General features: G+C 62.5%; 49 protein-coding genes and 1 tRNA gene (2 of these 50 running past the window's edge). 21 read left to right on the forward strand and 29 right to left on the reverse strand.

Features of this window, described 5'->3' with window-relative positions; all coding sequences use genetic code 11:
- From pheT to AAGS40_RS09705, 12 genes are all read right to left on the reverse strand, one after another.
- A protein-coding gene (gene pheT / locus AAGS40_RS09650) for a phenylalanine--tRNA ligase subunit beta (protein WP_345811049.1) crosses the window boundary here: on the reverse strand, positions 1–512 show its beginning. Its footprint begins 1,924 nt before the window's first position; the window shows 512 of its 2,436 coding nt (coding positions 1–512); its start codon is at positions 510–512; its stop codon lies off the left edge, out of view.
- Positions 513–675: 163 nt separating this feature from the next.
- Positions 676–1,689, reverse strand: coding sequence for a phenylalanine--tRNA ligase subunit alpha (gene pheS, locus AAGS40_RS09655; RefSeq protein WP_345811050.1), 1,014 nt, complete (start codon positions 1,687–1,689; stop codon positions 676–678).
- A gap of 157 nt (positions 1,690–1,846) precedes the next feature.
- Positions 1,847–2,206, reverse strand: a complete 360-nt coding sequence (gene rplT / locus AAGS40_RS09660) for a 50S ribosomal protein L20 (RefSeq protein ID WP_006052502.1) — start codon at positions 2,204–2,206, stop codon at positions 1,847–1,849.
- Between the two features lie 29 nt (positions 2,207–2,235).
- Entirely contained in the window at positions 2,236–2,433 is a 198-nt protein-coding gene (rpmI, locus tag AAGS40_RS09665; RefSeq protein ID WP_006052501.1) for a 50S ribosomal protein L35, read from the reverse strand.
- Positions 2,434–2,677: 244 nt separating this feature from the next.
- Positions 2,678–3,202, reverse strand: coding sequence for a translation initiation factor IF-3 (gene infC, locus AAGS40_RS09670; RefSeq protein WP_075643713.1), 525 nt, complete (start codon positions 3,200–3,202; stop codon positions 2,678–2,680).
- Positions 3,203–3,247: 45 nt separating this feature from the next.
- Positions 3,248–5,155 carry a threonine--tRNA ligase gene (gene thrS / locus AAGS40_RS09675; RefSeq protein WP_345811051.1) on the reverse strand — a complete coding sequence of 636 codons (1,908 nt, stop codon included), beginning with the start codon at positions 5,153–5,155 and terminating at the stop codon, positions 3,248–3,250.
- A 263-nt stretch (positions 5,156–5,418) separates the two neighbouring features.
- A tRNA-Val gene (locus AAGS40_RS09680) sits at positions 5,419–5,495 on the reverse strand.
- A gap of 151 nt (positions 5,496–5,646) precedes the next feature.
- Positions 5,647–7,890: a bifunctional (p)ppGpp synthetase/guanosine-3',5'-bis(diphosphate) 3'-pyrophosphohydrolase gene (locus tag AAGS40_RS09685; RefSeq protein ID WP_345811052.1), complete on the reverse strand. Its 2,244-nt coding sequence runs from the start codon at positions 7,888–7,890 to the stop codon at positions 5,647–5,649.
- 75 nt (positions 7,891–7,965) lie between these two features.
- Positions 7,966–8,319, reverse strand: coding sequence for a RidA family protein (locus tag AAGS40_RS09690; RefSeq protein ID WP_345811053.1), 354 nt, complete (start codon positions 8,317–8,319; stop codon positions 7,966–7,968).
- 93 nt (positions 8,320–8,412) lie between these two features.
- A complete protein-coding gene (locus AAGS40_RS09695) occupies positions 8,413–9,342 on the reverse strand; it encodes an alpha/beta hydrolase (RefSeq protein WP_345811054.1) in 930 nt (309 codons plus the stop codon).
- Positions 9,343–9,700: 358 nt separating this feature from the next.
- Positions 9,701–10,342, reverse strand: a complete 642-nt coding sequence (locus tag AAGS40_RS09700) for a CoA transferase subunit B (RefSeq protein ID WP_345811055.1) — start codon at positions 10,340–10,342, stop codon at positions 9,701–9,703.
- A gap of 2 nt (positions 10,343–10,344) precedes the next feature.
- Entirely contained in the window at positions 10,345–11,049 is a 705-nt protein-coding gene (locus AAGS40_RS09705; RefSeq protein ID WP_345811056.1) for a CoA transferase subunit A, read from the reverse strand.
- Positions 11,050–11,326: 277 nt separating this feature from the next.
- On the opposite strand from AAGS40_RS09705, the gene AAGS40_RS09710 reads away from it, so the two are divergent.
- Positions 11,327–11,872, forward strand: a complete 546-nt coding sequence (locus tag AAGS40_RS09710) for a LuxR C-terminal-related transcriptional regulator (protein ID WP_345811057.1) — start codon at positions 11,327–11,329, stop codon at positions 11,870–11,872.
- A gap of 15 nt (positions 11,873–11,887) precedes the next feature.
- Here the strand turns inward: AAGS40_RS09710 and AAGS40_RS09715 are convergent, their stop codons facing one another.
- Together AAGS40_RS09715 and AAGS40_RS09720 are read right to left on the reverse strand one after the other, a co-directional pair.
- Entirely contained in the window at positions 11,888–12,319 is a 432-nt protein-coding gene (locus AAGS40_RS09715) for a thioesterase family protein (protein WP_345811058.1), read from the reverse strand.
- 194 nt (positions 12,320–12,513) lie between these two features.
- Positions 12,514–13,290: an SDR family oxidoreductase gene (locus AAGS40_RS09720; RefSeq protein ID WP_345811059.1), complete on the reverse strand. Its 777-nt coding sequence runs from the start codon at positions 13,288–13,290 to the stop codon at positions 12,514–12,516.
- Positions 13,291–13,477: 187 nt separating this feature from the next.
- Here AAGS40_RS09720 and AAGS40_RS09725 point away from each other — a divergent pair, with 187 nt between their 5' ends.
- Positions 13,478–15,151, forward strand: a complete 1,674-nt coding sequence (locus AAGS40_RS09725; protein ID WP_345811060.1) for an electron transfer flavoprotein-ubiquinone oxidoreductase — start codon at positions 13,478–13,480, stop codon at positions 15,149–15,151.
- 77 nt (positions 15,152–15,228) lie between these two features.
- On the opposite strand, the gene AAGS40_RS09730 is transcribed toward AAGS40_RS09725, so the two are convergent.
- The 5 genes from AAGS40_RS09730 to AAGS40_RS09750 form a co-directional block, all read right to left on the reverse strand.
- Complete coding sequence (locus AAGS40_RS09730) at positions 15,229–16,812, reverse strand: tetratricopeptide repeat protein (RefSeq protein ID WP_345811061.1); 1,584 nt, start codon at positions 16,810–16,812, stop codon at positions 15,229–15,231.
- Positions 16,813–17,079: 267 nt separating this feature from the next.
- Positions 17,080–18,180, reverse strand: a complete 1,101-nt coding sequence (gene aroC, locus AAGS40_RS09735; RefSeq protein ID WP_345811062.1) for a chorismate synthase — start codon at positions 18,178–18,180, stop codon at positions 17,080–17,082.
- A gap of 51 nt (positions 18,181–18,231) precedes the next feature.
- The gene (locus AAGS40_RS09740; RefSeq protein ID WP_345811063.1) at positions 18,232–20,169 is read right to left on the reverse strand and encodes an MFS transporter; all 1,938 of its coding nucleotides are present in this window, start codon (positions 20,167–20,169) and stop codon (positions 18,232–18,234) included.
- A 287-nt stretch (positions 20,170–20,456) separates the two neighbouring features.
- On the reverse strand, positions 20,457–20,921 hold the full coding sequence (locus AAGS40_RS09745) for a CBS domain-containing protein (RefSeq protein ID WP_345811064.1): 465 nt from the start codon (positions 20,919–20,921) through the stop codon (positions 20,457–20,459).
- A gap of 91 nt (positions 20,922–21,012) precedes the next feature.
- On the reverse strand, positions 21,013–21,171 hold the full coding sequence (locus AAGS40_RS09750; RefSeq protein WP_345811065.1) for a hypothetical protein: 159 nt from the start codon (positions 21,169–21,171) through the stop codon (positions 21,013–21,015).
- Here AAGS40_RS09750 and AAGS40_RS09755 point away from each other — a divergent pair.
- The 3 genes from AAGS40_RS09755 (at position 21,161) to AAGS40_RS09765 (ending at position 24,004) form a co-directional block, all read left to right on the forward strand.
- Complete coding sequence (locus tag AAGS40_RS09755; protein WP_345811066.1) at positions 21,161–22,621, forward strand: O-acetylhomoserine aminocarboxypropyltransferase; 1,461 nt, start codon at positions 21,161–21,163, stop codon at positions 22,619–22,621. The two genes, AAGS40_RS09750 and AAGS40_RS09755, sit on opposite strands and share 11 nt — an antisense overlap.
- Positions 22,618–23,451: an alpha/beta hydrolase gene (locus AAGS40_RS09760; protein WP_345811067.1), complete on the forward strand. Its 834-nt coding sequence runs from the start codon at positions 22,618–22,620 to the stop codon at positions 23,449–23,451. Before AAGS40_RS09755 ends, AAGS40_RS09760 begins: the two co-directional genes overlap by 4 nt.
- A 232-nt stretch (positions 23,452–23,683) precedes the next feature.
- Entirely contained in the window at positions 23,684–24,004 is a 321-nt protein-coding gene (locus tag AAGS40_RS09765) for an Mpo1-like protein (RefSeq protein WP_345811068.1), read from the forward strand.
- 52 nt (positions 24,005–24,056) lie between these two features.
- Here AAGS40_RS09765 and AAGS40_RS09770 read toward each other — a convergent pair whose 3' ends face one another.
- Positions 24,057–25,370, reverse strand: a complete 1,314-nt coding sequence (locus AAGS40_RS09770) for a YihY family inner membrane protein (RefSeq protein ID WP_345811069.1) — start codon at positions 25,368–25,370, stop codon at positions 24,057–24,059.
- A gap of 119 nt (positions 25,371–25,489) precedes the next feature.
- On the opposite strand from AAGS40_RS09770, the gene wrbA reads away from it, so the two are divergent.
- From wrbA to AAGS40_RS09790, 4 genes are all read left to right on the forward strand, one after another.
- On the forward strand, positions 25,490–26,092 hold the full coding sequence (gene wrbA / locus AAGS40_RS09775) for an NAD(P)H:quinone oxidoreductase (protein ID WP_345811070.1): 603 nt from the start codon (positions 25,490–25,492) through the stop codon (positions 26,090–26,092).
- 43 nt (positions 26,093–26,135) lie between these two features.
- Positions 26,136–26,594, forward strand: coding sequence for a DUF2069 domain-containing protein (locus AAGS40_RS09780; protein ID WP_345811071.1), 459 nt, complete (start codon positions 26,136–26,138; stop codon positions 26,592–26,594).
- A gap of 69 nt (positions 26,595–26,663) precedes the next feature.
- Entirely contained in the window at positions 26,664–28,082 is a 1,419-nt protein-coding gene (locus tag AAGS40_RS09785) for an FAD-binding oxidoreductase (protein ID WP_345811072.1), read from the forward strand.
- A 61-nt stretch (positions 28,083–28,143) separates the two neighbouring features.
- Positions 28,144–28,950 carry a metallophosphoesterase gene (locus AAGS40_RS09790; protein ID WP_345811073.1) on the forward strand — a complete coding sequence of 269 codons (807 nt, stop codon included), beginning with the start codon at positions 28,144–28,146 and terminating at the stop codon, positions 28,948–28,950.
- Positions 28,951–29,112: 162 nt separating this feature from the next.
- Here AAGS40_RS09790 and AAGS40_RS09795 read toward each other — a convergent pair whose 3' ends face one another.
- Together AAGS40_RS09795 and AAGS40_RS09800 are read right to left on the reverse strand one after the other, a co-directional pair.
- Positions 29,113–29,271: a hypothetical protein gene (locus AAGS40_RS09795; protein ID WP_345811074.1), complete on the reverse strand. Its 159-nt coding sequence runs from the start codon at positions 29,269–29,271 to the stop codon at positions 29,113–29,115.
- A gap of 211 nt (positions 29,272–29,482) precedes the next feature.
- Positions 29,483–30,421, reverse strand: coding sequence for a LysR family transcriptional regulator (locus AAGS40_RS09800; RefSeq protein ID WP_345811075.1), 939 nt, complete (start codon positions 30,419–30,421; stop codon positions 29,483–29,485).
- Between the two features lie 166 nt (positions 30,422–30,587).
- On the opposite strand from AAGS40_RS09800, the gene AAGS40_RS09805 reads away from it, so the two are divergent.
- From AAGS40_RS09805 to AAGS40_RS09820, 4 genes are read left to right on the forward strand one after another with little or no spacing between them, the layout of a single operon-like run.
- A complete protein-coding gene (locus tag AAGS40_RS09805; protein ID WP_345811076.1) occupies positions 30,588–32,267 on the forward strand; it encodes an efflux transporter outer membrane subunit in 1,680 nt (559 codons plus the stop codon).
- Positions 32,268–32,278: 11 nt separating this feature from the next.
- The gene (locus tag AAGS40_RS09810; RefSeq protein WP_345811077.1) at positions 32,279–34,489 is read left to right on the forward strand and encodes an FUSC family protein; all 2,211 of its coding nucleotides are present in this window, start codon (positions 32,279–32,281) and stop codon (positions 34,487–34,489) included.
- Positions 34,476–34,679, forward strand: a complete 204-nt coding sequence (locus AAGS40_RS09815; protein ID WP_345814351.1) for a DUF1656 domain-containing protein — start codon at positions 34,476–34,478, stop codon at positions 34,677–34,679. The genes AAGS40_RS09810 and AAGS40_RS09815 overlap by 14 nt, the downstream gene beginning before the upstream one ends.
- A gap of 12 nt (positions 34,680–34,691) precedes the next feature.
- Complete coding sequence (locus AAGS40_RS09820) at positions 34,692–35,552, forward strand: HlyD family secretion protein (RefSeq protein WP_345811078.1); 861 nt, start codon at positions 34,692–34,694, stop codon at positions 35,550–35,552.
- Positions 35,553–36,726: 1,174 nt separating this feature from the next.
- Here the strand turns inward: AAGS40_RS09820 and AAGS40_RS09825 are convergent.
- Positions 36,727–38,403, reverse strand: a complete 1,677-nt coding sequence (locus AAGS40_RS09825) for a methyl-accepting chemotaxis protein (RefSeq protein ID WP_345811079.1) — start codon at positions 38,401–38,403, stop codon at positions 36,727–36,729.
- 657 nt (positions 38,404–39,060) lie between these two features.
- On the opposite strand from AAGS40_RS09825, the gene AAGS40_RS09830 reads away from it, so the two are divergent.
- Together AAGS40_RS09830 and AAGS40_RS09835 are read left to right on the forward strand one after the other, a co-directional pair.
- Entirely contained in the window at positions 39,061–40,341 is a 1,281-nt protein-coding gene (locus AAGS40_RS09830) for an MFS transporter (protein ID WP_345811080.1), read from the forward strand.
- A gap of 428 nt (positions 40,342–40,769) precedes the next feature.
- Positions 40,770–42,674, forward strand: coding sequence for a propionate--CoA ligase (locus tag AAGS40_RS09835; protein ID WP_345811081.1), 1,905 nt, complete (start codon positions 40,770–40,772; stop codon positions 42,672–42,674).
- A gap of 9 nt (positions 42,675–42,683) precedes the next feature.
- Here the strand turns inward: AAGS40_RS09835 and AAGS40_RS09840 are convergent, their stop codons facing one another.
- Both AAGS40_RS09840 and AAGS40_RS09845 read right to left on the reverse strand, forming a co-directional pair.
- A complete protein-coding gene (locus AAGS40_RS09840; RefSeq protein ID WP_345814352.1) occupies positions 42,684–43,499 on the reverse strand; it encodes a 5'-methylthioadenosine/adenosylhomocysteine nucleosidase in 816 nt (271 codons plus the stop codon).
- A 77-nt stretch (positions 43,500–43,576) separates the two neighbouring features.
- Entirely contained in the window at positions 43,577–45,928 is a 2,352-nt protein-coding gene (locus AAGS40_RS09845) for a UvrD-helicase domain-containing protein (protein WP_345811082.1), read from the reverse strand.
- 194 nt (positions 45,929–46,122) lie between these two features.
- Here AAGS40_RS09845 and AAGS40_RS09850 point away from each other — a divergent pair, with 194 nt between their 5' ends.
- Positions 46,123–49,002, forward strand: coding sequence for a valine--tRNA ligase (locus AAGS40_RS09850; protein ID WP_345811083.1), 2,880 nt, complete (start codon positions 46,123–46,125; stop codon positions 49,000–49,002).
- 78 nt (positions 49,003–49,080) lie between these two features.
- The gene (gene galU, locus AAGS40_RS09855) at positions 49,081–49,962 is read left to right on the forward strand and encodes a UTP--glucose-1-phosphate uridylyltransferase GalU (RefSeq protein ID WP_345811084.1); all 882 of its coding nucleotides are present in this window, start codon (positions 49,081–49,083) and stop codon (positions 49,960–49,962) included.
- A 160-nt stretch (positions 49,963–50,122) separates the two neighbouring features.
- On the opposite strand, the gene AAGS40_RS09860 is transcribed toward galU, so the two are convergent.
- The 4 genes from AAGS40_RS09860 to AAGS40_RS09875 all read right to left on the reverse strand — a co-directional run bounded on the left by AAGS40_RS09860 (position 50,123) and on the right by AAGS40_RS09875 (position 53,399).
- Positions 50,123–50,350 carry a sulfurtransferase TusA family protein gene (locus AAGS40_RS09860; protein WP_025600552.1) on the reverse strand — a complete coding sequence of 76 codons (228 nt, stop codon included), beginning with the start codon at positions 50,348–50,350 and terminating at the stop codon, positions 50,123–50,125.
- Between the two features lie 118 nt (positions 50,351–50,468).
- Positions 50,469–51,509 (reverse strand): Gfo/Idh/MocA family oxidoreductase, encoded by a 1,041-nt coding sequence (locus AAGS40_RS09865; RefSeq protein ID WP_345814353.1) that lies wholly within the window; start codon positions 51,507–51,509, stop codon positions 50,469–50,471.
- A complete protein-coding gene (iolG, locus tag AAGS40_RS09870) occupies positions 51,509–52,525 on the reverse strand; it encodes an inositol 2-dehydrogenase (protein WP_345811085.1) in 1,017 nt (338 codons plus the stop codon). Before iolG ends, AAGS40_RS09865 begins: the two co-directional genes overlap by 1 nt.
- On the reverse strand, positions 52,518–53,399 hold the full coding sequence (locus AAGS40_RS09875) for a MurR/RpiR family transcriptional regulator (protein WP_345811086.1): 882 nt from the start codon (positions 53,397–53,399) through the stop codon (positions 52,518–52,520). The genes iolG and AAGS40_RS09875 overlap by 8 nt, the downstream gene beginning before the upstream one ends.
- Positions 53,400–53,683: 284 nt before the next feature.
- Here AAGS40_RS09875 and AAGS40_RS09880 point away from each other — a divergent pair, with 284 nt between their 5' ends.
- The 4 genes from AAGS40_RS09880 to iolC all read left to right on the forward strand — a co-directional run.
- Positions 53,684–54,730 carry a sugar ABC transporter substrate-binding protein gene (locus AAGS40_RS09880; RefSeq protein WP_345811087.1) on the forward strand — a complete coding sequence of 349 codons (1,047 nt, stop codon included), beginning with the start codon at positions 53,684–53,686 and terminating at the stop codon, positions 54,728–54,730.
- A 146-nt stretch (positions 54,731–54,876) separates the two neighbouring features.
- Complete coding sequence (locus AAGS40_RS09885; RefSeq protein WP_345811088.1) at positions 54,877–56,031, forward strand: ABC transporter permease; 1,155 nt, start codon at positions 54,877–54,879, stop codon at positions 56,029–56,031.
- Between the two features lie 13 nt (positions 56,032–56,044).
- Positions 56,045–56,896 carry an ATP-binding cassette domain-containing protein gene (locus AAGS40_RS09890; RefSeq protein WP_345811089.1) on the forward strand — a complete coding sequence of 284 codons (852 nt, stop codon included), beginning with the start codon at positions 56,045–56,047 and terminating at the stop codon, positions 56,894–56,896.
- 89 nt (positions 56,897–56,985) lie between these two features.
- Positions 56,986–57,671, forward strand: partial view of a 5-dehydro-2-deoxygluconokinase gene (iolC, locus tag AAGS40_RS09895; RefSeq protein WP_345811090.1) — the beginning only. Its footprint extends 1,369 nt past the window's final position; the window shows 686 of its 2,055 coding nt (coding positions 1–686); it begins with the start codon at positions 56,986–56,988; its stop codon lies off the right edge, out of view.

Raw genomic sequence — 57,671 nt, forward strand, 5'->3', positions numbered from 1 at the left:
TTCGGCGTCAGCTTGACTTCGAAAACGGTGTCGTCCAGATTCAGCGCTTTGCGGATGTCCTCGCCGATCGGCGTATCTTCCGGCAGGATCATCAGCCCGCTATGATCTTCCGACAGCTTCAGCTCGCGTGCCGAGCACAACATGCCCTGGCTTTCCACGCCACGCAGCTTCGAAAGCTTGATCGCAAACGGCGCGCCGCCCTCTTCGGCCGGCGGCAATTGCGCGCCGACCAACGCCACGGGCACCTTGATGCCAGGCGCCACGTTCGGCGCACCGCACACAATGTTCAGCGTCGCGCCGGTGCCGGCGTCCACCTGACATACGTTGAGCTTGTCCGCGTCCGGGTGCTTGGCGACTTCCAGCACCTGACCGACGACGATCTTCGACGTCGGCGGCGCGGCCGGCCGCAGGTCTTCGACTTCGAGACCTGCCATCGTCAACGCGTGCGACAGTTCGTCGGTCGTCATTTGCGGATCGACGAAGGTTCTTAGCCAGGATTCCGGGAATTGCATGGTTCTGTGTACGTTCTGATCAGGTTAGGTCCACGTCCGGCAGGTGCTTTCGCGTGACTCGCCGCTCGTAGGACGACTCGGCAGGATACTGTCGGGGACGCTGTCGCGACACGCACTCCGTGCTGTGCCGCGCGCGATGCTTGCCGCGTTCGTACGCGCCGCTTCAAGCGAATTGACGCAGGAAACGCAGGTCGTTGTCGAAAAACAGACGCAAGTCCTGCACGCCATAACGCAACATGGTGAGACGTTCGAGACCGCTGCCGAACGCGAAACCAATGTAGCGCTCAGGGTCGAGGCCCATGTTGCGGATCACGGTAGGATGCACTTGCCCGGAGCCGGAAATCTCGAGCCACTTGCCTGCGTTCTTGCCCGTTTCGAACAGCATGTCGATCTCGGCCGACGGTTCGGTAAACGGAAAGTACGACGGACGGAAACGCACCTGAATGTCGTCGCGCTCGAAAAACTTCTTGAGGAAGTCGCTGTAGACGCCCTTCAGATCCGCAAAGCTGATGTTCTCGTCGATCCACAGGCCTTCGACCTGATTGAACATCGGCGAGTGAGTGGCGTCGCTGTCCACACGATACGTGCGGCCCGGCACGATCACCTTGATAGGCGGCTTGTTGGTGCGCGCGTAGCGCACCTGCATCGGGCTCGTATGCGTGCGCAGCAGCAGCTGACGACCGTCGGCGTCTTTGCCGTCGACGTAAAAAGTGTCTTGCATTGAACGCGCCGGATGATTTTCCGGGCTGTTCAGCGAGGTGAAGTTGTACCAGTCGGTTTCAATCTCGGGACCGTCGGCCACATCGAATCCGATCGTACGGAAGATCTGCTCCACGCGCTCCCACGTGTGCATGACCGGATGCAGGCTCCCGGTGCCGGTGCCACGGCCGGGCAACGTCACGTCGATCGCTTCAGCCGCGAGCCGCTGGTTCAGCAACGCGTCGGCCAGCGCCTGACGACGGGCCGTCAATGCGGCTTCCACCTGTTGCTTGACGAGGTTGATCCGTGCGCCTTCGGTCTTGCGCGCCTCGGGATCGAGCTTGCCGAGGCCTTTCAGCAGCTCGGTCAGCGCACCCGATTTACCAAGAAAGCGGGCTTTCTCGTTCTCGAGGGTGGTGACGTCGGTGGCTTCTGCGAAGGCTTTTTGCGCGTCGGCGACAATCTGGTCCAGATCCATTGATCCCATCATTTCAACGTCAGTGTTCAATCGAAGCAAAAGGGTTCTACCAACAAAAACGGGGCTCGGTGAGGAGCCCCGTTTTTGCTGCAGCGTCACCGAGACAACCGGATGTTCGCTGCAACGAACCACGCAGTGTTAATTGCCAGAAGCGCAATCAGGCTGCAACGGCGGCTTTCACCTGCTGAACGATCGCAGCAAAAGCAGCCTTGTCGAACACAGCCATGTCGGCCAGCACCTTGCGGTCGAGTTCGATCGAAGCCTTCTTCAGGCCGTTGATGAACACGCTGTACGTCATGTCGTGCTGACGCACCGCCGCGTTGATACGCGTGATCCACAATGCACGGAACACACGCTTCTTGTTGCGGCGATCGCGATAGGCGTATTGGCCTGCGCGCATGACCGCCTGCTTGGCGATGCGATAGACGTTATTGCGACGGCCGCGGTAACCCTTGGCCAGCTTGATGATCTTCTTGTGACGGGCCCGTGCGGTAACCCCACGTTTTACTCGAGGCATGTTTCGCTCCTATGAGTGTCGGTTAAGGGTTAAGCGAACGGCAGCATTGCGCGTACGGAGTTCAGATCGGAATCATGAACTGCCGTCGAACCGCGCAGATGGCGTTTGTTCTTGGTGGTTTTCTTCGTCAGAATGTGGCGCTTGAAGGCTTGACCGCGCTTGACGGTACCGCCTGGACGCACCACGAAGCGCTTTGCAGCACTCTTCTTGGTCTTCATCTTCGGCATGACAACTCCATTATTTGATGGATATGGGTGTGCGGTCGGCCTGTTGGCCACTACCCGCCCTTCGAAACCCACTCCACTTGGTATGCAGACTGCTAATACGATCGGCAGCCGCTTTTCGGAAAGCGACGCGCATTATACAGGCGACGCTCCGAAACCTGCTGGCGCAACACCGGCGACCCGGCACCGCCCCTTCAATCTTCGGCAACTGGAGCGCGCGCCACACGGCGCGCCGCTGCTCCAGCTGTTACTTCTTTTTCTTCGGCGCGAGCACCATGATCATCTGGCGCCCTTCCATTTTCGGCATTTGCTCCACCTGACCGACTTCGTCGAGGTCCGTGCGCAGGCGCTCGAGCATGCGCATACCGATTTCCTGGTGAGCCATCTCGCGGCCGCGGAAACGCAACGTGATTTTCGTCTTGTCGCCGTCTTCGAGGAAGCGGACGAGGTTGCGCAGCTTGACGTTGTAGTCGCCGTCGTCAGTGCCCGGCCGGAATTTGACTTCCTTGACCTGGATGACCTTCTGCTTGAGCTTGGCCTCGTGCTGCTTCTTCGCTTCCTGGTACTTGAACTTGCCGTAATCCATCAGTCGGCAAACCGGCGGGACCGCCTGGGGAGCGATTTCGACCAGATCCACGTCTTGCTGTTCCGACATTCGGAACGCATCAGCGAGTTTCACGATGCCGAGCGGTTCATTCTCGACGCCGACCAGACGCACCTCGGGTGCAGTAATTTCACCGTTGATGCGGTGCGCAGACTTATCAGTAGCGATGTTACGTTTCCTCTAAAAATTAAAAGAAGCCGGCTGCCAGGTGGCTTAATTGAACGACTGCACGTCTTCGCGCAGACGTTCAACGAAGGTGTCGAGCGGCATAACGCCCAGATCGACACCACCACGGGCACGCACGGCTACCGTTTTGGCTTCACGCTCTTTGTCGCCGACCACAAGCAGATACGGCACCTTTTCCAGCGTGTGCTCACGTATTTTATAGCTAATCTTCTCGTTGCGCAAATCGGCCTCTACTCTAACCCCTTGTTTTTGCAACGATTGGGCTAAAGACTGAGCGTATTCGGACTGACTTTCGGCGATATTCATCACCACAACCTGCATCGGCGCGAGCCACGCAGGCATTGCACCGGCGTGGTGCTCGATCAGAATGCCGAGAAAGCGCTCCATTGATCCGACGATTGCCCGGTGCAGCATGATCGGCCGGCGGCGGCTGTTGTCCTCTGCGACGTACTCCGCGCCGAGCCGCTCCGGCAACACCATATCGAGCTGCAACGTGCCGCATTGCCACGAGCGGCCAAGCGCGTCCTTGATGTGGTATTCGACCTTCGGACCGTAGAACGCGCCTTCGCCAGGCAGCTCTTCCCACGTCACGCCGCACGCCGTCAACGCTTCGCGCAGCCCCTGCTCCGCACGATCCCACGTCTCGTCCGTACCGGCGCGCGCATCCGGGCGCAACGACAACTTGATATCGACATTCTCGAAGCCGAAGTCCTTGTACACGCTCATGGCCAGCGTGTTGAATGCGATCGACTCGCTGATAAACTGGTCTTCCGTGCAGAAAATATGCGCGTCGTCCTGTACGAAACCGCGCACGCGCATCAGACCGTGCAGCGCGCCAGACGACTCGTTACGGTGGCACGAGCCGAACTCCGCGTAACGCAGCGGCAGGTCGCGATACGAGCGCAAACCGTGATTGAACACCTGCACGTGCCCCGGGCAGTTCATCGGCTTGATCGCGTAGTCGCGCTTTTCCGACTCCGTCGTGAACATGTTTTCACGATAGTTCTGCCAATGGCCCGACGCTTCCCAGAGCGACCGGTCCATGATCATCGGGGTCTTGATTTCGAGGTATCCCGCATCGTTCACGCGACGGCGCATGTACTGCTCGACCTGCTGCCACAACGTCCAGCCGCGCGGATGCCAGAACACCATGCCCGGCGACTCGTCCTGCATGTGGAACAGGTCGAGCTGCTTGCCGAGCTTGCGGTGGTCGCGCTTCTCCGCTTCCTCGAGCATGTGCAGATACGCTTCCTGATCTTCTTTCTTCGTCCAGGCCGTGCCGTAGATGCGCTGCAACTGTTCGTTCTTCGAGTCGCCGCGCCAATAAGCGCCCGCAACCTTCATCAGCTTGAAGACCTTCAGCTTGCCCGTGGACGGCACGTGCGGACCACGACACAGATCCGTGAAGCCGCCGTGCGAATAGAGCTTGATTTCGTCGGTGGACGGAATCGATTCGATGATCTCGGCCTTGTACTTCTCGCCAATGCTCTTGAAGTAGTCTACCGCTTCGTCGCGCGACACCACACGACGCGACACCGGCTCGTCTTTCTTCGCAAGTTCCTGCATGCGCTTTTCGATCTTCTCGAGATCTTCCGGCGTGAAGGGACGGTTGTACGCGAAGTCGTAGTAAAAGCCGTTATCGATCACCGGGCCGATCGTGACCTGCGCTTCCGGATACAGATCCTTCACCGCGTACGCGAGCAAGTGCGCTGCGGAGTGACGAATGATATCGAGACCGTCGGCGTCTTTCTCGGTGACGATAGCGAGTGCCACGTCGTGATCGATCAACGCGGACGTATCCACCAGTTCGCCGTCGATCTTGCCGCCGAGCGCGGCCTTGGCGAGGCCCGGGCCGATGGAAGCCGCCACTTCAGCGACGGTCACCGGATGCTCGTACTGTCGAACAGAACCGTCAGGCAGACGTATCGAAACCATTGCGTTCTCCGTGGAGCCGACCCGCGGTGGCACGCGCGGCGGCAAGTTCAACCAGATCAAAAACCAAAAAAAATGCGGCCCCGCTTTCGAGGGGCCGCATTCACATATCTTGCAAACTACAGTGGCGAAAGTGGTCCTCGACTAGCGTCGCTCCGAAGTGATTTCGGTCAACGTTCGCGGTGTCATAACCGTATTCGCCTTTTGCGCCAAAGGCGCTTACTGCGGTTTGCGAAACCCCGGCAGAACCAGGATTTCATTTTCGTTGGTAGGCTCGATTGGACTCGAACCAACGACCCCCACCATGTCAAGGTGGTGCTCTAACCAGCTGAGCTACGAGCCTAGAGAAACGAGATTATATGGAGCAGCGCACCGCTTGGCAAGTACTTTTATGAACCGACTTCAAAACCCCATGCTCACGTCAAACCACCGACGCGGCATCACGACTACATCCAATAACATAGGCGCGATACAGCGACACGTGTCGAAGCACCTCAACTCTTTCGCAATGCTTTTACGACACCCGTGACCTCGCCGAGCAAAGTGCACGCACGCTGAATCTGCGCCGCGCTCGACACCTCCACGGTGAACTGCATGAACGCCGCATTGCGACGCGTCTGCGTTTTCACGCCGATCACGTTCATCTTCTCGCGCGCAAACACCTCCGAGATATCGCGCAACAGTCCTTGCCGATCCGTGGCCTCGATGGAAAGATCGACCGGATACACGGACTGGCCGCGCCCGCTCATCACGTCCGCCGACCACGCCGTTTGCAACACGCGCTCAGGCGAACGGTCGGCCATGCGCACGAACGTCGGACAGTCGCTGCGATGAATCGACATGCCCTTGCCACGCGTAACGAAGCCGCAGATATCGTCAGGTGGCGCGGGCCGGCAGCAGCGTGCCAGTTGAGTGAGCAATGCATCCACGCCGACCACGAGCACCCCGGTGGATGCGCCGCGCGCCACGCTCGCGCCACTGCTGCGCTTCTCGAACTGCTCGGGCGCTTCGACCACGGGCTCGGGCGGCGGCGCATCATGCAGTGCCTGTTCGACGAGTCGCAAGCTGAATTCTTCCTTGCCGACCACCGAGAACAGATCGTCCGTTGTCTTGAAACCCAGCTTCGCAGCCAGCTGATCGAGGTTGACCGACGTCTTGCCCTCCCGTTGCAAGGTCTTTTCAACCATCGCACGGCCGCTTGCAATGTGCTCCTGCACTTCCACCGCGTTAAACCACGCGCGCACCTTCTGACGCCCACGTGAGCTCTGCAGATAGCCGAGTTGCGGGTTCAACCAGTCGCGCGAGGGGCCGCCCTCTTTCACTGCGACGATTTCGACCGTCTGCCCGTTCTGCAGTGGCGTGTTGAGCGGCACCATCGCGCCGTCCACGCGTGCGCCGCGGCAGCGATGCCCCAGTTCACTATGCAGGTGATAGGCGAAATCCACCGGGGTCGCGCCATGTGGCAACGGAATCACGCGGGCCTGCGGGGTCAGCACGTAGATGTGGTCGTCGTCGAGCGTGGCCTGGCGAAGCTGTTCCCACGGCTGCGCGGCGCGTTTCTCGCCGTGCTCGCCCTCCGAGACTTCGTCCTTCCAGGCAAGCAGTTGACGCAGCCACGCAATCTTCTCGTCGTACTTCTCGTTCGCGCTGAATTGCCCACCGTAGCCGCGCGTGCCCGCTTCCTTGTAGCGCCAGTGCGCAGCCACACCATACTCGGCGAACCGATGCATCTCCTGCGTGCGGATCTGGACTTCGAACGCGCGGCCGTCGTCGCCGATGACGACCGTATGCAGCGACTTATAACCATTCGGCTTGGGACGCGAAATGTAGTCGTCGAACTCTTTCGGCACCGGCTGCCACAGGTTGTGCACGATGCCGAGCACGGTATAGCAATCCTTGATGTCCGGCACGATCACACGAAACGCCCGTACGTCGTACAACTCGGCGAAGTCGAGCTCCTTGCCGTTCATCTTGCGCCAGATGCTATAGATATGCTTCGGACGTCCGCTCACCTCGGCGCGAATATTCGCCGCGGCCAGTTCCTGTTGCAGCCGCGCGATCGCTTTCGCCACGTAGCTTTCACGCTCTACGCGCTTCTCGTCGAGCAGCTTCGCAATACGCTTGTAGGTGACGGGCTCTTCGAAGCGGAGCGCAAGGTCTTCGAGTTCCCACTTCAGTTGCCAGATGCCGAGACGATTCGCGAGCGGCGCGTAAATATCCAGCGTTTCACGCGCCACGTCCGGCGACGGCGTAATTTTCGCCGCCGCGTAATACCGCAGCGATTGCAGCCGCGATGCCAGCCGGATCAACACCACGCGAATATCCTGGGCAAACGCCAGCAACATCTTGCGCAGCGCTTCCACCTGCGCGCGGCGCGCGGCCTGGGCGTCGCGCCCGGCTTCCGGAATCGCGTTTTGCGCGGCGCGCAGGCTCACCGTGCCGAGGCGCAGCAGCTTGCGCACGTCGCCGACGAGTTGCGCGACCTCTTCGCCGAAGTTGTCGGCGATCACGCGTTCAGGGTCTTGCAGATGCGGCGTCAGCGCGAACAGCGCCGCCGCGAGCACCGCCGCAGGATCGACGTTCAGCGTGCGCATGATCGATGCCGTGCCCGCCGCGTGATCCGCCAGCAACTCGCCCGACGACAGCCGCACCTCGCCCGCATGCTCGCGCACGAACGCCATCGCTTCGTCAAAGGATGGGAGGGGATGCGGCGTGCTCGAAACGATTTCGGTATTCATGGTGCGACGGCCGAGCGGGCCAGACGGATCAACGGAATCTCAACGACGATTCTGCAACGAATGCAAACGGCGGTCTCAGTCGCGCTGCGCTGCGACCACGACCACTTCGACCAGGCACTTCGGGTTCGCAAGCTTCGCTTCGACAGTAGCGCGCGGCGGCGTTGCCCCTTGAGCAACCCACTCGTCCCACACCGCATTCATGACGTCGAAATGCGCGAGGTCAGCGATATAGATCTGCACGGACAGCAGGTGCGACTTGTCGCTGTTCACTTCAGCGAGCAGCCGGTCGATGTGGCCGAGCACTTCGCGCATCTGGCCGGCAATGTCCTGATCCGTTTCTTCGGCGATCTGGCCCGCGAGATACACGGTGCCGTTGTGCACGGCCGTTTCCGAGAGGCGCTTGCCGACATGATGACGAATGACTGCCATGAAGAATCCTGAGTGAATTGAAAGTTAATCGAAGAAGCATTTGCATGGCGCCCTCCCAGCAACATGGAGCGAATCGCCGCGCCGAACTGCACATTATGACGCCTCGGGCGCCGCTCCAATGAAGAACTGCGTCGCGATCCGGATCTGATCTGGCGACAGAAAAGCGGGCGCGTGCCCGACACCCGCAATTTCAACGCTCGAAACGGCGTGGCCGGTCTCCACCATTTTCGCAACGGTTTCGCGCGACAGCAGATCTGACTGCTCGCCGCGCACCACCAGGACCGGACCCTGAAACGACGCGAGCGAATGCCACAGCGCCGCCTCGCCAAGCTTCGCCGCTTCTTCGCTAACGGCACCAAAAGGTTGGGCGATTCGTGGGTCGTAGCGAAACACCCATTCGCCTCCTTCTTCACGCAAAAGCGGTGTGTTGATCTCGCGCCATTCTTCGCCCGTGAGCGGCCCGAAGGTCCGTGCAAGGAAGGCCGCGTAGTCGATACCCTGACGCAGCGATTCAAAACGCACCGGCTTGCCGAGGTAGTCCCCGATACGCTGCACCGCGCCCGGCTCCAGATGCGGGCCGACGTCGTTCAACAGCAGCTTGCGGATCGGCGTTTCCGGCAGACCGGCCAGACCGAGCCCGATCAGGCCGCCCATCGACGTGCCGAACCAGTCCACCGTTTCCACATTCAGACGCGCGATCAGCGTGACCATGTCCGACACGTACTGCGGCACCGTGTATAAGTTGGGGTTCGCGAGCCACGATGACAAGCCCCGCCCGACCACGTCCGGGCACACCACGCGATAGGTGCCGGCAAATTGCGCGGCGAGACGGTCGAAGTCGCGCCCCGAGCGCGTCAGCCCGTGCACACACAGCAGCACACGGGGATTGGCCGGATCGCCCCATTCGGTGTATGCGACGCGGTGCAGACCCGCCGCGCTTGCACACTGCACGTAACGCTGACGCGGCGCCGACTGGGCGGCCGCAGAAGAGGACGTGGCGGACATGCCGGACGTTGAGGTCATCTGGGTTCCTTGCGAAAAGCGCTGCGGATTCGGCGTAGGCGCCGCAAGTTCAGCGGGCATCCAATCTTCGAACGATTGTAAACCGCTTTGCCGCGCGACAAGGATAGGCCAGATGGCATAGGACAGATCCAAGGCCGACCGAGCGGCGACGACAAGCCACGACAACTTCGACCGTACGCACCGTTGAATGAAAAACGGGCGAGACTTACGCCTCGCCCGTTCGTGCTACCCGTACCTGACCACCCAGCCGCGCACTGCCGCGCTCCCGCCTCAAGCCGCGTGCTGCGCGGCGGACGCTACACGGAGCACCAGACGCGCAATACCCGACCTGAGACTGACTCGGCGTTACACCATCGAATCAACTCACCGCGCTCACGTCGAGCGGCGCGCCGGTCTTCGCCTTGATTTCTTCCACTGTCACGCCCGGTGCGAGCTCGGTCAGCTTGAGCCCGTCTTCCGTGACCTCGATCACGCCGAGATCGGTGATGATCTGATCGACCACCGCCACGCCCGTCAGCGGCAGCGTGCATTCTTCGAGAATCTTGTGCTGGTCGCCCTTGGCGACGTGCTCCATCAGCACGACCACGCGCTTGACGCCTGCCACGAGGTCCATCGCGCCGCCCATGCCCTTGATCATCTTGCCCGGAATCATCCAGTTCGCCAGATCGCCCTTCTTGCTGATCTGCATCGCACCGAGGATCGCCAGGTTGATGTGGCCGCCACGAATCATCGCAAACGAGTCCGCCGACGAGAAAATCGACGAGCCCGGCAACGTGGTCACGGTCTGCTTCCCGGCGTTGATCAGGTCGGCATCCACTTCCTCTTCGGTCGGCGACGGGCCGATGCCGAGCAGGCCGTTTTCCGACTGCAGCCACACTTCGACGCCCGGCGGCACATGGTTCGCGACCAGCGTCGGCAAGCCGATACCGAGGTTCACGTAAAAGCCGTCCTGCAGTTCCCTGGCCGCGCGCGCGGCCATTTCGTCACGAGTCCATGCCATGATCAGTCTCCTTTCGCGCGGACGATGCGTTGTTCGATGCGTTTTTCCGGATTGGCATTGAGCACGATGCGCTGCACGAAAATGCCCGGCGTGTGGATCGCGTCCGGATCGAGTTCGCCTACTTCCACGATTTCCTCGACTTCCGCGACAGTGATCTTGCCCGCCATCGCGCACATGGGATTGAAGTTGCGCGCGGTGCGGCGGTAGATCAGGTTGCCTGACTTGTCGGCCTTCCATGCCTTGACGAGCGCGACGTCTGCCGTCAGCGAATGTTCGAGCACGTAATGGTTGTCGCCGAACTGGCGCGTTTCCTTGCCTTCTGCGATCAGCGTGCCGTAACCCGTGTTGGTGAAGAATGCCGGAATGCCCGAGCCGCCCGCGCGCAGCTTTTCGGCGAGCGTGCCTTGCGGCGTGAATTCCAGTTCGAGTTCGCCGGCCAGATACTGGCGCTCGAACTCCTTGTTCTCGCCCACATACGACGAAATCATCTTCCTGACCTGACGCGTCTCGAGCAGGAGGCCGAGGCCGAACCCGTCGACGCCCGCATTGTTGCTGATACAGGTGATGCCCTGCACCTTCGAATCGCGCAGCGCCGCGATCAGCGCCTCCGGAATGCCGCACAATCCGAAGCCGCCGACGGCGAAGGTCTGCCCGTCCTTGACGATGTCTTTCAGCGCTTCGGCGGCGCCTGGATAGACTTTGTTCATCAGTATGTCCCTTCCTTGATGGAAACCCGAAACCGGGGCGCCGGCTGCCCAGAACAGGGCTGCCGGAATATTGCGGCTGTCATGACGTTTGCGGGCATAGCCCGACACGCCATTCTAGTCATCGACAGGCGGCCGTGCGTTCAGTTGCACTGGATAGCGCGGGTCCGCGCCAGGAGCCGCCGTCGACGAACGCCGCGTTCTCATGTGCCCGAAAGGGTACGCTGCGGGCGCCATACGGCACAATACGCAAAAATACATAAGTACTTGCCGCCACCCCATGCCCGCACTGGATTACCAAACCGCTTTTCATCTTGCGCCGATCGGACTCGTGCTGTCGCGCGAGCGCTTTATCGAAGATTGCAATGACGAGCTGGCGGCAATTTTCGGCTGCCGTCGCGAGGCGCTGCTCGGGCAGTCGTTCCAGGTGCTGTATCCGTCTGAGGATGAGTTCGAGCGGATCGGCGCCCGTATTCCGCCGATCATGACCGCTCAGGGCAGTTACGCGGACGACCGCATCATGAAGCGCGCCAACGGCGAACTGTTCTGGTGCCACGTGACCGGCCGCGCACAGCAGCGCGCCGACCCGCACGCGGCGGGGGTATGGACTTTCGAGGACCTGAGCGCGACGCGCCGCGTGGCGGTCGAATTGACACCGCGCGAGCGGGAAATCGCCGCGCAACTCGTGACTGGGAAAACCAGCAAGCAGATTGGGCGCGCGCTGGACATCAGTCCGCGCACGGTCGACGTCTACCGCGCGCGGCTCATGCGCAAATACGAGACGGGCAATGCCACTGAGCTGTTACAGCGTCTGCTCGGGCATTAAGAAAGGCTTTTGCCGTCAGGCAGCCTTGACGAGCGCGGCGCGTTCGATCGTGTCGCGCAGCACATCCGGCACGGGCACCGACTTGCCCGCCGCGTAATCGATCCATACGCAGCGCGCCGCGCCTCGTGCATAGACGGTGTGCGGATCATCGGCGCGCACGAGCTCGAAACCGGTGTCGAAACTGCTGCGGCCCGGCGTGGCGACCGTCATCCGGCCGATCACGTCGCCGGGATAATGCAGCTGCTTGAGAAATTCCATCGACGCATTCACGATCACCGGCCCCTGCCCGTTAGCGTCGCCGCCGCTCAGCCCGAGCTGTTCGAACCAGGAAATGCGCACCTGCTCCATATAACGGAAATAGACCGTGTTGTTCACATGGCCGAATGCGTCCATGTCGCCCCAACGGATCGGCATCGACATCTCAAACACTGCGTGGAAATCGCTCATCGTACTTCTTTAACGAAAAAACCCGGTTGACGCCGGCACGAGGCCCGGCAAAATTGAACTGCAAGATTAGCGCGGACCTTTCTCTCGCAGAAAGGCCTGCGCGCGTAATACTGTTTCTTCGCGGATGCACAAATTAGCAGCGTACGGAAAACGCCCACGCCCGGCGACGCGTCCGGCGCGCAGGCGCCGTGTGCTCACGCAAGCCCGAAACCGTCGTCTGCCGCAATCACCGAACCGTTGATGAACTGCGACTCGTCCGCTGCCAGCAGCAACAGCAGGCCGTCCAGATCTTCCGGCTTGCCCACGCGATGACGCGGCAGCAGCGACACGAGTTTTTGCCCCTGCTCGGTAGACCAGTGATGATGGTTGATCTCGGTGTCGATATAGCCCGGGCAGATCGCATTCACGTTGATGCCATGCTTGCCCCACTCGAGCGCCATGGCCTTCGTCATATGAACGACCGCCGCCTTGCTCATCGAGTACAGGCCGATTTGCGGCAACACGCGCAAACCCGCCATGGACGCAATATTGATGATCCGGTACGACGGTTTATGCGCACCGTTGCCGCGCATGATCATGCGCTTGGCCACTTCCTGCGCGACGAAGAAAGCGCCGCGCGTGTTAGTGTCGAAGACATATTCGAAGTCGGCCGGCGTGACTTCGGAGAGCTTTTGCGTGGTCGATACGCCCGAGTTGTTCACGAGAATGTCGATCGTGCCCGCCTCTGTCTCGGCATGCGCGACGGCCGACTTGATGCTCTGATAATCGGTCACGTCGAGCGAAACCACGTGCGCCGCGCCGCCGGACGCCTCGATCTCGGCGCGCAACTCCTTCAGGCGCTCGGTGCGGCGGCTCGCCAGCACGACCTTCGCGCCCGCCTGCGACAATACCTGTGCAAAGCGCTTTCCCAACCCGCTAGAAGCGCCGGTAATCAGCGCGACCTTGCCTTCCAGATTGATCGAACGGCCCATTGTCGTTCCTTGTTCGGTTGTATTGACTGATGCGGTTGATAGATACGGTAAGACCGTCGGTGCCGATCGACACCGTATCATATAAATAGAACGATCGTGCTAAAGTCTGTTGACCTGGTTGCAGTGCGGGAATGCATCGCCCACAATACGAACCCGAAAAAGCATTCTAACGGTAAGAGGAGCATCAATGACCCCCGCAAGCCTCATTGAGCAATACGGACCACGCGAGTCGATGGAATACGACGTCGTGATCGTCGGCGGAGGCCCGGCTGGCCTGTCCGCGGCGATCCGCCTGAAGCAGCTGGCGGCTGAAAAGGGCGTCGAGATCGGTGTGTGCGTACTGGAAAAGGGCTCGGAGGTCGGGGCGCATATCCTGTCGGGCGCGGTGATGGACCCGCGCGCGATCACAGAACTGATTCCGGACTGGAAGGAAAAAGGCGCGCCGCTCACGGTGGACGTGACCGAAGACAGATTCCTGTTCCTCACCGAAACCGGTTCGAAGAGCGTGCCCACCTGGGCGCTGCCGGATAACTTCAAAAACCACGGCAACTACGTGGTGAGCCTCGCGAACGTCACGCGCTGGCTGGGTCAGCAGGCCGAAGCGCTGGGCGTGGAAATCTTCCCGGGCTTCCCCGCCGCTGAAATTCTGTACAACGACGATGGTTCGGTCAAAGGCGTCGCGACCGGCAATCTCGGCATCGGCAAGGACGGTCAGCCGACCGAAAACTTCCAGCTCGGCATGGAGCTGCACGCGAAATACACACTCTTCTGCGAAGGCGCGCGCGGGCATCTGGGTCGTCAACTGAACGATAAATTCAGGCTGCGCGAAGGCGTCGATCCGCAGGTGTATGGAATCGGCATCAAGGAATTGTGGGAAATCGATCCGGCAAAACACAAGCCGGGTCTGGTCATGCACACAGCCGGCTGGCCGCTCGAAAACGACACGTACGGCGGCTCGTTTCTCTATCACATGGACAACAACCAGGTGGTGGTGGGCTTCGTCGTGGGCCTCGGCTATTCGAATCCGTACCTGTCGCCGTTCGAAGAATTCCAGCGCTACAAGACGCACCCGGCAATCCGAGCGGTGCTCGAAGGCGGCAAGCGCGTGTCATATGGCGCGCGCGCGATCACCGCAGGCGGGTTGATGTCGCTGCCGAAGCTGGTGTTTCCGGGCGGTGCGCTGGTGGGCGACGACGCGGGATTCCTGAACGCATCGCGGATCAAGGGCTCGCACGCGGCGATCAAGACCGGCATGCTGGCCGCAGACGCGGCGTTCGAAGCCGTGCAGGCAGGTCGCACGAGCGACGAACTCACCGCGTATCCGGAGTCGTTCAAGACCTCGTGGCTGCACACCGAGCTGTATCGGGCGCGCAATTTCAAGCAGTGGATGAGCAAGGGCCTGTACCTCGGCACGCTGATGGTCGGCATCGAGCAGAAGCTGCTGGGCGGCAACGTGCCGTGGACGCTGCACCACCAGCACTGGGATCACGAGATGCTCAAACCGGCTTCGCAGTGCAAGCCGATCGTGTATCCGAAGCCGGATGGCAAGCTCACGTTCGACCGCTTGTCCTCGGTGTTCATTTCGAACACGAATCACGAGGAAAATCAGCCGGCTCATTTGACGCTGAAAGATCCGTCGGTGCCGGTGAACGTGAACTGGCAGACGTATGCGGGTCCGGAATCGCGTTACTGCCCGGCGCAGGTGTACGAGTTCGTGAAGAACGACGACGGCAGCGAACGCCTCGTGATCAACGCGCAGAATTGCGTGCACTGCAAGACGTGCGATATCAAGGACCCGACGCAGAACATCGTATGGGTAACGCCAGAAGGTGGCGGCGGCCCGAACTATCCGAATATGTGACGCGATGCGTCGTGTTACGTGCGCGGTCCCTCGACGAGCGTGCCGCGCACGCCGTTCGCGGCACGCGGCGGCGCTTCCTAGCGGCCTGCCAGCATCACGATTGTCTCCCTCACTTTCGCGATAACCGGCGCCCAGTCGGCGATGCGCGGTTGGCGAATCAGCTCGATCGAATCGTACCAGGCCGTGGCCGGCGATTCATCGCCCCAGAACCACGCCGACACGTGATCAATCATCAGACACGTCCGCACGCCAAGCGCGCCGGCCAGATGCGCAGGGCCGCTGTCGATGGTAACGACCAGATCGAGATTTGCGAGCAACGCGGCGACATCGTCGAATCCTGACTGGAAGTGAGCGGTCAGATCGATTACGTTGAACCCTCGCGCGCGCCACTGCGCGACCGTTTCACCCCGTCCCGGCGACAGCGCGAAAAAACTCACGCCCGGCACATCCAGCAGCGCCTCCAGTTGCTCGACAGGAACCGAGCGCCGCACGTCGCGGATATGGTCCGGGTTGCCATTCCAGACGAGCCCGATCTTCTTGCCTCGCGCACGGATTTCGTTACGCGCATGCATGTCGATTCGTTCGCGCCACGTCTCTACCAGTGCGGGCTCGGCGCTCAGATAAGCGCGGCCCCAGCCGGTCGCGTCGACAATCCCGAGTCGCAGCGGAAGGCTCATCAGCCCGCAATGAAAATCGGGACGCGTTTCAAGACTCGTTTCGAGCGCAAGATCGTGCGGCAACGATCGCTCGAATAAATGCCGCAGCGGTCCGTCGTGGCCAAAAATCACGCGACCGCCTTCGCGCCGCGCGCGCTCTGCCAGCAGCGGCAAGAACCGCACTGCCCACAGGCAGTCGCCATTGCCCTGCTCACCATAGACGACCAGCGTCTTGCCCGCGAGCGATTCGCCCTGCCAATACGGACTGATCGCGGCGAGCGCCTGCTGCGCATTGTTCAGGTCGCCGGCAAAAGCGACGCGGGCTTCGTAATGCATCCAGCCTTGCGCATAGCGACCCGAGCGGATTTCCAGCTCGGAAAGGTCGAACAGGGCGTGAGCATTGTCTGGCGACGCCGCCAGCACCCGGCGCAGCAGCGCCTCGGCCTCGTCAAAATGGGCCTGTTCCTTCACGCATAGCGCAAGCTTGTGCAGCACGACCGGATGATCCGGGACGACGCGAAGCGCTTCGCGCAACAAACGCTGAGCGGTCACGAAATCGTTGCGATGTTGCACCGCGGCCGCGCGCCAGACGAGCGCGTTGGCATCGGCAGGATTGTTCGACAACAGCCGTCCGGTGGCGGTGTTGACGAGTGCCCAGTCGCGCAGCGTAAAAGCCGTTTGAGCGATGACGGACAGCAGCGTGGCGTCGCACGAACGGTTGAGCCGCCACGCGCGCACCAGCACGGCAAGCGCGTCGCGTTGCAGCGCTTTGTCACGCCCAGCCTGATCGAGAAGCCGTCGACCGGCAGCGAGACACTCCGCGGCGGTTGCGTCGGATGAGTTTGCGCGGTCAAGCAGGGCCGCGAGTTCGTTGCGGGCGGGTCCGGGATCGGGATTGGGATCGGGATCAGGATCGGGATCAGGATCGGGATCGGGATCGGGATCAGGATCGGGATCGGGATCGGGATCGGGATCGGGGTTGGAGTTGGAGTTGGGACCGTTCATTCAGACGCTCCAGTGCGCGTCGCGAAGGCGCGAGCACGCGCGAAGACAGACATACGCGCAGAACGCACGAGCAAGCGCAAACGCCGCCCTGGAAGCGGCGAGCGCACTCGCTAATGCAGGCGGCCCGATCAGCGCAAGCACTACGTTGACGGGGAACTGGAAATGGAAATGGCGCCGAACCGACGCCATCCACACTCATGCCTGATTGTCTTCGATGACGCTCATCAGACGAGTCCGAAAAGTCGCGGACGCGCTGGCGAAACGTCTTTAAGGCGCGCTAGCCGCGATCTTCGGCGTGCTGACTGCCACATCGCCGCATTGCGCGCGATGCCGCAGCGCATGATCGATGAGCACGAGCGCAAGCATGGATTCAGCGATCGGCGTGGCGCGAATGCCGACACACGGATCGTGCCGCCCGAACGTTTCGACGACGACCTCCTGCCCCGCCTTGTCGATGGAACGACGCGGCGTGCGAATGCTCGACGTTGGTTTGATCGCGATCGACACGGTAATGTCCTGCCCGGTCGAAATACCGCCAAGCACGCCGCCGGCGTGATTGCCGACGAAGCCTTCCGGCGTCAGTTCATCGCCGTGCACAGAGCCGCGTTGCGCGACGCTCGCAAAGCCCGCGCCGATTTCCACGCCCTTTACCGCGTTGATGCCCATCATTGCATGCGCAATGTCCGCGTCCAGGCGGTCGAAGAGCGGCTCACCGAGACCCACCGGCACGCCCGAGGCCACCACGTTGATGCGCGCGCCGATCGAATCGCCGTCTTTGCGCAGCGCGTCCATATAGGTTTCGAGTTGCGGCACGATCTCGGCGTTCGGCACGAAGAACGGGTTTTCGCGCACGTGCGCCCAATCGACGAAAGGCACGTTGATCTCGCCGAGCGCCGCCATGTAGCCACGAATCTCGGTGCCGAACTTCTCGCGCAGCCATTTCTTCGCGACCGCGCCTGCCGCCACCGTGGGCGCAGTCAGGCGCGCCGATGAACGGCCGCCGCCGCGATAGTCGCGAATGCCGTATTTTTGCCAGTAGGTGTAATCGGCGTGGCCGGGGCGGAACGTGTCGGCGATATTGCCGTAGTCCTTGCTGCGCTGATCGGTATTGCGAATCAGCAGCGCGATCGGCGCACCGGTAGTCTGCCCTTCGAACACGCCGGACAGTATCTCGACCTTGTCCTCTTCCTGGCGCTGCGTGACGTGGCGCGACGTGCCAGGCTTGCGCCGGTCGAGTTCCAGCTGGATGTCCGCTTCGACAAGCGCCATGCCCGGCGGGCAACCGTCGATCACGCAGCCGATGGCGGGGCCGTGTGATTCGCCGAAGGTCGTGACAGTGAAGAGCGTACCGAGGGTGTTGCCGGACATGGGCGTCGTCCAAAGGAATGCGGGGAAAGCGCTATTATGCCAGCCGCTGCGTCACTTCCGCGCCCCGCGCAGTTCCGCCACAATCTGCTGCAGCTTTTCAGGCGACGCCTGCGCCGGGTCGAGCGGCTCGCCCACCGCGAGCGTCAACCGGCTCATCACGCCCTTGCTGATCGGACGTGGCCAGCGCGCGTCGCTGCCACGCGAAAACACGCTGCCCCACAACCCGCGCAGCGCCATTGGAATGACCGGCGCCGGCGTACGGCGAACGATTTCGCTCACGCCATGGCGAAACGGGTTCATTTCACCGGTCTTGGTCAGCTTACCTTCGGGGAAGATGCAGACCAGGTCGCCATCAGCCAGCGCCTGGGCGCAGCGCTCATACGCACGGGCGAGCAATTGCGCGTCCTGATGGGCCGGCGCGATCGGGATCGCCTTCGCGTGACGGAATACCCAACCCGCAACGGGCGCGTTGAAGATCTGATGATCCATCACGAAACGGATGGGCCTTGGGCTTTCGGCCATGATCACGATCGCATCGACAAAACTCACGTGGTTGCAGACCAGCACGGCCGCGCCCTCTTCCGGTATGCGCTCGGCGTGCACGAGGCGAATCCGGTAGAACGTGTGCACCAGCACCCACGCGATAAAGCGCAGCAGGAACTCGGGCACGAGCGAATAGATGTAGCTTGCCACGACGATGTTGAGCAGCGCCGTGACGAGGAAAATGGCTGGAATGCTGAAGCCGGCCGAAGTCAGCGCCACGGCCATCAGCGCTGAAACGATCATGAACAATGAGTTCAGGATATTGTTCGCGGCGATGATGCGCGCGCGGTGGCTCGGCTGGCTGCGGCTCTGGATCAGCGCATAGAGCGGCACGCTGTAGAAACCGCCGAACATCGCGAGCAGGAACAGATCGGCGAGCACGCGCCAATGCGCGGGACGCGCGAGAAATTCGCCGACGTCCAGCAGATGTCCGGCTGGAGGCAGCGCGTGGCTCGCAAAAAAGAGATCGATGCCGAACACGCTCATGCCGATCGACCCAAGCGGCACCAGACCAATCTCGATGCGCCGCTTGGACAGCTTTTCGCACATCAGCGAACCAAGACCTATACCGACCGAGAACGTGCCGAGCAGAACGGTTACTACGTCCGGGTTAGCGGAAAGCACGTTCTTTGCGAAGCTGAAGAAAGACGACAGGAACGTCGCGCCCACGAACCATAGCCATGAAATGCCGAGCAGGCTCAGAAACACCGTGCGATTGTCGCGCGCCAGCTTGAGGTTGCGCCACGTCTCGCTAAACGGATTCCAGTTGATATGCAGATCGGCCTGCGGCGCGGGCGTGGGCGGGACGAAGCGCGCCACGAAGCGCCCCGCCAGCGCGATCACGACGCACGCGCAGGCCAGCACCACCGCGCCCTGCTCGACAAAACCCGCGCCCACGCCGCCGATGATCGTGCCGACCAGAATGGCCACGAACGTGCCCATTTCGACCATGCCGTTGCCGCCGACCAGTTCCGACTTCGACAGATGCTGCGGCAGGTACGAGTACTTCACCGGGCCGAAGACGGTTGAGTGGACACCCATCAGAAACGTGCACAGGTACAGCAGCGGCGCGCTATGGAGCCAGAAGCCCGCGCCGCCGATCAGCATGACCACGATCTCGAACGTCTTCACGAGCCGCGTGAGCATCGCCTTGTCATACTTGTCCGCGATCTGGCCGGAGGTAGCGGAGAAGAGCACGAACGGCAGAATGAAAATTGCCGAGATCAGGAAGGCGGCCGTTTTCGGATCGACACCGGAAAAGCGCGCCGCCTGATACGTGACAAGCGACGTGAAGCCGATCTTGAACACGTTGTCGTTCATCGCGCCAAGAAATTGCGTCCAGAAGAATGGCGCGAAGCGGCGCTGCCCGAGCAGCCTGAACTGCGACTCGTGCGTATCTGTGGAACGGGTGGCACGACGGGCGGCAGGTAACGGACGGTCGCTCATGAAGGTCTGCGAAAGCGGAGTGAAACCGCGCGACAAAGCGGCGTGAATGGCGGAGCGCAGTGACCTGACAACGGCGTTACGCCGTCATGCAGGTGAGTGAAGGAGCGCACGCTGACACGCGCCTCGACCGTGGGTTCGCGCCGCTCACTTAGCGCTGCAGGCGTTCTGCAAGGAATCCGGGCGACCGCTGCGTCCCGTCAGCGGCGCACCACCCGGATTTGACATTACACGAAAGGGCCGCGCTGACTGGACACGCGACATTGTCCAACACGCGAGCCGCAACCGGATCAACGCGCGGGCTGCTGCTGTTCCTGCTGCTCTTCCGGCCAGTCGCGGATATAAGCCTTGAGCATGCGGTTTTCGAAACCCTGCTCCTCCACCACCGCCTTTGCGACGTCGTAGAAAGAAATGACGCCCATCAGCGCGCGGCTTTCCATGACCGGCAGATAGCGCACGTGATGTTCGAGCATCATGCGGCGCACTTCGTTGACGTCCGTTTCCGGCGTGCAGGTGAGCGGGTGGTCGTCCATGACCTTGCGGATCGTCGACGTGCCGACACTGCCGCCATTTTCGCTGAGCGTCAGGATGATTTCGCGGAAGGTCAGCATGCCGACGAGATCGCCGTACTCCATCACGACCAGCGAGCCGATGTCGTGCTCGGCCATGGCATTGACGGCTTCGTGGAGCGTGGTATCTGGCGTAACCGTGAAGAGGGTGTTGCCCTTGACTTTAAGAATGTCGCTGACTCGCATGATCTGTCTCCCGTAATGCCCGCTAAGCTGTAATGCATCGATGATTTTCGATCCTAGCGGAAAGGCCCGTAAAAGGAAAGCGCCCCGCCCATCAAGGCCTGGCGGCCATTTGCAAGCTTTGCTCCACAACTCTGGCGGCGCATGCATCGGGAAAACCGCGCTTGAAGCGCTGCATGCCGATGATAGGATGGCCGCCACCTTCATCTTTCGCGAGATCGTCCGTGATCTCGCCACCCAGGATGTCCGCCAACCGTTTCGATACGCTTGCGCTGCATGCCGGCGCCGCTCCCGATCCCACCACCGGCGCGCGCGCCACGCCGATCTACCAGACTACCTCGTTTTCGTTCCGCGATTCGGACCACGCCGCAGCGCTGTTCAACATGGAGCGCGCCGGCCATGTTTATTCGCGCATCTCGAACCCGACGGTGGCCGTGTTCGAAGAACGCGTCGCCGCGCTCGAAAACGGTGCGGGCGCGGTCGGCACGGCGAGCGGCCAGGCCGCGCTGCATCTGGCGATCGTCACGCTGATGGGCGCGGGTTCGCATATCGTCGCGTCCGGCGCGCTGTACGGCGGCTCGCACAATCTGCTGCATTACACACTGCGACGCTTCGGCATCGAAACGACATTCGTGAAACCCGGCGACCTGGACGCATGGCGCGCCGCGCTGCGTCCAAACACGCGGCTGCTGTTCGGTGAGACGCTTGGCAATCCGGGCCTCGACGTGCTCGATATCGAAGCCGTCGCGCAGATCGCGCACGAACATCGCGTGCCGCTGCTGGTCGACTCGACCTTTACCACGCCGTATCTGCTCAAACCGTTCGAGCACGGCGCGGACTTCATCTATCACTCGGCGACCAAATTCCTCGGCGGCCACGGCACGACCATCGGCGGCGTGCTCGTCGACGGCGGCACATTCGACTTCGAGCGCTCCGGCCGTTTCCCCGAGTTCACCGAGCCTTACGACGGTTTCCACGGCATGGTGTTCGCCGAGGAAAGCACCGTTGCGCCTTTCCTGTTGCGCGCGCGCCGCGAGGGCTTGCGGGATTTCGGCGCCTGTCTGCATCCGCAAGCCGCGTGGCAGTTGCTGCAGGGGATCGAAACACTGCCGCTGCGGATGGAGCGGCACGTCGCCAATACCCGGCGGGTGGTCGAGTTCCTCGCCGCGCACGCGGCCGTCGAGTCGGTCGCGTATCCGGAACTGAGTACGCACCCGGACCATGCGCTCGCAAAGCGCCTGCTGCCGCGCGGTGCCGGCGCCGTTTTCAGCTTCAACCTGCGCGGCGATCGCGCCGCCGGGCGAAGCTTTATCGAGGCCTTGTCGCTGTTTTCACATCTTGCGAATGTCGGCGACGCGCGCTCGCTCGTGATCCATCCTGCCTCCACCACACACTTTCGCATGGACGCGGCTGCACTCGCCGCAGCTGGCATTGCCGAGGGCACGATCCGCCTGTCGATCGGCCTCGAAGATCCAGACGATCTGATCGACGACCTCAAGCGCGCGCTGAAGGCGGCGCAGAAGTCGGCTGGGTCGGGTTCGGCGGGGCCGTCTGCGTCGCCCGCGCAAGCCTCGCCTGTACCATCCTCAGCGACCCACGTCCCAACGGCCCAAGCCTCAGCTGCGCCAGCCTCTGCTGCGCCAGCCTCAAGCGCGCCGGCCTCTCCCGCGCCAGCCTTCCCTTCACGCCCGGAGTCCGCATGATCCTGACCGTTCAAGGCCAGGCCGCCTATGCGTATTGCGGCGGCAAAACGTTCGACCCCGTTATGCCCACCGCCGTCTTCATTCACGGCGCCGAGCACGACCACAGCGTGTGGGCGCTGCAAACCCGCTACTTTGCCAACCACGGTTTCGGCGTGCTGGCCGTCGACCTGCCCGGACACAACCGCAGCAGCGGACCCGCGCTGACCACGGTTGCGGCGATGGCCGACTGGCTCGCCGCATTGCTGGACGCCGCCGGTGTAGCGCGGGCGTTCGTAGCAGGCCACAGCATGGGCTCGCTGATCGCGCTCGACTTCGCCGGCCGCTACCCGGAACGCGCGACCCACCTGGCGCTTCTCGCGACCGCTGCACCCATGGCCGTCTCCGACACACTGCTCGACGCGGCGCGCAATCGCGAAGCCGACGCGATCGGTATGGTGAACCAGTGGTCGCACTCGACGTTTGCCGCGAAGCCGTCCTGCCCAGGGCCGGGGTTCTGGCTGCACGGCATGAACCAGCGACTCATGGAGCGTGTCTCCGCGAACGGCGAGCCGAACCTGTTCCACACCGATTTCACCGCCTGCAACGCCTATACGGATGGCCTCGCGCGCGCGGCTCAGGTGCGTTGTGCAACGCGCCTGATTGTCGGCCGCCGTGACGCAATGACGCCGCCGCGCGCCGCCCGTGCGGTGGCGGGCGCATTGGCCGACGCCGGCGTACCTGTTGACACCGTCACGCTCGAAGCCGGTCACGCGCTGATGACCGAACAACCCGATGCCACGCTCGATGCGCTCTACAGCTTCGCCGTCACACCGCCTCGCATTGGTTCTTGAGCCGCGATCCAGGATAACGAGCGGCCACGATACCCGCGATGGACCGGGCTCGCCATCGGCCAGATGGCCAGGTTGCGCGCCTCCTCCGATAGCCGCACAATGGATCGGGCAAGCCTGTGCTGTCTGGCTCAATCGTCCGGCAGGCGGCCTGAGCGGCGCGCGCAATCGTGTCATTCGGGCATGGGGTCAGCGCGGGCATGCAATCAACAAGCGTCGCAATCCGGAGGCCCTGATGGCTCAAACCGCGCACACCGATCATTTCGCGAACTTCGCGGAGTTCTACCCGTACTACCTGAGCGAGCATCGCAACACGGTCTCGCGGCGGCTGCACTTTGCAGGATCGCTCGGGGTTATTGGCTGCCTCGCCATGGCACTCGCCACGGGCGACTGGCTATGGCTGCCGGCGGCCGTGGTCTGCGGCTATGGCTTTGCCTGGGTTGGCCACTTCTTCTTCGAGAAAAACCGGCCGGCCACTTTCCGGCATCCGTTGTATAGCCTGATGGGCGACTGGGTCATGTTCAAGGACGTCTGCGTCGGCAAGATTTCTTTATAGACGCAGTGCAGTAGTACCGAGAACGCCGTGCCGAGCGCGGTCGGAGCCTTTCTTAAGCCGTCTGATGCGGCATCGACGAAGCGCCGCTTTCGCTCTGCTCGGCACTCGCGGCACGCGAAGCAGCGCGCGCCGCGAGCAGCATGGCAAGCGTCACCTTCAGCCTGTCGTTTTCGAGCGCCGCGAGCAGCGTCGCCCCGTCTACGCGAGTGGAGTCCAGTTCAAGCTGATAAGTCAGCTCCGCGCGATCGATCACGAACAGGTCGAACAGGTGCTGAACCGTAATCTGCGCAGGGTTGGCCAGCAGCAGGAATTGCGGGCGCCTGCCCTCTTCCTGCAGCCGCGCAATCCATTCGATCTCCTCGAGCTTATCCAGAAGATGAACGGTGGTGCCCATATCGCGTCGAAGCATGCGCGAAAGATCCTGCACCGTGTAGCCCGGCTTGCCCGCGTCGCGTGCTTCCGCGAGCCGCGCGAGCAGTTCCAGCGAGTCGAACAGATTGCTGCCCTCGAAAATGGGCCGGTGAAACTGGCCGATGCGGATTGCCGGTAACGCGGAGGCGATCATGGCGCCCGCCAGCGTGATGAACCAGCACAGGTACATCCACAGCAGGAAGAGCGGCACGGCCGCGAACGCGCCATACACCGCCGTGTAGGTGGGAATGCGGCGCACGTAATAGCCGAAGCCGCGCTTCGCGAGTTCGAACGCGACCGCTGCGGCCACGCCGCCAATCACCGCGTCGCGCCACTCCACGCGGCAGTTCGGCAGGTACACATAGAGAATCGTGAAAGCGACGGCCGTCAACGGCAATGCAGCGCCCGCGAGCGCCCACTCGATCAGCGGCGTCATGCGCTGGGCCGCCGTGAACGTCATGGACTGCGTGAACAGATACGAAGAGATCGACAGGCTGACGCCAATCAGAATGGGACCGAGCGTGATGATTGCCCAGTAGACCAGAATGCGCTGCGCGATGGGCCGCGCCTTACGCACGCGCCAGATCACATTAAACGCGGATTCGACTGTCATCATGGTCATCACCGCGGTGACGAACAGAAAGATCATGCCGATCGTGGTGAGACCCTTCGCTTTCGATGCGAACTGGTTCAGGTAGTTGAAGATCTGACTGTTGAGCTGCGGGGGCATCAGATGGTCGGCGAGAAAAATCTGCAACGACGTCTGGAACGAAGCGAAAATCGGGAACGCGGTGAACAGCGCGAACGCCACCGTGGCGAGCGGCACGAGCGAAAGCATGGTGGTGAAGGTCAGGCTGCCGGCGACCTGCGCAATGCGGTCTTCGCTGCTGCGCTGCGCGGCAAATTGCGCAAGGCGTTTGAGCGTGTCGAGGTCGAAGCGCACTCTGGACAACAAACCCACCTCCTTACTCTGTAATGCGGTCATTCAGGACCTGAACGAGACCTGGCCGAATGGCTGGCAGCGGCCTGTCGAACGGACCCAGCCCCTATAATACCCGTTCACCGATGAGGCCTATGAAAGACATTCTCGTGCTCTACTACAGCCGTCACGGCGCCACGCGCGAGCTTGCGCTCGCGATCGCGCACGGCGTCGACAGCGTGCCCGGCATGCAGGCGCGCGTGCGCACCGTGCCGCCGGTGTCCACCGTCTGCGAAGCGGTTCAGCCGGACATTCCCGCCGAAGGTCCGCCCTACGTCGAACTGCGCGATCTGGAAGAATGCGCGGGCCTCGCGCTCGGTTCGCCCACGCGCTTTGGCAACATGGCCGCATCGCTCAAATATTTTCTCGACGGCACCACGCCGCAGTGGCTTTCCGGTGCGCTGTCCGGCAAGCCGGCCTGCGTGTTCACGTCCACCGGCAGTCTGCACGGCGGCCAGGAATCCACGCTGCTGTCCATGATGCTGCCGCTCCTGCATCATGGCATGCTGATCGTCGGCATTCCGTACACCGAGAGCGTGCTGTCCACCACGCAAACCGGCGGTACGCCTTACGGCGCGTCCCATTTCGCGCGTGCGGACAGCGCCGGGCAAGGCATCTCCGCCGACGAAAGAACGCTCGCGCTTGCGCTCGGCGCACGCGTCGCGCGCACGGCGGCCTCGTTGAGCGAGCGGCCGTGAACCGGCGCCATGCAGCGCCGGCGTGCATGACACGGAGCGGCGCATGAACGGGGCATCGTCGGCAACCGTCATGCCCGTGCAGCGCAAGCCGGTCGCTGCTTTTGGCGCAACCGCTGCGTTGCTCGCGCTGATCGTGATTTGCGTCGCGTGGGAATGGTGGCTCGCGCCGCTGCGTCCCGGTGGCTCCCTGCTGGTTCTGAAAGCGGTGCCGCTGCTGCTTGCTGTGCCCGGGGTGTGGCGACATCGGCTGTACACGCTGCAATGGGCGTCGATGCTGATCCTGCTGTATTTCACCGAGGGTATTGTGCGCGGCTGGAGCGATCGCGGCTTGAGCGCGCGATTGGGCTGGCTGGAAACGGCGCTTGCCGTCGTCTTTTTTGTTTGTGCGCTGGCGTATGTCGCGCCATTCAAGCGCGCCGCCAAAGAGGCTGCGAAGCTCGCTGAGAAAAGCGACGAACGAAGTACAGGACCAGCCGCTGGAAGAAACGCTGAAACCCGTTGAAAAAGCCGCCGACGCAACCGCCAACACCCGCCCGAACGCCCGAACGCCCGACTTGATCGACCGACCATCATGACCGACGCCGACTTCCTCACCGCCTGCCGCGACGCTATCGGCGCCGCCCATGTACTCACCGATCCGCACGACACCGCGCCCTATCTCACGGACTGGCGCCGCCGTTACACCGGCGCCGCATGCGCCGTGCTGTGCCCCGCGACGTCCGCCGAAGTCGCAGCGCTCGTCAAACTGGCCGTCGCGCATCGCGTTGCGCTCGTCCCGCAAGGGGGCAACACCGGCCTTGCCGGCGGCGCCACGCCTGACGCGAGCGGCACTCAGGCCGTCATCAGCTTGCGGCGGCTGAATCGCGTGCGCGATATCGATCCGCACAACAACACGATTACCGTTGAAGCCGGCGTGATTCTCGCCGACGTGCAAAAGCGCGCCGAGGAAGCCAACCGGCTGTTCCCGTTGAGTCTCGCCGCGGAGGGCAGCTGCTCGATCGGCGGCAATCTCGCGACCAACGCCGGCGGCACCGGCGTTCTGCGCTACGGCAACACACGCGAGCTGTGCCTCGGCCTCGAAGTGGTCACGCCGCAAGGCGAGCTGTGGGACGGCCTGCGCGGGCTGCGCAAGGACAACACCGGCTACGATCTGCGCGACCTGTTCATCGGCGCGGAAGGCACGCTCGGCATCATCACGGCGTCCGTGCTGAAGCTGCATCCGCAGCCGGCTGCGCGCGTGACGGCGCTCGCCGCGCTCGCGTCGCCGCACGCGGCGCTCGACTTTCTGTCGCTCACACAAAGCATCGCCGGACCGCTTCTGACCGGTTTCGAGCTGATGTCCGATTTCTGCCTGCGTCTCGTCGGCCGCCATTTCGAGCAGATGCGCTATCCGTTTGCCGAGCCGCATGCGCAGATCGTGCTGCTTGAACTGTCCGACAGCGAGAGCGAGCAGCACGCGCGTGCGCTGTTCGAGCGGTTGATGGAAAACGCGCTGGAAAGCGGGCTCGTGCAGGACGCGGTCGTCGCGGAAAATCTCGCGCAGTCGCGCGCGTTCTGGAATCTGCGCGAGCACATACCGCTTGCGCAGGCCGAAGAAGGTCTGAACATCAAGCACGATATCGCGGTGCCAATCTCACGCATCGGCCACTTCATCGAAGAAACGGACGCCGCCATCGTGCAAGCGGTGCCGGGCGTGCGCATGGTCACGTTCGGCCATCTCGGCGACGGCAATCTGCATTACAACGTGCAGGCGCCGGAAGGCGTCGACGCAAAGGCATTTCTCGAGCAGTACCAGAGTTCCATCAACCAGCTCGTGTACGACAGCGTGCATCGGCACCGCGGCAGCATCAGTGCGGAGCACGGCCTTGGGCAACTCAAGATCGACGAGGCCATGCACTACAAACAGAACGTGGAAGTGCAGTTGATGCGCGCCGTCAAACACGCGCTGGACCCGCTGAACCTGATGAATCCCGGCAAGGTGCTACGCTGAGACCTGAGCGTGCAGCCCGATCCGCGCCGTGCGCGCGGCGCCCATTTGAGGAGTCGTGTTCGTGAAGATTCGAGTGTTGTCCGACCTGCATCTGGAGAACGACGAGCCGGAGCTGGTCCCGCACGCGCCGGCCGATCTGATCGTGCTGGCGGGCGACATCCACAATCATGCGGCCGGACCGCGCTGGGCGGCGCAGACTTTCGACGGCACCGTGCCGGTCATTTATGTGCCGGGGAACCACGAGTATTACGACGGCGAATTCGGCGCGCTAGAAGCCGCGATGCACGACGCGGCCGAACAGGTCGACAACGTACACGTGCTGAATAATGCCGCGCTCGTCGATCCGCAGGGCCGCTGGCGCGTGCTCGGCACGACGCTGTGGACGGACTTCGCGTTATTCGGAGCGCAAGCGGAAGCTGTCGCTGAATCGGTGGAAGCGGCGAGCAAGGTCATGCTCGACTTTCACGGTGTCATTCAGATGCATTGGCCGAACACGACTCACGACGCACCGCGTCACTTCACGCCTGCCGACTCACTCGCATTGCATCGCCAGGCGCGCACGTGGCTCGCAGGGGAGCTGGCCAAACCGTTCGGCGGCAAAACGATCGTCGTTACGCATCACGCACCGCATCGGCTGAGTCTGGCCGAGCGCTATGCTGAAGACCGCGTGTCGGCGGGCTTCGTCAATCACCTGCCGGAACTGGTGCGCGCGCCCGTCGACCTGTGGATTCACGGCCATACGCATACGTCGTTCGACTACACCGTGCACGGCACGCGCGTGGTGTGCAATCCGCGCGGCTACTTCGACCGGCGCACCCGCCAGTGGGAAAATCCGCAGTTTGCGTGGGACAAGGTGGTCGAAATCTGACGCGGCTGCGGGGGAGTGGCAACGCGGATCATTCACTCGGTGCCGCTTCATAGCACGAGCGCATTAGCACGAAACGCGCTGGCCAGAGGTACGCCACTGAATGTGGAAGACATTAATCCCGGCTGCAGCGAAACGGCTGCGCGCAGCGCGCCGCCACTTATCTCAACGATCGCGCCGTTGACCCTGCTCGCCCGGCCGCTCGACTTTGATCGGCACCAGTTGCGGCTGCTGTTCGCGCAGGCGGCGCAGCAAATCGCGCGAGGCGGCGATTCCGATCAGACCAAACATGACGGCCACGCCGATCATCAAATGCGTATCCATGATTCCCTCGTCCTTCCGTTTTTGCAGATTTGCCAGACCGCGGCGGCATGAAACTTTACGAGCCAAATGCGGGCAAAGTCGCACCTGCCGCAGCGCATGACTGACACGTTAGCAAAACGAATACACCACAGAAGTAAGGAAATGTTGCGGCGCGTCAGCGTTGTAACGGGGCCGGACCATCACCCACCGCCCCCCATGTCGCCATGCCAATTCAGGCGCGCGCGAACTGCCGCAATTCCTGTTGATCCACGGCGAGCGTCGCCGGCAATTCGTCACGCAGGAATTCCACCCAGGTACGAATTTTTGCGTCCAGATACTGACGCGATGGGTACAGCGCGTACAGATTCATTTCCTGCGACGTGTACTCGGGCAACAGCCACACGAGTTCGCCGTTTCGCAAACCGCTGATCGCCGAATAAATCGGAATGAGGCCGACGCCCATCCCGCTGCTCACCGCCACTGCCATCGCTTCGGCGACATTCACCTGAAACGTGGTCGCGCCGAGCATGACGGTTTCTTCGCCGTTCGGGCCGTCGAAAGTCCATTTGTCGGTTGGGAAGACCGGCGTGACCATTTGCAGACACGTGTGCTGGATCAAATCCGCGGGCGTTTGCGGCGCGCCATGTCGCTCCAGATATTTCGGCGACGCGCACGCGATGCTAAACGCGCTGCCGAGCCGTTGTGATACCAGACCCGAGTCCGGCAGACCGGTGGCGAGCGTCAGTGATACGTCAAAACCTTCGTCGAGTAGATCGGGCATACGCTGCGCAAGCGTCAGTTCGATATGCACGTCCGGATAACGCTCCTGGTAACGACCAACCGCAGGCACCACATAGTGCTGGCCGAAGCTCGTCATGGCGTGAACTTTCAGTTTGCCGGACGGGCGCGCATGCGCGTCGCTGGCCTCCGCTTCGGCCTGGTCCACGTACGCGAGGATCTGCTCGCAGCGCTGAAGGTATCGTTCGCCCGCCTCCGTCAGCGCAATGCGGCGCGTGGTGCGGTTCAGCAGGCGGGTCCGCAGATGCGCTTCCAGATCGGACACGGCGCGCGATGCGTAAGCCGTGGTCGTATTCAGGTGTTGCGCGGCACCTGTAAAGCTGCCTGCTTCGACTACGCGGACAAAAACGCGCATGTTCTGGAGCGTATCCATGACCTTTCCAACATCGATGCCGTAAATTGGAGGCGATTGTTACACAATTCGCAAAGGCGATTGTCTCATATCGCGTAAGAATGCCTTGCATCTTTACCGGTTATTCCCCAATCAATCAAAAAATATAATTGCACGCAGGCATCTATAGTCAATTTTGGAGGAAATCGTGCAGTCTCCGGTACAAAAAGGGATCGCTACAAGTGTAGTTCTTACGATCCTATTAACAATCGCCGGCTGTGCAAATACCGGGGGCATCGCGCCGCAGACGACCACTGCCGAACCGTCGTCGCTCGACGTCGGCAACGCGATCCGGGCGGCTGATGCGGACGCGCAATGGCCCGCCGCCGACTGGTGGCGCGCGTACAACGACCCGCAGCTCAATCAGTGGATCGAAGCCGCTCAGGCGGACAACCCGACTCTTGCCGCTGCCCAGGCCCGCGTGCGGCAAGCCATGTCCATGGCGGGCGTCGCGCGTTCGGCACTTGCGCCGCAGGTCAACGGCAGCCTGTCGATCCAGCGCCAGAAGTGGGCCGACAACCTTTACTACGGCCCGGGACCGCTCGCGGGCGAGCAGTCGTGGAACAACACCGGCACGCTGGGTCTGTCGTACCACCTCGACATCTGGGGCAAAGACAAAAATGCGGCGGAGCGCGCGCTCGACGCCGCGCACGCGAGCGCGGCCGATGCACGCGCCGCGCAGCTCGAACTGCAAGGCAATGTGGTGCGTACCTACATCGAGATGTCGCTGAATTACGCGCTGCTCGACATCGCCAGACAGACGCTGCAACAGCAGCAACAGATCGTGGATCTTGCCAACCGTCGTCTGAACGGCGGTATCGGCACGCAACTCGAAGTGAGCCAGGCCGAAACGCCGCTGCCCGAGTACGAGCGCCAGATCGACGCGATCGAGGAAAAGATCGCCCTCGGCCGCAACCAGCTCGCGGCGCTTGCAGGCAAGGGCCCGGGCGCGGGCGACGCGATCCAGCGCCCGACGCTGTCGCTCACCGCGCCCGCCGGCTTGCCGAGCACGCTGCCCGCCGACCTGATCGGCCATCGTCCGGACGTGGTCGCGGCGCGCTGGACGGTGGCGGCGCAGGCGCGTGGCATCGACGTCGCCAAGGCCAATTTCTATCCGGACATCAACCTGCTGGCCTCGATCGGCGGCTACGCGGCAATGGGACCGCTGTTTCAGTTCCTGAAGAATCCGTCGCATAGCTGGAGCGCGGGTCCGGCGCTGTCGCTGCCCATTTTCGACGGTGGCCGCTTACGCTCGGAACTCGGTGCGGCGTCGGCGGGTTATGACGTGGCAGTCGAGAACTACAACCAGTCGATCGTCGGCGCGCTGAAGGACATTTCGGACCAGGTGATCCGCATCCGTTCGCTCGCGACTCAGGCCAACGACGCCGACCGTTCGGTCGCCGCCGCCCGCAAGAACTACGAGCTGTCGCGCGAAGGCTACCGGCGCGGTCTGACCGACTATCTGAACGTGCTGATCGCGCAGAACCAGTTGCTGCGCGCGCAGGAAGGCGTCGCGAAGATCCAGGCGGAACGCCTGGGCGCGCATGCGTCGCTCGTGACTGCGCTGGGCGGCGGACTGGATGAGCCGGCCAACGGTCCTCAGCCGGGCGACACGCTGCCTGCGCACGGAAAAGGCCGGGTCCATGCGCCGGCGATACCCGACGCGGCAACAGCCGCCAGGAACGCAACTGGCGCAACGACGGCAACCGCCGCAAAGAACGCAGCAGACGCAACGACGACGACAACCGCCGCAACCGGACCCGCAGCGGCGGCAGCAACCATACCCTCCGCCGCGCCTTCGCCCGCTCGCGCGGTCGCAGCCGAGTGAGGAAGCCGGCCATGTCAGCTCCCTCCTCCTCTGCCGCGCGTCCCGCGTCGTTCGGTGCGCTTTGGCCGGCCATCGCCGAATGGGCGCGCAGCGACGGCCTCACGTGGATTTATCTCTTCAAGGCGCTCGCCGCGTGCTTCCTTGCGCTGGGCGTCGCGATGAAGCTCGACCTGCCGCAGCCGCGCACCGCCATGACCACGGTGTTCATCGTGATGCAGCCGCAAAGCGGCATGGTGTTCGCCAAAAGCTTTTACCGGATCTGCGGCACGCTGGTCGGGCTCGTCGTCATGCTTGCGCTGATCGGCCTGTTCTCGCAACAACCCGAGCTGTTCATCATCACGACGGCAATCTGGGTCGGTATCTGCACTGCCGGCGCTGCGCGCAATCGTAACTTTCGCTCCTATGGCTTCGTGCTGGCCGGCTACACGGCCGCGCTAATCGGCATCCCGGCGTCGCAGCATCCGGACGGCGCCTTTCTCAGCGCGCTCACTCGGGTCGCCGAAGTCGTGGTCGGTATCGTCTGCGCGGGAGCGGTAAGCGCCCTCGTGTTTCCGCAGTTGACCGGCTTGCAGATGCGCAGCACGGTGCGCGCGCGGTTCTCCGCGTTCGTCGAGTATGTGTCGGCGTCGCTGGCCGGCCGCAACGATCGCGCGCAGATCGAGGCGACCAACGCGCGCTTCGTCGCCGATATCGTCGGCTTCGAGGCGGCGCGCAGCGTGGCGGTGTTCGAGGGTCCCGATTCGCGGATGCGCGGCGGCCGCCTCGCACGTCTGAACAGCGAGTTCATGACCGCGTCGACGCGCTTTCATGCGCTGCATCAACTGATGAACCGGCTGCGCGGCGCCCCTAACCGCGCTTCGATGATCGCGGTCGACGCGCTCGAACCGTACTTCAAGGAAATCGCCCCGCTGCTCGCCCGGTCCGGCGAGCCGGTGTTAAGCGCTGCCGACGCCGCGCACGCCGCCGCGCAGCTTGACGCCTACAAGGCCGAACTGCCCGGCCGCGTGCGTGCGACCCGCGCGGACCTGCAAGCGCATCCGGACGCGCCGCTACTCGACTTCGACACCGCCGCTGAACTGCTGTATCGCTTCATCGACGATCTGCACGCTTATGCGGCGACCTATGCGTCGCTCGCCGTCGACACGCACGCGCGCGAGCGCTGGATCGAGCGCTACGAGCCGAAGACGAACGCGATTGCCGCGGGCGTGTCCGGCGTGCGCGCGGCGCTCGTCATGATGGTGCTGGGCGCTTTCTGGATCGCGACGGCCTGGCCGAGCGGCTCCACGTTGACGCTGAACGCGGCGGCGGTGTGCGCGCTGGCGTCGTCGTCGCCGAATCCGAAGCGCACGGCGTTCCAGATGGCGGCGGGCACACTGGCCGCGTCGGTCATGGGCATGATCGCGGTGTACGGGGTGTTTCCGCATATCGACGGCTTTCCGCTGCTGTGCGCGGCGCTCACGCCATTCCTGCTGCTCGGCGTGTTCATGACGACGCGACCGGCGCTCGCCGGTTACGGAGTCGGCTACTGCATCTTTTTCTGCTTCCTGGCCGGCCCGGACAACGTGATCCATTACGACCCGAGCGGCACGATCAACGACGCGATTGCACTGGTGCTGTCGATGCTGGTGGCGTCGATCGCGTTTGCGGTGCTGCTGCCGCCATCCACACCGTGGCTGCGCAACCGCCTGCTCGTCGATCTGCGCCGTCAGGTGGTGCTGGCGAGCCGCGCGGGGCGACGGCGGGTGCGTTCGCGCTTCGAGAGCGGCGCGCGCGATCTGATGTTCCAGATCAACGCGCTCGCGCCGACCGAGCCCGAGTTGAAACGCGACACGTTGCGCTGGCTCTTTTCGGTGCTCGAAGTGGGCAACGCGGTGATCGATCTACGCATGGAGATCGCGGCCCTGCCCGCCGACGCCCGCTACGCGAAGTCGACGCCATGGCGCGTTGCGTTGCGCGCCGTGCGCGATGCACTGATTGCGCTGTTCGACAAGCCGCGCGGCGACCGCCTCGAGCGCGCGCTCGCCGCGACGGACGACGCGATCGCGGCCATGCAACAGATGCTGGCAGCCGTCACGCCGCAGCGTGACGAGCGGCACCGGCTGCAACGCATTCTCAGTCAACTGCATTTCATTCGTACCGCGCTGCTCGATCCGCAATCACCGCTCGAACCGTTGATGAGCGGACGTGCCGACGCGCCAGAAGGAGTTCATCATGCCGCGTGATATTGCCGTTTTCGATGCTTACGTGCCGGCCATCGTGCTGCTGTTTATTGCGGGTGCCGCGCTGACGTGGGCGCTGGATCGCGTGATCGCCGTAACCGGCCTGTATCGCGTGGTGTGGCACCCGTCCCTGTTCCGGGCAAGTTTGCTCGTGTGTGTGTGCGGCGTGCTGGGTCTCGCCGTTTATCGTTGATCAGAGTCGAAAATGACTATCCGAAATCTTGTGGGCTTCGTCGCGACAGCCGTTATTTTCATCGTCGCCATTTTGATTGGACGCGTGCTGTGGGTTCATTACATGGATGAACCGTGGACTCGCGATGGGCGCGTGCGTGCCGAGATCGTGAATGTCGCGCCGGACGTATCGGGCGCGGTGGTCGATCTGCCGGTGAAAGACAATCAGTTGGTGAAGAAGGGCGACCTGTTGATGCAGATCGATCCGTCGCACTATGAGATTGCGGTCGAGCAGGCGCAGGCTGCGGTTGCCGCGCGCAAGGCCGAGTTGCAGATGAAGCGTGACGATGCGCAACGTCGGGCGGACATGGATGCTCTGGTCGTGTCCAAGGAGAGCCGTGAGAACGCGACCCATACGGCGTCGGCCGCGGAGGCGTCCTATCAGCAGGCGCTCGCCGCGCTCGACGCCGCCAAGCTGAACCTGGCGCGCACGCGGGTCGTCTCGCCGGTGGATGGCTACGTGACGAATCTGAGCGTGTTTCGCGGTGATTACGCGACGGCTGGGTCGGCCAAGCTGGCGATTGTCGATAGCCACTCGTTCTGGGTTTATGGGTACTTCGAGGAAACCAAGTTGCCGCATGTTCGCGTTGGCGATAAGGCTCAGGTGCGGCTGATGAGTGGTGGCACCTTGCAGGGGCATGTCGAGAGTATTTCCCGGGGGATTTACGATCGGGATAATCCCGAGAGCCGGGAGTTGCTGGCTGATGTGAATCCTACTTTTAACTGGGTGAGGTTGGCGCAGCGGGTGCCTGTGAGAGTGGCTATCGATGCGGTGCCGGCTGGGGTTGTTCTGGCGGCGGGGATTACTTGTACTGTTGTGGTGTTGCCTGGTTAAGAGGTGGCTTTTTTGTGGGTTTTTTGCCTGCGGCGGCTGGTTTTGGTTTGGCTTTGCTTGATCCTGGTCTTTCCCTGTTGGCCTTTCCTTGATTCGCTTGTGGTCTATTGGCGTTGCCCCTGTGCGGGGCGGCACTCACTTTCTTTGCGGCCGCAAAGAAAGTAAGCAAAGAAAGCGGCTCACACCGCCAGCCACGAAGCGGGCACCCCGGCTTGGAGGGCATATTGGTTCGATCTACGAATGATCCCCCGCACACTCCACGCCCGTGACACAGCCGTCATCCGCTCCCACTCCGCACTTCGTGCGTCGCGGACGGGTCTGCCAGGGAAACTAGGGGTGCGCTGACATGGCGGTGGGGCCATCGGCTTCGCCTCGGCGATGCGCCGGAAAAACCGATGGTCCAGATTTGCGCGGGGCGCGCGGACAACCGATGGTTGGGGATGTGCCCGGGGGCGCGCGTAGCGCTGCCGGAAGAATGACTGCCTTGTCACGGGAGCGGAGTGTGCGGGAGCACGGATTCCAGATGGGCCACTGCATCCTGCAAGCCAAGGGACCCGCTTAAGAATTAGCGGTTTGAGCCGCTTTCTCTTGCCTACTTCTCTTTGCGGCGGCAAAGAGAAGTAGGTGCCGCCCCGCACAGGGGCGATGCTAATAGACCACAAGCAAAACAAGGATCTACGAACGATCCCTCGCACCCTCCCCGCCCGTGACAAAGCCATCATCCGCTCCCACTCCGCACTGCGTGCGTCGCGGACGGATCTGCCAGGGAAACCAGGGTGCGGTAACACGGCGGCGGAGCCATCGGCTTCACCCCGGCGAGGCGCCGGAAAAAACCGATGGTCCAGATTTGCGCGGGGCGCGCGGACAACCGATGGTTGGGGATGTACCCGGGGGCGCGCGTAGCGCTGCCGGAAGAATGACTGCCTTGTCACGGAAGCGGAGTGTGCGGGGGCACGGATTCCAGATGGGCCACTGCCTCTTGCAACCCGCGGGCCCCGCTTAAGAGTTAGCGGTTTGAGCCGCTTTCTCTTGCCTACTTCTCTTTGCGGCGGCAAAGAGAAGTAGGTGCCGCCCCGCACAGGGGCGACGCTAATAAACCACAAGCAAAACAAGGAAAGGCCAAAAAAACCAGCCAAAGGCAAAAAACCAGCCAAAGGCAAAAAACCAAAGGCTATTAAAGCCTGAACTTCCCGACCATCGCCTTCAACCCTCTCGCCTGATCATCCAGAGATCTGGCAGCAGCGGTAGCCTGCTCCACCAACGCCGCATTCTGCTGCGTGCCGGAATCCATCTGCGTCACCGCGAGGTTAATCTCCTCGATCCCCGCGCTCTGCTCCGACGAAGCGGCTGAAATCTCACCCATGATGTCCGTCACACGCTTCACGGCCCTGACCACCTCGTCCATCGTCTGCCCCGCATCCTGGGCCAGCACCGACCCATTGCCCACCCGCTCGACAGACGCACTGATCAACCCCTTGATCTCCTTCGCCGCCGCGGCGCTGCGTTGAGCCAGATTGCGCACTTCCGCCGCAACGACCGAGAACCCGCGCCCCTCTTCACCCGCTCGCGCCGCTTCCACCGCCGCATTCAGCGCCAGAATATTCGTCTGGAACGCAATTCCTTCGATCACGCCGATGATGTCGCCAATACTGCGCGCACTGTCGTTGATCTGGTTCATCGTCGCCACCACGCGGCTCACCACCTCGCCACCCTTCTCCGCAATCGCCGACGCATTGTTCGCCAGCGCGCTCGCCTGCTTCGCGTTGTCAGCGTTCTGACGAACCGTCGACGTCAACTGCTCCATGCTGCTCGCCGTGCGCTCGAGCGCCACGGCCTGTTGCTCGGTGCGCTGCGACAGATCCAGATTGCCCATCGAAATCTCGCCGGACGCCGTAGCGATCGCATCGGCGCTCGACGCGATATCGGCGACCGTCGTCGCAAGCCCGCTCTGCATGTCGTGCAGTGCGAACAGCATGCTCGACGTGTCCTTGCCGCTCAACGCGATCCGGTTCGACAGATCGCCCGCCGCGATGCGGCTCGCGATCTCCTTCGCGTATCCCGGCTCGCCGCCGAGCTGGCGAGCGAGCCGCCGTACGACCCACTCGCTGATGCCGAACGCGAGCACGATCAGTGCGAGCGTCATCGCCGCAATCATCACGAACGACGAATGGTAGATAAACCCCGACGTCCTGATGGTCGCCTTCGCGGCCGTCGCGCGCTGTGCAACGAGTTCGTCGACCATCTTTTCGAGCTTGCCGGTTTCGACCAGCAGCGAGACGTCCTGCGTGCCGACCTGCCAGTTCATTTGCGACAGATCGAGCGGCTGCGCCTTCACGAGCGTCACAAAATCCCGCAGATGTCCGCTCCACAGCGCCACCGCCGCGGCGAACTTCTTCTGCTGATCGACCGCCTTCGCGTCTGACAGATCGACGTACTGTTGCAGCGTGTTGAGTTCGGCCGACAGGCCGCCCAAACCATGATCGATGTCCGAGCCGAGGTCGTCGCGCTCCTTCGCCGTCGTCGCCGTGAGCAGCATTTTCTGCGCACGGCTTGCACGCAACATGTGTCCACGCGCCTCTTCCGCCGCTCGGCTTGCTACGTGGCCCTGATCGTAAATCGACTGCGCGGACGCATTGAGACGACTGATCTGCGTCAGCGAAAACACGCCAATCAGCAATGTGCCAACCAGCAGCACGGCGAACGCGACGCGCAACATCGCCTTTACCGACAAACCCTTAAGCCTCGCCGCCCGCGAGCGGCCGCCCTTGCCACGCGACGGCGACTGGCCGGCCGCTTCCCCTTCCGGTACAAACCCCGCGCCTGGCTGACTGCCTAGCGAAACTGCTTTCATTTTCTGGTCCCCGTGTAGAACAGCCGGAAAGGTCGGTTCCGGCACTGCTGCCTCGTTGATGCCTCGTTACTGCCTCGTTACTGCTTCGTGATGCCGGTTGATGCGTCGGTGCTGCATCGTTACTGCTGCTTGCCTACGGGTGTTGCCGCTCGTTTCCGCGTGTTACCCCTCATTGCCGCTTTTGCTTGCCGCCCGATAGCCGCTTGCATGGCTGCTGATCTTCCCCGGGGTCTACGGCACAAACGCGCGCAATCTTTAGCTTCACGGACGAACCGGCGACATGCGTACCGCACGCTCGAACGTTCTGCCCACCCAGCAACCTGATCTCTGCGAACCGTTTTATACACGGTCAAAAATCGGTCCATGCCTTTTATCAGACGAGTGACCGGATCACTTTCCCGTTTTGCGGGAAGAGTGGCTGACCGCATCCGAAGCGTGCTCGCGACTGTGCTCGTGAGAGCGCACGGATCTCGTAGCCAGCCGTGCATGTCCGATTCGCAACAAAACTTGTCCTTACAATTCGCTCAAGCCACATTAAACTTGGGCAATCAGTTCGGATCGCGATGACAGCGCGAAGCGCCGCATGCTGCTTCACACGATGCCGGTATCGGCCGCCGCGGTCAGCTTCACTCTTTCTCTCCTCTTTCACTAAAGCGTATGGAAACGAGCCTCGACAAAAGCGCCCTCGGCGGCGCATCCGCTGGACTGGCTGCCGCCAGCTCCTCGACAAGCGCCCCGAGCGTCTCGACCGCGCCCGCCGCCCCGGTGCAGCGGACGGTCTATTCGGTGCTCGGCGCGATCAGCTTTTCGCATCTGCTCAACGACATGATCCAGTCGTTGATCCTCGCGATCTACCCCATGCTGAAGGACAATTTTTCGCTATCGTTCGGCGAGATCGGGTTGATCACGCTGACCTATCAGATCACCGCGTCGCTGCTGCAACCGCTCGTCGGCATGTACACCGACCGGCATCCGAAGCCGTATTCGCTGCCCGTCGGCATGGGCTTCACGCTGTCGGGACTGCTGCTGATGTCGGTCGCGCCAAGCTTCGGCGTGTTGCTGGTGGCCGCGGCGCTGGTGGGCTGCGGGTCGTCCGTCTTTCACCCGGAGTCGTCGCGAGTCGCGCGCATGGCGTCCGGCGGCCGGCATGGCCTCGCGCAGTCGCTTTTCCAGGTGGGCGGCAATGCGGGCTCGTCGCTCGGACCGCTGCTGGCCGCGCTGATCGTGATTCCGCATGGGCAGCGCAGCATCGCCTGGTTCTCGGTGGCGGCGCTGGTTGCGATCGTCGTGCTCGCGCAGATCGGCCGCTGGTACAAGGCGCATCCCGCCATCAAAAAGACGCGCAGCCAGGCGGGTCACGCCACGCTGTCGCGCAACAAGGTGATGTTCGCGATGGCCGTGCTGATGCTGCTGGTCTTCTCCAAGTATTTTTATCTCGCGAGCCTGAACAGCTATTTCACGTTCTATCTGATCGACAAATTCCATCTGCCGGTACAGGCGGCGCAGGTGCATCTGTTCGTGTTCCTCGCGGCAGTGGCGGCGGGCACGGTGATCGGCGGCCCGATCGGCGACAGGATCGGCCGCAAGTATGTGATCTGGGTGTCGATTCTCGGCGTTGCGCCATTCACGCTGCTGCTGCCTTATGCCAACCTGTTCTGGACCGGCGTGCTGACGGTGATTATCGGTGTGGTGCTGGCGTCGGCGTTCTCGGCGATCCTGGTCTATGCGCAGGAATTGATTCCCGGCAAGGTCGGCATGGTCGCGGGCCTGTTCTTCGGTTTCGCGTTCGGCATGGGCGGCATCGGCGCTGCCGTGCTGGGTCAGTTGGCCGATGCGACCAGCATCACGTATGTGTACAAGGTCTGCTCGTTCCTGCCGCTGATCGGCGTGCTGACGGTGTTCCTGCCCGACGTCGAGGGCAAGCGCGCGAAGGCTTGATGGCCGGTCGTTGCGTAGGGTATCGGATGAAGGCGCTTCGGCGCCTTTATTCTTTTGTGGCGGCGGCCTGGTGACTGGTGGCCTGTGCGCTGTGCCTTGTGCTCCTGCCTTGTGCTCCTGCCTTGTGCTCCTGCCTTGTGCTCCTGCCTTGTGCTCCTGCCTCGTGCCCCTGCCTTGTGCCCTGTGCCGTATCCCCTCCCCTGTGGCCCTATGCGCTGCGCGCTGCGCCCAGTGTTGGCGCCCTGACGCCCCAGCCCGCCGCGCCGCACTGTCTTTCCCCGCCCCGCTCATGGTGAACCCGCGTTGTCCGCGAAGCCACGCGTGCTCTATGCTTGACACTACGCACGTCCGGCTCTCGCGCTCTTCATAAGGCCGTGCGAACCACGTTCGTCCCCCAATCCACTTACGCAGCAGAAGGATCGTCGCAGATGACCCGCTACCGCGATTTCCACCGCCGTTCGATCGACGATCCAGAAGGATTCTGGCGTGAACAGGCGCAGCGCATTCATTGGGACACGCCATTCGACACGGTGCTGGACCGCTCGAATCCGCCGTTTGCACGCTGGTTCAGCGGCGGTCGCACGAATCTCTGCCACAACGCGGTGGATCGCCACCTGGCCGCCCGCGCACAGCAGAACGCGCTGGTGTATGTGTCGACGGAAACCGGTATCGAGCGGCGTTACACGTACGCTGAACTGCACGCTGAAATCAACCGGATGGCGGCCGTGATGCGTTCGCTCGGCGTCAAACGCGGCGATGTCGTGCTGCTCTATCTGCCGATGATCCCCGAGGCACTGTTTGCGATGCTCGCATGCGCGCGGCTCGGCGCGATTCACTCGGTGGTGTTCGGCGGCTTCGCGGCGCCCAATCTCGCCGCACGCATCGACGACGCGAAGCCGGTGCTGATCGTCACCGCCGACGCCGGCGCGCGCGGCGGCAAGGTGATCGACTACACGCCGCTCGTCGACGAAGCACTGGCGCGCGCCAGCCATAAAACGCCGAACGTGCTGCTGATCGACCGGCAACTCGCACCAGAGCGCCTGAACGCGAGCTATCTGGTCGCCTATGAACCGCTGCGCGAACAGTTTTTCGACGCTCACGTGCCATGCGTGTGGCTCGAATCGAACGAGCCCTCGTATGTGCTGTACACGTCGGGCACGACCGGCAAGCCGAAGGGCGTGCAGCGCGACGTCGGCGGCTACGCGGTCGCGCTCGCCGCGTCGATGGACCATATCTTTCAGGGCAAGCCCGGCGACACGATGTTCACTGCGTCGGACGTCGGTTGGGTGGTCGGCCACAGCTACATCATCTACGCGCCGCTGATTGCGGGACTCACCACCGTGATGTACGAAGGCACGCCCATCCGTCCGGACGGCGGCATCTGGTGGCGCCTCGTCGAGCAACACAAGATCAACATCATGTTCACCGCGCCCACAGCATTGCGCGTACTGAAGAAGCAGGACCCGGCGCTGCTGAAAAAAGCGGATCTGTCGAGCCTGCGCACACTCTTTCTCGCCGGCGAACCGCTCGACGAGCCCACCGCCGCATGGATCGCCGATGCACTCGGCAAGCCGGTCATCGACAATTACTGGCAGACCGAAACCGGCTGGCCCATGCTCGCGATCCCGCGCGGCGTCGACGCGTTGCCGACCAAACTCGGCTCACCTGGCGTGCCGTCGGCGGGCTTCGACCTCACGTTGCGCAACGAAGCGACGGGCGAGCCCTGCGCCGCCGGAGAAAAAGGCGTACTCACGCTGAACTATCCGTTGCCGCCGGGCTGCATGTCGACGGTATGGGGCGACGACCAACGCTTCATCACCACCTACTGGTCGAGCATTCCCAACCAGCAGGTCTATTCGACGTTCGACTGGGGCATTCAGGACGAAGACGGCTACGTGACGATCCTTGGCCGTACCGACGACGTGATCAACGTCGCCGGCCACCGTCTCGGCACGCGCGAGATCGAGGAAGCGTTGTCGAGCCACGCGGCGGTTGCGGAAGTGGCGGTGGTCGGCGTGACCGACGCGCTGAAAGGCCAGGCGGCGATGGCGTTCGTCGTGGTGCGTGACGCCGGGACGTATGCGAACGAGAACGCGCGCGCGAAGCTCGAAGCCGAACTTACGTCGACCGTCGATCGCCAGCTTGGCGCCATTGCGCGGCCGGCGCGCGTGGTCGTCGTGTCGATGCTGCCGAAAACGCGCTCCGGCAAACTGTTGCGACGCGCGATTGCGGCGCTCGCCGAAGGCCGCGAACCGGGCGATCTGCCGACCATTGAAGACCCGGCGGCGCTGCAGCAGGTGCGGGATGCGCTCGGCAATACCGGGACAAAGTAGGCAACGCGTTTAGCTCACGCGTTTCGCTTCGAGGAACCGCTTCAGGATCGCGTTTGAATACGCGCCCGCGATCTCCGTGAGAAACGACACGAAGGACGCGGGCGCGTGGTCGTCCGCGGTATCGGAAATGGTGCGCACGACCGCGCACGGCACCCCATATTCGTAACAGACCTGCGCGATGGCCGCGCCTTCCATTTCGACGGCGAGCGCATCGGGCAGTGCGTCGCGCAACGCAATGACGGCCGCGGCGCTCGCCACGAACCGGTCGCCGCTTACGATCAAGCCGCGATGCACTCGCGGTTCGCGCGTACCGAAGCGCGCAGCCACAACGGCGCCTTCTTCCGTTACGAAACGCTCGCAGGCCGCCGCGAGCGCATTCGCCAGCGCTGCGTTGGCGGCAAAGCGCGACACGCCGAGCAGCGGCACTTCGAAACGGGGAAAGAGCGGCGACGCGTCGAGATCATGCTGCACCAACTCGTTCGCGACGACGATGTCGCCCACCCGCACCTGCGCGCCGACGCCGCCCGCGACGCCCGTGAATATCACCGCTTGCACGTCGAACACATGGATCAGTGCGCTGACCGTCGCCGCCGCCGCGACCTTGCCGATGCGTGCGAGCGTGACGACGCAGGGCGCGCCGTGCACGGTGCCCAGGTGATAGTCGCGCTGGCCGTGTGTGACGGTCCGCACGCCCGACTCGGCGCGCATGGCTTCGATCAGGTCGCCGAGTTCCTGCGGCAACGCGGCCAGAATACCGAGCGGCCGGTGAGGCAGCGGCACGTCCGGTACCGGCATGTCCGTTACCGGCACGTCCGCTACCGGCATGTCCGTTACCGGCACGTCCGTTACCGGCATGTTCGCTACCGGCATGTCCGCTCCTGACGTTGTCACGCCGGCCGCGCTCATTCCACCGCCTGCAATTTGGCGACAGCGAGCGCCAGCCACTTCTCCCCGTGCCGTTTGAATTTGACCTGCGCTTTTGCGTCCGTGCCGCCGCCTTCGAGCGCGGTAATCGTGCCTTCGCCAAACTTCGTGTGGAACACCTGCTGTCCGACCCGAAAGCCGCTCTCGGCCGCCCGCTGCTCATTCGCGAAGGCCGGCAGCGCTGCCGGCGTGGACGACGCCGCGCCCGTGTACCCCGGCCGCGCGAACCAGTCGCGCCCATAGCCCGCGTTATCGGAACGGCCACCCCAGCGGGCGCCCGCCTCGACCTTCGGCGTGAGCCACTTGAGCGTATCCTGCGGCAGTTCGTCGAAAAAACGCGAGCGGATGTTATAGCGCGTCTGACCATGCAGCATCCGGCTTTGCGCAAACGACAGATAGAGCCGCTCCTTTGCGCGCGTGATCGCCACGTACATCAGACGCCGCTCCTCTTCCAGACCGTCCGACTCCATCGCGCTGTTCTCGTGCGGGAACAGCCCTTCCTCCAGGCCGGTGATGAACACCGCCGTGAATTCGAGCCCCTTCGCCGCGTGCACGGTCATCAGTTGCACGGCTTCCTGGCCGGCTTGCGCCTGGTTGTCGCCGGCTTCGAGCGATGCATGCGACAGGAACCCGGCGAGTGGCGTCATGGTGTCGGGGTTCTGGGCGGGATCGGCAACGCCGGGCGCGTCCAGCACGACCGTGTTCGGGTCGTCGGTGGCGACGCTCAGTTCGGGCGCGGCCGTCGCGCCCGGTCGCAGCGGAATCGAGCGCGCCGGCGTGTCCATCCCGTAACCCTCTTCGCTGACGAAGGCCGCCGCCGCGTTCACGAGTTCCTGCAGGTTTTCCAGCCGGTCCTGCCCTTCACGCTCGTTCTGGTAGAAGTCCGAAAGACCGCTCGTGCGGACCACGTATTCGACCGTTTCCGGCAGGCTCATCTGCTGCGTCTCGGCGCGCATTCTGGCGATCAGATTGGCGAATGCCGCGAGGCTCGACCCCGCCTTGCCCGCCACATACGGAATGGCCGCCGCCATCGAACAGTTATACAGACGCGCTGCGTCCGCGAGTTGCTCGATCGAGCGCGCACCGATGCCGCGCGTCGGGAAGTTGACGACGCGAGCGAACGCGGTGTCGTCGTTCGGATTATCGATCAGGCGCAGATAGGCGAGCGCGTGCTTGACTTCCTGACGCTCGAAAAAGCGCAAGCCGCCGTACACGCGGTACGCGATGCCCGCGTTGACGAGCGTGTGTTCGATCGTGCGCGACTGCGCATTGCTGCGATACAGGATCGCGATTTCGCTGCGCGACGTGCCGGTGTTGATCAGCGCCTTGATTTCCTCGACGATCCAGCCCGCTTCCTGCGAATCGGTCGCGGATTCGTACACGCGCACGGGTTCGCCGTGACCCGCGTCGGTACGGAGGTTCTTGCCGAGACGCCGCGAGTTGTTCGCGATCAGCTGGTTGGCGGCATCGAGAATATGGCCGTGCGAGCGGTAGTTCTGCTCCAGCTTGATCAGATGACGCACGTTGAACTCATGCTCGAAATCGCGCATGTTGCCGACGTTCGCGCCGCGAAAAGCGTAGATAGACTGGTCGTCGTCGCCGACCGCGAAGATCGCGTTGGTCTGCCCGGCGAGCAGCTTGAGCCACGCGTATTGCAGCTTGTTGGTGTCCTGAAACTCGTCGACGAGAATGTGCCGGAAGCGCGCCTGATAGTGCGCACGCAGCGGCGGATTGTGCGCGAGCAGTTCGAAGCAGCGCAGCAGCAGCTCGGGGAAATCGACGACGCCTTCACGCTGGCATTGCTGGTCGTATGCTTCGTAGAGTTCGACGAACTTGCGATTGAAGTTGTCGGTCGCGTCGACGTCTTTCGGGCGCAGCCCCTGTTCCTTCGCGTTATTGATGAAGTACTGGAGATTTTTCGCCGGATACTTTTCGTCGTCGATATTGAGGCCCTTCATCAGCCGCTTGATCGCGGAAAGCTGGTCGGCGGTGTCGAGAATCTGGAACGTGGCCGGCAACCCCGCGTCACGATGATGCGCGCGGAGCATGCGGTTGCACAGACCGTGGAACGTGCCGATCCACATGCCGCGCGTGTCGATGGGCAGAAGCGCCGAGAGGCGCGACATCATTTCGCGGGCGGCTTTATTGGTAAAGGTGACGGCCAGAATGGTAGCCGGCGACGCGAGGCCGTTCTGGATGAGCCACGCGATGCGCGTGATGAGGACGCGGGTCTTGCCGCTGCCCGCACCGGCGAGAATGAGCGCCGGCTCGTTCGGAAGCGTGACCGCGGCGTGTTGTTCGGGGTTGAGATTGGCTAGCAGATCGGGCATTTTTCTCGGGGGACGGCAGTTCGTGCGTCATTATATGCCCCTGCGGCGTGGGGCTTTTCTGTTCCGGACGTTTGCGTGCGGCTGGATTTTTCTGGATGCCTGCCGCCGCCACCCAACCCAAAAACCAAAAAATCCCCTGTGCCAAGGCGCCGCTTATAATCAAACATTATCCGTATTGACCAGCAGATCACCACATGAGCGAGACCCCGAGCGACACCACCTCCACGCTTGCCAAAAGCTTCGAGCCCCACACCATTGAAGCCCACTGGGGCCCCGAATGGGAAAAGCGTGGCTACGCCACGCCGGTCATCGACGAAAACAGGAAGGACTTTTCGATCCAGTTGCCGCCGCCGAACGTCACCGGCACGCTGCACATGGGCCATGCGTTCAACCAGACAATCATGGACGGCCTGACCCGCTATCACCGCATGCTCGGCGAAAACACGCTGTGGGTGCCGGGCACGGACCACGCGGGTATTGCGACGCAGATCGTCGTCGAACGCCAGCTGGACGCGAAAGGCATCTCGCGCCATGACCTTGGCCGTGAAAAATTCGTCGAACGCGTGTGGGAGTGGAAACAGCAGTCGGGCTCGACCATCACGAATCAGGTGCGGCGCCTCGGCGCGTCCATCGACTGGTCGCGCGAATATTTCACGATGGACGACAGGATGTCCGCCGCCGTGCGCGACGTTTTCGTGCGTCTGTATGAGCAGGGCCTGATCTACCGCGGCAAGCGCCTCGTCAACTGGGACCCGGTGCTGCTTACCGCCGTGTCCGATCTCGAAGTGGTCAGCGAGGAAGAAAACGGGCACCTGTGGCACATCCAGTACCCGCTCACCGACGGCTCCGGGCATCTGACCGTCGCCACCACGCGGCCGGAAACCATGCTCGGCGACACGGCCGTGATGGTTCACCCCGAAGACGAGCGCTACGCGCACCTGATCGGCAAAACAGTCACGCTGCCGCTCTCCAACCGCGAAGTGCCGATCATCGCCGACGACTACGTGGACCGCGAATTCGGCACCGGCGTCGTGAAAGTCACGCCCGCGCACGACTTCAACGACTACCAGGTCGGTCTGCGCCACAAGCTGCCGATGATCGAAATCCTCACGCTCGACGCGAAGATCAACGACAATGCGCCGGAAAAATATCGCGGCCTCGATCGCTTCGAGGCGCGCAAGCAGGTCGTGGCCGACCTCGAAGCGCTCGGCGCGCTCGAATCGGTCAAACCGCACAAGCTGATGGTGCCGCGCGGCGACCGCACGGGCGTCGTGATCGAGCCGATGCTCACGGACCAATGGTTCGTCGCAATGAGCAAACCGGCGCCGCAAGGCACGTTCAATCCGGGCAAATCGATCGCGGAGACGGCGCTCGACGTGGTGCGCAGCGGCCAGATCAGATTCGTGCCGGAAAACTGGTCGACCACCTACTACCAGTGGCTCGAAAACATTCAGGACTGGTGCATCTCGCGTCAGTTGTGGTGGGGCCATCAGATTCCGGCGTGGTACGGCGAAAACGGCGAAATCTTCGTCGCGAAAACCGAAGAAGACGCGCGCGCCAAGGCGGGCGCCGCCGGCTACACGGGTTCGCTCAAGCGCGATGAAGATGTGCTCGACACGTGGTTTTCGTCCGCGCTGGTGCCGTTCTCGTCGCTCGGCTGGCCAAATGAAACGCCGGAACTCAGGCACTTCCTGCCGTCGTCGGTGCTCGTCACCGGCTTCGACATCATTTTCTTCTGGGTCGCGCGCATGGTCATGATGACCACGCACTTCACCGGCAAGGTCCCGTTCGACACGGTGTACGTGCACGGTCTCGTGCGCGACGCAGAGGGCCAGAAGATGTCGAAGAGCAAGGGCAATACGCTCGACCCGATCGATATCGTCGACGGCATCGACGTCGACTCGCTCGTCGCCAAGCGCACCACGGGCCTCATGAATCCGAAGCAGGCTGCGTCGATCGAGAAAAAAACCCGCAAGGAGTTTCCGAACGGCATTCCCGCTTTCGGCACGGACGCACTGCGCTTCACGATGGCGTCGATGGCCACGCTCGGCCGCAACGTCAACTTCGATCTGGCACGCTGCGAGGGCTACCGCAACTTCTGCAACAAGCTATGGAACGCCACCCGTTTCGTGCTGATGAACTGCGAAGGGCACGATTGCGGCTTCGGCAAACCAGAGCAATGCGGCGAATGCGGGCCCGACGGGCACCTGAACTTTTCGCCGGCCGACCGCTGGATCGTGTCACACCTGCAACGCGTGGAACTCGAAGTCGCCAAGGGTTTTGCCGACTATCGTTTTGATAATGTGGCCAACGCCCTATACAAGTTCGTGTGGGACGAATACTGTGACTGGTATCTCGAACTCGCGAAGGTGCAGATCCAGACGGGTCTGCCGAATCAGCAGCGCGCAACGCGTCGCACGCTGCTGCGCGTGCTCGAGACGGTGCTGCGCCTCGCGCATCCGGTGATTCCTTTCATCACCGAAGCGCTATGGCAGAAAGTGGCGCCGCTCGCCGGACGCTACCCCGCAGGCATGCATGAGGGCGAGGCGTCCATCATGGTGCAACCTTACCCTGTTGCCGAGCCTTCGAAGATCGACGAAAGCGCGGAACAGTGGGCGGCCGACCTGAAAGCGGTGATCGATGCATGCCGGAATCTGCGTGGCGAAATGAATCTGTCGCCCGCGGTCAAGGTGCCGTTGCTCGCCAGCGGCAACGCAGAGCGCCTGCGCACTTTCGCGCCGTACGTCCAGGCACTCGCCCGTTTGTCCGAAGTGCAGATCATCGCCGACGAGGCCACCCTCGATGCGCAGGCAGATGGCGCGCCAATTGCTATTGTCGGTAACGACAAGCTTGTGCTAAAGGTGGAAATCGACGTCGCCGTGGAGCGCGAGCGGTTGTCGAAGGAGATTGCGCGGTTGAGCACGGAAGTGACGAAGTGCAATGCCAAATTGCAGAACGAAAGTTTCGTTGCAAAGGCACCGCCGGCAGTCGTTGAGCAGGAGCAGAAAAGGCTGGCAGAATTCGAAGCCACGTTGGGCAAACTGAAAGCTCAACTCGCGCGCTTGCCGGTTTGATCGACGCTCCGTGCCCGCCACGCGTATCGCGCCGCGGGCAAGGATCGAAATCTACATCCGAGGATTCAGGGTAATCACATGCTAAAAGTTACAAAAGCAGTTTTTCCGGTAGCAGGTCTGGGCACCCGGTTCCTCCCTGCCACGAAAGCGAGCCCGAAGGAAATGCTCCCGATCGTCGACAAACCGCTGATCCAGTATGCGGTTGAAGAAGCCATGGCGGCGGGTATCACCGAAATGATCTTCGTCACCGGCCGCAGCAAACGTGCGATCGAAGACCATTTCGATAAGTCATACGAAATCGAAGCCGAACTGGAAGCGCGTGGCAAAGACAAGCTGCTCGAGCTCGTGCGCAGCATCAAGCCTAGCCACGTCGACTGCTTTTACGTGCGTCAGCCCGAAGCGCTGGGGCTCGGCCACGCGGTGCTATGCGCGGAGAAACTGGTGGGCGACAACCCATTCGCCGTGATTCTCGCGGACGACCTGCTGTACGGCACGCCGCCGGTCATGACGCAGATGATCGAAGTATTCGATCACTACCACAGCTCGGTGATTGGCGTCGAAGAAATTCCGGCCCAGGAAACCAAGTCGTACGGGATTGTCGATGGCAAGGAATGGGAAGCTTCGATCATCAAGATGTCAGGCATCGTCGAGAAGCCGGAGCCGAACGTGGCGCCGTCGAACCTTGGCGTGGTCGGCCGTTACGTGCTGAAGCCGCGGATTTTCGATCATATCCGCTCCATCAAGCCCGGCGCGGGTGGCGAACTGCAATTGACGGACGCGATCCAGTCGTTGCTCGCCGACGAACAGGTGCTCGCGTACAAGTATCACGGCACCCGCTTTGACTGCGGCAGCAAGTTGGGCTATCTGAAGGCGACGGTGGAATTTGCGCTGCGCCATCCGGAAGTCGCGGCAGATTTCGAGGAGTATCTGCGTACGCGTTCGCCGGTGCTGGAAGGTTGAGCGGGCGGCCGGCGCGTGAGCGCTGGTTGCGTTGAGTTTTCGTTCGCCAAACTGCGCGGCGCATGACCCGCTGCAAGCTTGGCGTGACGTAAAAAAAAGCGCTGTGTCCTCCTCGCGGAGGACGCAGCGCCTTTTTATTTGCGCGGCCTGCCTTACGGGCTCAGCGACGTTTCATCAGGAACGTGAACACTTTGTCGTGCGCCGAGCTTTCGACAATCTCGTTGCCGGTTTGCTTGGCGAATGCCGCGAAATCACGCTGCGAGCCGGGGTCGGTAGCCAACACCTTCAGAATCTGGCCGCTTTCCATGTCGGCGAGTGCTTTCTTTGCACGCAAAATGGGCAACGGGCACATCAGGCCGCGTGCGTCGACTTCCTTGTGAACCTGAATCTGCATGGGGGGCGCCTTCCAGATGGGAGGGGTGGCGTGCTTGCGACGCCTGGACGAAGGTTGGAATTTTACCGCAGGCGGCGGGTGGCCGTTGTTCAACGGCCGGGTTCTGGCCTCCCTAGCCCAACACCACCGCCTCGCCCGTTTCCAACGAAACCCTCATCGCGCTTGCAATCCGCGTCGCCTCCAGCGCATCGGCAAGCGTAGCCCCATCGCCCGCACGGGCAACCCCATCCTGAACGTCGGCAACGAACGCCCGTGCCTCGAACAGAAACGCGTCCTCGAACCGGTCGAAAAAGCTGGCCGTGCACTCATTACGCACGCCGCCGGCATCGTAAATCTCGACGCGATTTAACCGAGGGTTGTGCCCGATCGCCAACGCACCCGCGGTGCCGATCACTTCGCTATGCGTATCATTGCCATGCGCCTGAGTCCGCGACGCGTAAAACATTGCAAGCTTGCCGCCTTCGAACTCGCAGATGGCGACACCATTGTCGACATCGCCGAATTCCCGCAAACCGTCATGCAGTGCAATCGCGCCCGCAGCAAACACGCGCGTCGCGCGCGGCCGCCCCAACAGCCACCTCGCGACGTCGATATCGTGCACGGTGCAGTCCAGAAAGATACCGCCGGACGTCCCCGCAAACCGCACGAAAAATCCTTCGGTGTCGTTCTGATCCGCAGTCTGTGAACGCACCAGAAATGGCCGGCCAATCCTGCCGTCGGCGATCTTGTCGAAAGCATCCCTGTAGCTGGGATCGAAGCGCCGCATGAAGCCGATCGTGGCCCGCAGATGCGGATAACGCTCTGCCTCGGCCAATACGCGTTCACACTCGGCCAGATCGAGCGATAGCGGCTTCTCGCAGAACACATGCTTGCCCGCTCGCAATGCGTCGACAATCTGTTGCGCGTGCAACGAAGACGGTGTCACGAGCCACACCGCGTCCACGTCGCGATCCGCCAGCAGGTCCGCATAGTCGTGGTAAAGGCGCGGCTCGGGCAACGTATTGCGCGCCCAGGCCCGCTCGTCTTCGAGCGGACTGCATGCGGCCACCAGCGCCGCGCCCGGCACACGGTAAGCGAGGTTCTCCGCATGGCGCTTGCCGAGCCGCCCCAGACCCACCACGCCGATGCGAACCCGCTCTCTCCCCGCGATCATCACGATGCCTCGCCGAGTTTCACTGCGCGGCCTTCGCGCCATGAGCGCGTGGCGGCTTCAGCGAGTTCGAGCGCTTTCATTCCGTCCGCGACGGTCGTGCGCACCGGCTTGCCATGCGTGATCGCTTCGAAGAAATGCGCAATTTCCAGTGCGTACGCCGCGCGATAGCGTTCGAGAAAAAATGCCTCGGGCACGTCGCTCGACACCGCGGTTTTCGAATACGCGGTCACTTCGGTAGGCCGCACATTACCCGCCTGCAACATACCTTCGCTGCCGAGCACTTCGAAACGCTGATCGTAGCCATACGCGGCGCGGCGTGCGGTATTGATCTGGCACAGGCGCCCGCGCTTCGTGCGAATCGTGACCGCTGTCGAGTCGATATCGCCAGCTTCGGCGATCGCCGGGTCGGACAGGCAACTGCCGGTCGCATGCAATGTGTCGGCTTCGTCGTCGAGGATCCAGCGGAAAATGTCGAAGTCGTGAATCAGCATGTCCTTGAAAATGCCGCCCGAATGCTTGATGTATTCGACAGGCGGCGCACCCGGATCGCGGCTCGTCACCACCAGCATCTCGGGCGTCCCGATCTCGCCTGCGTCGATACGCGCCTTGAGCGCGGAAAACGTTGGATCGAAGCGGCGCTGAAAACCGATCATGCATACCACCCCCGCGCGCTCCACCGCGTCGGCGCATGCGCGTGCCCGCTCCAGCGTCAAATCCACGGGTTTCTCGCAGAACACGTGCTTTTGCTGCGCCGCCGACTTCATGATCAGATCCGCGTGGGTGTCCGTGCTCGAACAGATCACCGCCGCTCGAACCGACGCATCACCCATGACCGTGTCGATATCCACGACCTGTGCGCCGTGCGCCGCGGCAAGCGCGGCCGCGGCCTCGTGGTTCACATCGACCACGTACTTGAGCCGCACGCCGGGTTGCCGCGCAAGATTCGCCGCATGAATCCTGCCGATCCGCCCAGCGCCCAATACCGCAACGTCGATCGTGCCTACCGCGTCAGTCATCGTATCCTCCGGAGTCTTTGGATTCTTCTACGTTCAGTTCGAGCTTGTACGCGAGCGCGATGAACAACGCCTGGCACAAGCAGATCGTGCTGGTCAGCGAACGGAATGCGAATGCGCTGCCCTCTTTCACATACAGCTGCGTCGTGGCATAACGTGATAGCGGCGATAGTTGGCTGTCCGTAATAACCAGCGTCCTCGCCTGATGATGATGCGCGACGCGCAGGCAGTACTGCGTTTCCTTGCCGTACGGCGCAAAGCTGATTGCGATCACTACGTCGCCCTTTTTTACGCTGCGGATCTGTTCGCGGTACATGCCGCCGAAACCCGACACGAGATGCACGCGTTTGGGCGTGTGCTGCAACGCGTAGACGATATAGCTCGCCACCGGGAACGAGCGCCGCACGCCGATCACATAGATGTTGTCGGCCTGTTGCAGCATCTTGACCGCGGCATCGAATTGCCGGTCGTCGAGTCCCGCTTCGAGTTCTTCGAGTCCGCCGCGCGACGCCGCGATGAATTCACGCGCGACCGAACCGCCCGACAACGCACCGGGCTTCTCGTCGATGAGCTTACGGATTCGTTGCTGATAACTCGGCGACGAACTGCCCTGCCCCGTATAGGCCTGACGAAACACCGCCTGCAGATCGGAAAATCCGGAAAACCCGAAGCGTTGCGCAAAGCGGACCACGGCCGACGGATGAACGCCGCAACTCGCCGCAATATCGCTCGTGCGATCCACCATGACCGTTGAGCGATGCTGCTCGATATACGTGGCCACGCTCTTTAACTGCCGCGGCAGTGCCTCGTAGTTCTCCGCAATGCGGTGCATCAATTCTTCTACGCTTTCCAGTTCCTCGGTGCTCTCTTCCGCCATGGCTTTCTCTCGGATGCTTTATTGCAGTGCGAGAGCGCTTGACACGCGTCGCCGCACACCGTTCTGACGTTGCGAATTATAAGTAGCCACACCGCCAAATGGAACGCATTTTCCATTTTTATTTTCAATGAAATTTTCATTGCACGTCGTTTGAAAACCGCCTAATCTTGGTCGTGAGCGATGGCGCTTCGGCGCGGGCAGACAGTTTGACGCGCTGCGAAGTCACCAGCCGAACGCCGCCAGACGCTCCCTTCAATAACGACAGACCGAGAAAGGTGGAGACAATGAGACTTTGCAAGGGCAGGGCTACGCTCAGGATTCTTGTGACGGCTTTGGCGTTGACGACGGGATTCGGCGCGGCCTCCGCCGCCCGCGCAGCCGACGCTCACTTCGTACTGATCAGCCACGCGCCGGATTCGGACTCGTGGTGGAACACCATCAAGAACGCAATCAAGCAGGCCGACGAGGACTTCAACGTCGAGACCGACTATCGCAATCCGCCGAACGGCGACATTGCCGACATGGCGCGTCTGGTCGAACAGGCTGCTGCCCGCAATTACGACGGCGTGATCGTCACCATCGCGGATTTCGACGTACTGAAGAGTGCGATCGGCAAGGTCACGGCTAAAAAGATTCCGCTCGTCACGATCAATTCGGGCACCGAAGAACAGAGCGCGCAACTGGGCGCGATCATGCACGTGGGACAGCCGGAATACGTTGCGGGCAAGGCCGCCGGCGAAAAGGCCAAGGCTGCTGGCGTGAAGTCGTTCCTGTGTGTGAATCACCTCGCCACCAACACTGTTTCTTTTGACCGGTGCCGGGGCTTCGCGGAAGCGATCGGCGTCGACTACAAAACATCCACCATCGACTCCGGTCAGGACCCCACTGAAATCCAGTCGAAAGTGAGCGCGTATCTGCGCAACCACCCGAACACCGGCGCGATCCTCACACTCGGACCGACCCCGGCATCGGCCACGCTGAAAGCGGTTCAGCAGATGGGACTGAACGGCAAGATCTATTTCTGCACGTTCGACTTCTCCGACGACATCGCCAAAGCCATTCAGAACGGCACGATCCAGTTCGCCATCGACCAGCAGCCGTATCTGCAGGGCTATATCCCGGTCGCGGTGCTGGCCATCGTGAAGAAGGAGCACACCACCGACCCGGCGAAGATCCGCCAGATTCTCGAAGCCAATCCGAAGTTCAAGGAAAGGCTCGCCACGTACGGTCTCGCGCCTTCGTATGGGCCGAAGAACATCCGCTCGGGCCCGGGCTTCATCACGAAGGAAAACCTCGACAAGGTCATCAAGTACGCAGGCCAGTATCGCTGATTCGTTCTTCCAGCCAGTCACGCGCGAGGCGGCCGCCGCTTCCACACGAAGCGCGCCGCCCGCCACTCTCGCGCATCTTTACCGGCAGTGCGCGTTGCAAGGTATTTCGCCTTGTCAGACACGCAACCGGGTTCCAAGGAGACATCATGGGTGTAGCCGGCAAACACTTTCCACCACACGTCAAGACGACCGGCGCGGAGGCGCCCTCCGTACCCGAGTCGGACGAACGTGTGCGCAAGGAATCCTGGTTCGGGCATTTGCTGAACCGCCCCGAGTTCGCGGCAATCTCCGGCGCCGTGCTGGTGTTCCTGGTTTTCGCGCTGACCGCCGGCAACTCCGGCATGTTCAACCTCGACGGCGTGATGAACTGGTCGCAGGTGTCCGCGTATCTCGGCATTCTGTCCGTTGGTGCGTGCCTGCTGATGATCGCCGGTGAGTTCGACCTTTCCATTGGATCGATGATCGGCTTCGCCGGCATGATGGTCGCGATTCCTTCGGTGTACTTCCACTGGCCGATCTCACTCGCCATCCTCTTCGCATTCGTCGGGTCGATGCTGCTGGGCGCGCTCAACGGCTATCTGGTCATGCGAACGCGCTTGCCGTCGTTCATTGTCACGCTCGCATTCCTGTTCATTCTGCGCGGACTTACGCTCGCGCTGTCGATCATGTTCGCCGACCGCACCATCGTCTCGGGCGTGGGCGATCTCGCGCAGCAGGACTGGCTCGCGGACACGCTTTTTCATGGGGTAGCGTTCCGCGGCCTGTTTCTGACTCTTGCGCATCACGGCGTCGGCACGTTGCTCGACAACGGCCATGCGCTCGTGCCGGGCATTCCGAAAGTCATTCTCTGGTGGCTCGCGCTTGCGGCGATCTGTGCTTTCGTGCTGGCCAAAACACGTGCCGGCAACTGGATTCTCGCGGTGGGCGGCGACGCGAATGCCGCGAAAAATGTAGGCGTACCGGTACGCCGCGTAAAGATCCTGCTGTTCGTGCTCACCGCGTTCTGCTCGTGCCTGTTCGCGGTGCTGCAGGTCTGCGACATCGGCTCCGCTGCCGCCGACCGGGGTTTGCAAAAGGAATTCGAAGCGATCATCGCCGCGGTGATCGGCGGGACACTGCTCACCGGCGGCTATGGCTCGGTCATCGGCGCCTGTTTCGGCGCGCTGATCTTCGGTGTCGTGCAGATCGGCATCACTTACACGAACGTGAGTTCCGACTGGTTTCGCGTGTTCCTCGGCGTAATGCTGCTGATCGCCGTGCTGTTCAATCACTACGTGCGCCGCCGCGTCGCGCAATCGTAACGGGGAGACGACCATGTCCGACATGAACACTAATAGCGCCGCGAACACGGCAGGCATGCCCGCATCGGGAGCCGCGCCCGAGGAAGACGTGATCCTCGCGCTCGAAAACGTCAACAAGTTCTTTGGCAAGGTCATTGCGCTGAGCGGCGTGACCTTGCGACTCAGGCGCGGCGAAGTGCATTGCCTGCTCGGCGACAACGGCGCGGGCAAGTCGACGCTGATCAAGACACTCGCGGGTGTGCACCAGCCCTCCTCCGGCCAGTATCTGGTCGATGGAAAACCGGTGCTGTTCGAATCGCCGAAAGACGCACTCGATCTCGGCATCGCAACCGTCTATCAGGATCTCGCGCTCGTGCCGCTGCTCTCCGTCGCCCGCAATTTTTTCATGGGGCGTGAGCCGCAAAAGAAAATGTTCGGTTTCCTCACTGTAATGGACCTGGAAACCAGCGCGACGACTGCCCGTGACAAGCTGGCGGAAATGGGCATCAACGTGCGCGACCCGCATCAACCGATCGGCACGATGTCCGGCGGCGAAAAGCAATGCCTCGCAATTGCACGAGCGATCCACTTCGGCGCGCGCGTGCTGATTCTGGACGAACCCACCGCCGCACTCGGCGTGAAGCAGAGTTTTAATGTGCTGAAGCTGATTCATAAAGCGCGCGCCAAAGGCATCTCGGTCATCTTCATTACGCACAACGTCCACCACGCGTATCCGATCGGCGATTCGTTCACGCTGCTCAATCGGGGGAAATCGCTCGGTACATTTACCAAAGACACGATCAGCAAGGACGAAGTGCTCGACATGATGGCCGGCGGCGCCGAAATGCAGAAAATGATCGGCGAGCTCGAAGGCGCGGAAATCTGATCGATATGCACGGTGCGACGCGAAGCGAGCCGGCGGCTATCGCCCGCCACGCAACGCGGACGACCGTGTTCAGCCATTCAGGACTATTCATGGATCACTCCAGCACACTGAACGACACGGGTCTTGCCTCGGCGCCCGCATCCCCACCCGCGTCCAGCCGGTTCGCGCCCGGACGAAGCCGCGACATCATCTGCCTTGGCCGTCTCGCAGTCGACCTGTACGCGCAGCAGGTCGGCGCACGGCTCGAAGACGTGTCGAGCTTCGCCAAATACCTCGGCGGATCGTCGGCGAACATCGCATTCGGTTGCGCGCGGCTCGGGCTGGCGTCCGCGATGCTGGCGCGCGTCGGCAACGATCACATGGGCCGCTTTCTCACGGAAACGCTAAGCAAGGAAGGCTGCGACGTCAGCCATGTTCGCGTGGATCAGGAACGACTGACCGCGCTCGTATTGCTCGGCCTGAAAGACCGCGATACGTTCCCGCTGATTTTTTATCGCGAGAACTGCGCGGACATGGCCGTGGACGAAGCGGATTTCGACGAGGCGTTCATTGCTTCGTCGAAATCCCTGCTGATCACGGGTACGCATTTTTCGACGGAGCAGGTGAACCGCACGAGCCGCCGTGCGCTCGATGACGCGCGGCGCCACCAGGTGCGCACGATTCTCGACATCGACTACCGGCCCGTGCTGTGGGGCCTGACGGGTAAAGCGGACGGCGAAACCCGGTTCGTCGCGAGCGAAGGCGTGACCGCGCACTTGCAGCGCATTCTGCCGCT

It is taken from the genome of Paraburkholderia sp. PREW-6R, assembly GCF_039621805.1.
Classification (GTDB): Bacteria; Pseudomonadota; Gammaproteobacteria; order Burkholderiales; family Burkholderiaceae; genus Paraburkholderia.

Excerpts from the sequence above, each read along its gene's own strand:
- AAGS40_RS09765 (WP_345811068.1), top strand. The coding sequence starts at position 23,684 with ATGGCTCAAACCGCGCACACCGATCATTTCGCGAACTTCGCGGAGTTC.
- AAGS40_RS09715 (WP_345811058.1), bottom strand. The coding sequence starts at position 12,319 with ATGAGCGATTTCCACGCAGTGTTTGAGATGTCGATGCCGATCCGTTGG.
- AAGS40_RS09880 (WP_345811087.1), top strand. The coding sequence starts at position 53,684 with ATGAGACTTTGCAAGGGCAGGGCTACGCTCAGGATTCTTGTGACGGCT.
- rplT (WP_006052502.1), bottom strand. The coding sequence starts at position 2,206 with ATGCCTCGAGTAAAACGTGGGGTTACCGCACGGGCCCGTCACAAGAAG.
- AAGS40_RS09705 (WP_345811056.1), bottom strand. The coding sequence starts at position 11,049 with ATGAACAAAGTCTATCCAGGCGCCGCCGAAGCGCTGAAAGACATCGTC.
- iolG (WP_345811085.1), bottom strand. The coding sequence starts at position 52,525 with ATGACTGACGCGGTAGGCACGATCGACGTTGCGGTATTGGGCGCTGGG.
- AAGS40_RS09720 (WP_345811059.1), bottom strand. The coding sequence starts at position 13,290 with ATGGGCCGTTCGATCAATCTGGAAGGCAAGGTCGCGCTGATTACCGGC.
- AAGS40_RS09800 (WP_345811075.1), bottom strand. The coding sequence starts at position 30,421 with ATGGATACGCTCCAGAACATGCGCGTTTTTGTCCGCGTAGTCGAAGCA.
- AAGS40_RS09730 (WP_345811061.1), bottom strand. The coding sequence starts at position 16,812 with ATGAACGGTCCCAACTCCAACTCCAACCCCGATCCCGATCCCGATCCC.
- AAGS40_RS09840 (WP_345814352.1), bottom strand. The coding sequence starts at position 43,499 with ATGCCGGTAGCGGACGTGCCGGTAACGGACATGCCGGTACCGGACGTG.
- AAGS40_RS09875 (WP_345811086.1), bottom strand. The coding sequence starts at position 53,399 with ATGGCGGAAGAGAGCACCGAGGAACTGGAAAGCGTAGAAGAATTGATG.
- rpmI (WP_006052501.1), bottom strand. The coding sequence starts at position 2,433 with ATGCCGAAGATGAAGACCAAGAAGAGTGCTGCAAAGCGCTTCGTGGTG.
- AAGS40_RS09690 (WP_345811053.1), bottom strand. The coding sequence starts at position 8,319 with ATGGCAGTCATTCGTCATCATGTCGGCAAGCGCCTCTCGGAAACGGCC.
- AAGS40_RS09740 (WP_345811063.1), bottom strand. The coding sequence starts at position 20,169 with ATGAGCGACCGTCCGTTACCTGCCGCCCGTCGTGCCACCCGTTCCACA.
- AAGS40_RS09780 (WP_345811071.1), top strand. The coding sequence starts at position 26,136 with ATGAACGGGGCATCGTCGGCAACCGTCATGCCCGTGCAGCGCAAGCCG.
- AAGS40_RS09685 (WP_345811052.1), bottom strand. The coding sequence starts at position 7,890 with ATGAATACCGAAATCGTTTCGAGCACGCCGCATCCCCTCCCATCCTTT.
- AAGS40_RS09850 (WP_345811083.1), top strand. The coding sequence starts at position 46,123 with ATGAGCGAGACCCCGAGCGACACCACCTCCACGCTTGCCAAAAGCTTC.
- AAGS40_RS09890 (WP_345811089.1), top strand. The coding sequence starts at position 56,045 with ATGTCCGACATGAACACTAATAGCGCCGCGAACACGGCAGGCATGCCC.
- AAGS40_RS09825 (WP_345811079.1), bottom strand. The coding sequence starts at position 38,403 with ATGAAAGCAGTTTCGCTAGGCAGTCAGCCAGGCGCGGGGTTTGTACCG.
- galU (WP_345811084.1), top strand. The coding sequence starts at position 49,081 with ATGCTAAAAGTTACAAAAGCAGTTTTTCCGGTAGCAGGTCTGGGCACC.
- AAGS40_RS09695 (WP_345811054.1), bottom strand. The coding sequence starts at position 9,342 with ATGACCTCAACGTCCGGCATGTCCGCCACGTCCTCTTCTGCGGCCGCC.
- AAGS40_RS09785 (WP_345811072.1), top strand. The coding sequence starts at position 26,664 with ATGACCGACGCCGACTTCCTCACCGCCTGCCGCGACGCTATCGGCGCC.
- AAGS40_RS09810 (WP_345811077.1), top strand. The coding sequence starts at position 32,279 with ATGTCAGCTCCCTCCTCCTCTGCCGCGCGTCCCGCGTCGTTCGGTGCG.
- AAGS40_RS09830 (WP_345811080.1), top strand. The coding sequence starts at position 39,061 with ATGGAAACGAGCCTCGACAAAAGCGCCCTCGGCGGCGCATCCGCTGGA.
- wrbA (WP_345811070.1), top strand. The coding sequence starts at position 25,490 with ATGAAAGACATTCTCGTGCTCTACTACAGCCGTCACGGCGCCACGCGC.
- AAGS40_RS09820 (WP_345811078.1), top strand. The coding sequence starts at position 34,692 with ATGACTATCCGAAATCTTGTGGGCTTCGTCGCGACAGCCGTTATTTTC.
- AAGS40_RS09755 (WP_345811066.1), top strand. The coding sequence starts at position 21,161 with ATGTCCGCCAACCGTTTCGATACGCTTGCGCTGCATGCCGGCGCCGCT.
- AAGS40_RS09745 (WP_345811064.1), bottom strand. The coding sequence starts at position 20,921 with ATGCGAGTCAGCGACATTCTTAAAGTCAAGGGCAACACCCTCTTCACG.
- AAGS40_RS09725 (WP_345811060.1), top strand. The coding sequence starts at position 13,478 with ATGACCCCCGCAAGCCTCATTGAGCAATACGGACCACGCGAGTCGATG.
- AAGS40_RS09865 (WP_345814353.1), bottom strand. The coding sequence starts at position 51,509 with ATGATCGCGGGGAGAGAGCGGGTTCGCATCGGCGTGGTGGGTCTGGGG.
- pheS (WP_345811050.1), bottom strand. The coding sequence starts at position 1,689 with ATGGATCTGGACCAGATTGTCGCCGACGCGCAAAAAGCCTTCGCAGAA.
- AAGS40_RS09760 (WP_345811067.1), top strand. The coding sequence starts at position 22,618 with ATGATCCTGACCGTTCAAGGCCAGGCCGCCTATGCGTATTGCGGCGGC.
- AAGS40_RS09710 (WP_345811057.1), top strand. The coding sequence starts at position 11,327 with ATGCCCGCACTGGATTACCAAACCGCTTTTCATCTTGCGCCGATCGGA.
- AAGS40_RS09885 (WP_345811088.1), top strand. The coding sequence starts at position 54,877 with ATGGGTGTAGCCGGCAAACACTTTCCACCACACGTCAAGACGACCGGC.
- AAGS40_RS09845 (WP_345811082.1), bottom strand. The coding sequence starts at position 45,928 with ATGCCCGATCTGCTAGCCAATCTCAACCCCGAACAACACGCCGCGGTC.
- AAGS40_RS09795 (WP_345811074.1), bottom strand. The coding sequence starts at position 29,271 with ATGGATACGCATTTGATGATCGGCGTGGCCGTCATGTTTGGTCTGATC.
- aroC (WP_345811062.1), bottom strand. The coding sequence starts at position 18,180 with ATGTCCGGCAACACCCTCGGTACGCTCTTCACTGTCACGACCTTCGGC.
- AAGS40_RS09835 (WP_345811081.1), top strand. The coding sequence starts at position 40,770 with ATGACCCGCTACCGCGATTTCCACCGCCGTTCGATCGACGATCCAGAA.
- thrS (WP_345811051.1), bottom strand. The coding sequence starts at position 5,155 with ATGGTTTCGATACGTCTGCCTGACGGTTCTGTTCGACAGTACGAGCAT.
- AAGS40_RS09700 (WP_345811055.1), bottom strand. The coding sequence starts at position 10,342 with ATGGCATGGACTCGTGACGAAATGGCCGCGCGCGCGGCCAGGGAACTG.